Raw genomic sequence first — 41,779 nt, 5'->3', positions numbered from 1 at the left:
CCCCCGCTCCCGGAAACGATGTCAAAAGTACAGCACAAGAACGAACCCTAAAAACCCCACTACAACGCTCAAGATCACGACATACTTTGTTCAAAAACACACCCGACAAGTAGTCTGACACAGGGGGTGGTCGGCGCAGAGCAAGCCCGTGTTTGCCACCTATCCGGGCTGGATCGCCAACAAGATCGCGGGCTTTAGCGGTTCGATGTGGGCGCCCGACGTGATCCACATGAACGGTTACTACTACCTGTATTACTCGGTCTCGTTGTGGGGCACGACGACGTCGGCGATCGGCGTGGCGCGTTCGGCGTCGCTGAAAAACCCGGCGTGGACCGACCTTGGCATCGTGGTCGAATCGTTCGGCAGCCCGGCCGAAATCAATGCGATCGACCCGGCCCTGTTGCGCGACCATGACGGCAAGGTGTACATGTCGTACGGCTCGTTCTTCGGCGGGATCGGGGTGGCGCAGATCAACCAGGCCAACGGCAAGCTGGCCGGCAGCGTGACCACGGTATTGGGCGGCGGGCACCAGGATATCGAAGCGCCGTACATCACGCGCAATGGCGGGTATTACTACCTGTTCGTCAACCGCGGTGCCTGCTGCAAGCTGGCCGACAGCACCTACTATGTCGAGGTGCTGCGCGCCACCAGCGTGACGGGGCCGTATTCGGGCGCGCGCACGATCCTGCCCAACACCGACGGCAAGTACAAGGGGCCGGGCCACGTGGGGGTGCTCAAGCAGGATGGCTGCAATTTCGTCTCGACCCATTACTACGACCTGAGCGACAAGGGCAACGCCAAGCTGGACATCCTGAAGATGAGCTACAGCGGCGGCTGGCCGAGCATGACGCGCAATTTCAGCAGCTTTGCCGGCTGCGGCGGCATCAGCGACGGCGCGTATGCGATCGCGTCGCGCGCCAGCGGCAAGGTGCTGACGGTGGCCGGTGCGGCCACGGCCAACGGCGCGACGGTGCGGCAGGGCGCCGACAGCGGCGCGAAACACCAGTCGTGGTATGTGATCGGGCAGGGCGATGGCGTCTACAGCATCATCAACGCGGGCAGTTTGCGCAGCCTGGATAACTACGGTAACTCGATCACGGCGGGCACGCCCATCGCGCAGTGGGATTACTGGGCCGGCAGCGGGCAGAAGTGGCGCTTTGCCAGTCCGGCGCCGGGCTTTTACACGGTGAGCAACCAGCTGAGCGGGATGGCGCTGGACCTCAAGGGCGGCGGCGCGCAGGACAATGCGGCCGTCATCGAGTACCCGCTCAATAACGCGGCCAACCAGCAGTGGACCTTGCAGCGGCGTTAAGGCGGCGCCGGGTACATCACCAGAGGCGCTGGCCCGACACATCGAGCTGCGTCAGGTACAGCCTCAGGTCGAATTCGTACTGGTGGTAGTTCGGCTCCATGTAGCAGCACAGCTTGTAGAAAGCCTTGTCGTGCTGCTTTTCCTTGACGTGCGCCAGTTCGTGCACGGCGATCATGCGCAGAAATTCGATCGGCGCGTCCTTGAACACGGTGGCCACGCGGATCTCGTGCTTGGCCTTGAGCTTGTTGCCCTGTACGCGCGAGATGAAGGTGTGCAGGCCGAGCGCGTGCTGGATCACGTGCAGTTTGCTGTCGAACACGACCTTGTTGATCGGGTCGGCGTTGCGCAGGAATTCGGTCTTGAGGTCTTGCACGTAGTCGTACAGGGCCCGGTCGGTGCGTACCTCGTGGGCGGCGGGATAGCGCTGCTTGAGCACGTCGCCGAGCTTGTTTTGCGCGATCAGCTGGGTCACTTGCGCCTGCGTCTGTTCGGAATAGGCGCTCAGGTATTTAAGGGGTTGCATGGGGGCACTTTACCATATCGTCCCACCGGGACATGCATGAAAGCGACAGGGCGGGCGGCGAATTGGCGGCGTGGGTAGTGCATATGTTAAAGTTTAAAGAATTACAAAATGAACATATGAACCAGAATCCCTACGCGCCGCCCCAGGCCGACATGACCCAGCCGGCGCCAGCGCTGGCGACCGGTTCCGACGAGGTCTTCTATATCGTCTCGCAGCGCAAGTTCACGATCCTGTTCCTGGCGACCGTGGGCATGTATGAATTCTACTGGTTTTACAGGCAATGGGGCATGGTCCGGCAGCAACGCCGGCTTGCGAACGACCCCGGCAGCACTCTGTGGCCGGTGGCGCGCGCCGTGTTCGCCCTGCTCTTCGTCCAGTCCCTGTTCAGCGCGGTGGCCGCTCACGCGGCGGCCAGAGGGCGCCCACTGGTGTGGAACCATCAATCCCACGGTGTGGTCCTGGTCTCCTTGCTCGGCGCCACGCATGTCATGAACTGGATGCCGGACACAACCCTCAACAGCGGGTTGGTCACCGCGATCATCTTTATCCTGGTGTTCGCCACCTGCTACAGCGAATGCCTGGCGCAGGGCTATATCAACCAAAGTTGTGCCGATCCCCGGGGCGAGAGCAACAAGGAATTGACGCGGGCGAACTATATCTGGATCGCCCTCGGATGCGTGCTATGGGTGGTGCTGCTCGTGGACATGTTCATGCTCGAGGAGTTCATGGCCCTGCTCATGCCCGAGGAAGTCGATTGACGCGCCTCGCTGGCCGGGCAGGCTGCGCGTCGACAGGTGGCGGTGGTAAAGGCGGGTGACATGCAATCGATTTCAATCTGCTCAAAAAAACAACAACATCATTGTCAGATAGGCACGAGGCGAAAAGTTCTGTTAAAATTATGCAACTTTTCCTGAAAGAATTATATGACAGATAACCTTTACGCACCTCCCCAAGCCGACATGAGCAAGACGCCAGTCGCTGCCGGCTCCGATGACAGCTTCTATGTCGTCTCGCAGCGCAAGTTCACGCTGATGTTCATTTTGACGTTCTCGATGTACCAGGTGTACTGGTACTACAAGAACTGGGCCAACTACAAGAAGCAATGCCAGCTGCAAAACTCGACCGACAGCGATATCTGGCCGGTGGCACGCGCCTTTTTCGCGCTCTTCTTCATCCACGCCTTGTTCCGCCGCGTGGACCAGCACGCGGATGCGAAGCAGCGACCGCTGGGCTGGGATTTCTCGAGCCATGCCACCGGGCTGGTCGTGCTGCTCGTCGTTGCCAACGTGCTGAACGGCTTTATCACCCGCATCCTCGGCCCGTTCCTGGGCAACTTGGTCGCGCTGGCCGTGCTGGGCGGTATTGGCTACAGCATGCGCAGCGCCCAGGCGTTTATCAACAAGGCTTGCGGCGATCCGGAAGGCGCAGCCAATAACGATCTGACCACCGCCAACTATGTGTGGATGGGATTCGGCGTCTTGATGTGGTTGATGGTCATCGTCGGGATGTTCGCAACCGCGGCTCCGGTTTAAGCATGTCGTCGCGGCGGCCATCGACGCAGGTCGATGGCCGCCGCGACGTGTCATCGGGCCGGCCGTCGGCCCGCGTCAGAACAGGCGATTTTCCTTGTTCGCATCTTCAAAGCTGGCACGCGTGACATCCTCGTCGCGCAGGCCGAACGCGTAATTCGCCTCCAGCCACATCACGTTGATGATGGCGGCCGAGAGGGCAAGGCCGATCCCCAATATCCAGGCAAAATACCACATGGTCTGCTCCTAGTAAGATTCGTGTTCGTTTTCGCGGATATGCGCCGCGGTGACCTTGCCGCGCATGATCGAATACACCCAGCTGGTGTACACCACCACGATCGGGAGCATCACCACAATCACCCAGAACATCACCCCCAGGCTCTTGTGACTGGCCACCGCATCCCAGGCGGTCAGGCCGCTGCCGGGTGAGAGCGACGAGGGCATGATAAACGGGAACATGGCCGCGCCGGCCGTCAGCAGGATCGAGGCGACCGACACGCCGCTGGCCAGGAAGGCCGGCAGGCTGCGGCGCGCCGCGCACAGAAGCACCGCCAGCGCAGCGCCGAGCAGGCCCAGGACCGGGAAGGCGATCGTCAGCGGCCAGCGCGTGTAGTTATCCATCCACGCGCCGACGCCGCGCTCGACCACTTTGGCGGTCGGCATGAAGGCGCTGTCGACCGGCGGCATCGACACGATGCGAAAACCATCCATCCCCGTTGCGACCCACACGCCGGCCGCGCCGAAGGCGAGCAAGGTCAGCGCACCGGCCGCCATGGCCGCCTTGCGCGCGCGCCCGGCAATGACGTCATCGGTCTTCTGGTACAGGTAAGTGGCGCCGTGCATCGCCAGCATCGACACCCCCAGTACGCCGGCCAGCAGGCCGAAAGGATTGAACAGGCCAAAGAAGCTGCCGGTGTACTCCATGCGCATGGTGTCGTCGTAGTGGAAGGGCACGCCCTGCAGCAGGTTGCCGAAGGCGATGCCGAAGATCAGCGGCGGCACGAAGCCTCCGGTAAACAGGCCCCAGTCCCAGGCATTGCGCCAGCGCGTGTCGGCCAGCTTGCTGCGGTAGTCGAAGCCGACCGGGCGGAAGAACAGCGCGAACAGCAGCAGCATCAGCGCCACGTAAAAGCCCGAGAAGGCGGCCGCGTACACCAGCGGCCAGGCCGCGAACATGCAGCCGCCGGCGGCGATGAACCAGGTCTGGTTGCCTTCCCAGGTCGGGCCGATCACGTTGATGATGACGCGCCGTTCCATGTCGTCCTTGCCGAGGAAGGGCAGCCACATGCCGACCCCGAAGTCGAAGCCGTTGGTCAGCGCGAAGCCGATCAGCAAAATGCCGACAAAGCCCCACCAGATGACTTTGAGGGTGTCGTAGTCGAAGATCATGCGGCCTCCTTGTGTTCGAGTTCCCAGTGATATTTACCGGTATGCAGGGCGCTCGGTCCCAGGCGCGTGTACTTGATCATCAAACCCATCTCGATCACCAGCAACAGCGTGTAAAAGCCGATGAAGCCGGCCAGGCTGAAATACAGGTTCGAGGCCTGCAGCGTGGACGCCGACAAATGGGTGGGCAGGATGCCGGCGATGGTCCACGGCTGGCGGCCGTATTCGGCCACCACCCAGCCCAGTTCGGCCGCCACCCACGGCAGCGGGATCGCGACCACGGCCAGTTTCAGCAACCAGCGCTGCTGCGCCAGGCGCTTGCGGATCAGGAAGTAGAACGAGGCGCTGAAGATAAACAGGAACAGCATTCCCAGGCCGACCATGATGCGGAAGGACCAGAACAGCGGCGCCACTTTCGGCACCGTGTCGTTGACCGCCATCTTGATCTGCGCTTCGGTGGCGTCGATCACGCGCGGGGTGTACTTTTTGAGCAGCAGGCCGTAGCCCAGGTCGTCCTTCAGGCGCAGGAATTCCGCGCGCGCCTCAGGCGACTTGTCGCCGCCTTTCAGGCGCGTGAGGGCCGCGTACGACAGCATGCCGTTGCGGATGCGCTTCTCGTGCAGCTTTTTCAGGTCCTTGATGCCGGTCACCTGGGTATCGAGCGAACGGGTGGCGATCACCCCCAGCACGTAGGGAATCTTGACCGCGTAATCGGTGCGCTCCCCGGCGTCGTTGGGCAGGCCGATGAGGGTGATGCCGGCCGGCGCCGGCTCGGTTTCCCATTCGGCTTCGATGGCGGCCAGCTTGACCTTGTTCACTTCCCCGGCGGTGTAGCCCGATTCGTCGCCCAGCACGATCACCGACAGGGTCGAGGCCAGGCCGAAGCCGGCCGCGATGGCGAACGAGCGCAGGGCGAACGGCACATCGCGCGCCTTGAGCAGGTAAAAGGCCGACACCCCCAGCACGAACATCGAGGCCGTGACATAGCCGGCGGCGACGGTGTGTACGAACTTGACCTGGGCGACCGGATTGAAGATGACGTCCGAGATGCTCACCAGTTCCATGCGCATGGTTTCGAAATTGAATTCGGCGCCGACCGGGTTGTTCATCCAGCCGTTGGCGATCAGGATCCACAGGGCCGACAGGCTCGATCCGAGGGCCACCAGGAAGGTCACTCCCAGGTGCTGCACTTTCGACAAGCGCGACCAGCCGAAGAAGAACAGGCCGACAAAGGTCGATTCGAGGAAGAAGGCCATCATGCCCTCGATCGCCAGCGGGGTGCCGAAGATATCGCCCACGTAGTGCGAGTAGTAGGCCCAGTTGGTCCCGAACTGGAATTCGAGGGTGATGCCGGTGGTGACGCCCATGGCGAAGTTAATCCCGAACAGCTTGCCCCAGAACTTGGTCATGTCGCGGTAGATTTCGCGCCCGGTCATGACGTAGACCGATTCCATGATCACCAGGATCCATGACAGGCCGAGGGTGAGGGGAACGAACAGGAAGTGATACATGGCGGTCGCGGCGAACTGCAAGCGCGACAGGCTGACAACATCATCGATGGGACTCATGGCGTGGCCTTGGCAGGAACAGGTGGTGTTGGTCGGGGCGTCTCGAGCAGGTGCTGTTCGACCTGCGCGGTCGGCATGCGCATTTTTTTAACCTGGGGCGTGGAGAAAAAGGCTTTGTAGAGCATGAACAGGATGAGGGCCTTCAAAACCAGCACCAGCGTGATCGCCAGTGCGAACGGGAGGCGGTGAAGAAGGGCGCGCATCTTATTCGCCTTTGACGTTGCTCTCGCCGCTGTCGCGGTCGGCGGCTGCGGCTGCGGCTGTTGTCGCCTCGGGGGCGGCCGGCTCGGGAGCGCGCTTCTTGCGGAAGGTGCCGCGCACGGTGTCGCCCACGTTGAGCAGGGTCTTGACGGTGGAGCCCATTTTCATCAGCGAGGTGAGGGTTTCGGGCGAGAGACGCTGCACGTCGTCGAACCAGGAGCTCGATAGTTCGATCAGGTTGTACATCTCGCGCATGCGCTCCTGGGCGACGCGGTCGGCGTCGGTGGCCGGCGTTTCGAGCAGGGCGTCGCGCAGCATCGAGAGGGTCGGCTCGACTTCGCGGCGGCGGCGTTCCTCGAGCAGGGCCTTGAAGATGTCCCAGATATCCTTGGGCGGCTCGAAGTATTCGCGGCGGTCGCCCGGCTGGTGCAGTAGCTTGACCAGGCGCCAGGATTGCAGCTCCTTGAGGCCCATCGACACATTCGAGCGCGAAAACTGCAGGTGCTCGGCGATTTCGTCGGCATTGAGCGGCTTGGCCAGCACGTACAGCAAGGCGTAAATCTGCCCCACGGTGCGGTTGATGCCCCAGCGGCTGCCCATTTCGCCGAAGTGCAGGATGAATTTCTGGGCAAGTGGACTGAGATTGGTCATGTCTATAGGTCTTTGGAAGTATTGAATTTTCAGGAATTACTGAAATTATAGAAGGTTTACGAATTACGTGCAGGGAAGGGCTGGAAAGCTTGGCGGGGCAACCGGTGTCGAACCCGGTGTCAACCCGGTGTCAACCCGGTGTCAGAACCCGGTGTCAGGTCTGACATTCGGACACGAACTGAACAGCAACCCGGTGTCAGGTCTGACATTCGGACACGAACTGGACAGGCAAGCGGGTGTGTGTCCGGTTGGCTGATGCTTAATGCAACTAGTTATAAAGGATGAGGTCGTGTCCGAATGTCAGACCTGACACCGGCGGGGACAGACACCGGCGGGGACACGGACGGAATAAAGGATGAGGTCGTGTCCGAATGTCAGACCTGACACCGGCGGGGAGGGCGGGATTTATTCCTGGTGTTCGCGCAGGACTGCGTGGAACAGGGCGTTCAAGGCGGGCAGGGGCTGGGCGCGCGGCGCCGGCAACGGTTGCACCGACTCCAGCCGGGCCAGCTCGTGTTCGATGAACTCATTGAGCAAGGCGATCGGCTCGGACAGGCCCAGTTCGGGCGCGGCGCGTTTTTGCGCCAGCAGCGCATCAATCCGCGCCAGCAAATCCGGGCGATGATCGAGCAAATGCAGCAGCTTGTGGAATTCGATCGGCGCCGCCGTGCCATAACGCTCGATCCAATGCACCGACAGCAGCGCCCGCAGTACATAAAAGTACTTTTTGAGCGGGACCAGCGCGGCGCGCAAATGGTCGCCGTAATTGGTCTTGGCCATGCTGCGATAGTGATAAATCCCGCGCTCGGACGAATACAGGGCCGGCAGCAATTCGCGCGCCCCGGCGCCAAAGCCGCCGCTCTCGATATACGTGATCGGCGACTGGATCCACTCCACCATCGCCGGATTGGTTTTCCAGAGCAGGCGCAGGGCCTTGCGCAGGTCCCAGCCATTGAGGTCGATGTCGTCGACGATCGGATATTCGATCACGTCGCGCCGCTCTTCCAGATCGACCGCCAGATACCAGTCGGCCGGGCGCGCATAAATGAAACGCACATCGTAATCGCTGTTGGGCGACGCAAAACCCCAGGCGCGGCTGCCCGATTCAATCGCCAGAAGAATGCGTACGCCTTCCTCGCGCTCGGTGCGCGCCAGGCGCGTCATTATCTCGGTCCTTACCTCGTCTGGGATCATGCTGGTTCCTTGTGTTGCGCAGGCGCAGGCGACCTGCCTGTCCGGTCCGGCATTATGGCTTGATTTGCGCGAGCACGTCGGAGATCGCCTTGATCACCGCCTGCGGCTGGTCGGCCTGGATAATGTGGCCGGCGCCCGGCACCACCCGGTGCGTACTGCGCGTGGAGAGCGCCGCCATCTCCTGGTGGATCGCGTAGTTTTCCTTTTCCGTTGCCTTGTTCAGCTCACTTTGCGGCTTGCCGGGAATGGCGTACGGCGACACACCGCGCGTCAGTACCATCAGCGGCAGGTCGCCGAACGGTTTGCGCGCCGCGCGCAACTGGGCGTTGCTGACCTCGAATGCGTCTTCCTCGGCATTGCGCGCGCGCCAGTAAGCTGGCGAGGTGAGCGAGGCGAGGTAGGCTGCATTGAGGGCACGGCCGAATTGCGGCTGGACGCCACCCGTGCAGTTGGTGAACAGCTCGCTGCCGGGAACGAAGCCTTGTGCGGCCTGGGCCTCGCAGGCATTGGCGTACTCGAGGCTCCCCGCCATCATTTCCTTGAACTTGCCTTTCGAGACGACATTGATGCGGTCGATTTCATCTTCATGGTGGCCTTCGACCAGCACCAGTCCTTTGACTTCATCGGGATAGCGGTAGGTGAACAACTGCACGTTCGCGCCGCCCAGGGAGTTGCCGACCAGGACGTAAGGCGGTGCGACGCCGGCCTTGCCCAGGGCAGCGTGCAAGTCTTCCGCCACGTTGGCCGAGGTGTTCGGGCGCGGCGACGGGTCGCTGAAGCCCATGCCGGCGCGGTCGAAAACGCAGGCGCGCGTCTGCTTCGCCACCTCCGGCTGCACGTTGTGCCAGACCCACCCGCCCATGCCGGACGGCGCGTCGAAGATGACCGTGTTCGCTCCAGAACCGCTGCAGTACAGGTTCAGGCGTCGCCCGCCGATATCGACCAGTTGATTGGGGTGGGAAAACGCGAGCCCGGCATCGACCGCGCAGGGTGCCTGGGCATAGCTGGAAGCGGCGCAGACTGCGGCAATGGCGGTCACGGACAAACGCAAGGCGAAACGTGGCATGGCAAATGTCTTTCTATGTGAACGGGGATGCCGTTGGATGCGGCTTCCAGAGTTGCATAATAGATTATTTGTTATTTCTTGAGGAGATGCGGGGGCGAACTAATTTGCAAGCGCGCCTTACTGACGTTGGCTCGCCTGCCATAGGCATGTGCCCACGGCACGCGCCGCGGATGGTGCGAACCGGTGCATATATGCACGCGATCGCAGCGGTGGATTCTGTGCGCCAAGGCGGTGCGCCAAGGCGGTGCGCCAAGGCGGTGCGCCAAGGCGGTGCGCCAAGGTGCTGCGCGATGCATGCGATGGCGGCGCGCTGTCGCCGATCTGCATATGCATGCAGGTGCCTCATTCAACATCATGCCGTGCCGACCACATGTCGCTGCGCCTGACAGGTACACGCACAATCAACCGGCGGTGATCTGGCCGGCGCTGCCGTTGAACAGCGGATCGTTACTGTGGCGCGTCAAGGAGCGACAGCACACGACTGTCGCTGGCGGCCCTGCCCGGACCATCAGCGGCGTTCTTTGCGGACGGCGCCGGCACGACACGCGATGCTACCCAGGCTCCACGCCATTTGCGCATTTGCGCATTTGCGCAGGCGCGGGCCGGTGACGCCGCATGCCGGCAGTGCCACCGGAACTCAATCCGCCGCCTTGTCCTTGGGCTTTTCCTTGCTGCCCTGGTGCGCTCCCTTGGCACCGGCGGCGCCATTGCCGGCGGCGGCAGCGCGCGCCGCCGATTGCCGGCTCTCGCCACCCTTGCGGCCGATGTCGGCCATGTGCTCGCGGTTGCGGCTGACCGCTTCACCGCCTTTTTGCCCGGCTCGCCGCGCTTCTTCGGAATCGAATTCGTGCGCCGTGCCCTTTTGGTGGGCGGCCTGGCCGCCCTTGCTGGCAATCTCGCGCTGTTGGTTCTGGTCCATCGCCGCGAAGCCGCGCTTGGCCGGCCCGCTGCCGCTGCCGCTGCCGCTGCCGCTGCCGCTGCCGCTGCCGCTGCCGCTCCCGCTCTTTTGCGCGTTGCCGCTGGACGTACTGTTCTTGTTGCCTCCGCTTTCCTTGCTTGTCGCCATGTCGTTCTCCTTGTGTTTAGATATCGGAACCCCGCTCTCGTGCGTTACCGGGCTTGTGGGTTAGAGAAGTGCTCAATTCAATAGTTCCCTTGCGACGCCGCGACGCGGCGCTTAATCGGGTGGACGCGGAGCGCGGCGCGTGTTGTTATGCGGTTCTGTCGCGTCGATCGGCGTCGGCGGCGCTGTCAGGTCTTCGTCCAGTTCCTCCTTGCGCGCGGCCAGCCGTTCGCCCAGGTCGTCAAGGTCGATGCCCGATTCGAGCGCGACATCGAACATCTCCCGTTCTTCCTTGTCGATGTGGTGGGCCATTTCCTCGCCCAGCACCGTGACGGTGGCGTCGAAATGGTCGTCGTTCGGATACATCACTTCGAGCTGGCCGATCAGGTCGCGCATGCCGCTGTGCTCGACATCGGCTTCGTCCATCAGGTCGTCGTCATCGATGACCGAGCGCAGCATGGGATAGAAAATCTCTTCCTCGATCATCGAGTGCAAGGTCAGTTCGTAGCAGATCTCATCGACCAGTTCGAACTTGCGTTCGTCCTCATCGTCGCTTTCGCGCAGCGTTTCAAATTCGAGAAAAAGGCTTTTGACCTTTTCATGGTCGGCTTTCAGCAATTCGAGCGCGTCGATCGCCGCGCCGCTTTTTGGCTTACCGTGGGTAGGCATGGGTACACTCCGTGGTGGGCTGTTCGCCGGTCATTACTCCGGCTGGTGGTGGGGTGCCTGCTGGCTGTCCGGCCCGGCCGCGCTGCCGGCGCCCGGGCGGGACAGCACCTGCGGCGCGCCGGCGCCGCGCGCCAGGTCGGGCCGGGCGCCGGACAGCACGTCGCCACGCTGCCGCTGGTAGCTGCGCAAATGGTCGATGGCCGGCTCCGCCGCGCGCGCCGCGAGCGCCGCCAGCTGGAACGGATCGTTGCACGAGACCAGCGCGCGCGTTGCGTTGATGGCATCGTCATTAAGTTGCCGCGCGAGTTGCAGATTGAGCTCGCTCAGCCTGCGTAGCGCATCAACACCCGCGCGCGCCAGCTCGGTGAGAAAATGGACCTGCGTCTCGAACGGCGAGCGCATCGATGGTCTGTTTGAATAGGATGGCATGACATTCCTTGTCGTAAAACATGGGGAAGGGCGCCGTCGCGTTCAGGCGAACGTGCGTCGTGGTGACATGTGATAGACGTGACAAGGCGCGCCAAAGTTCCACGAACTTTGTGCGAAGGCGCGTTAGGTCAAGCGGGAAGGGAGTAAAAGGGCCGCCGCGAACGGGCGGCCCGGTGCTTCAGGGCAGTGATCACGCGGGAAACAGGGCAAGGCGCGTGGCTTACGCGTCCGCGACTTTGAGCACGAGCTTGCCGAAGTTCTTGCCTTCGAACAGCATTAACAGCGCTTCCGGGAAGTTCTCAAGGCCGTCGACGACGTCTTCGCGGCTTTTGAACGTGCCTTCCTGCATCCACTTGGACATGGCGGCCACGCCCAGGTGATAGCGGTCGGCGTAGTCGAACACGACGATGCCTTCCATGCGCGCACGGTTCACCAGCAGGGACAGGTAGTTGGCCGGTCCCTTGACCGGGGTGGTGTTGTTGTACTGCGAGATGGCGCCGCAGATGACGATGCGCGCGCGCAGGTTGATGCGCGTGAGCACGGTGTCGAGGATCTCGCCGCCAACGTTGTCGAAGTAGACGTCCACGCCGTTCGGGCAATGTTCTTTCAGGCCATCCTTGACGACGCTGTTCTTGTAGTCGATGCAGGCGTCGAAGCCCAGTTCATTGACCACGAAGTCGCATTTTTCCTTGCCGCCGGCAATGCCGACCACGCGGCAGCCGAGCTGCTTGGCGACCTGGCCGACCGTCATGCCGACCGCGCCCGCTGCGCCCGACACCACTACCGTTTCGCCGGCCTTCGGCTGGCCCGATTCGATCAGACCGAAATAGCCGGTCATGCCCGGCATGCCGAGCGTGTTGAGCCAGGTGGTCAGCGGCGCCATGGCCGGGAAGATCTTGTAGAAGTTGCCCGACTTGTCATCGGCCGCGCCGACCCAGTACTGCTGCACGCCGGTGCCGCCGGAGACGGTGTCGCCGACCGCGAACTTGTCCGACTTCGAGGCCACGATCACGCCCACGCCGCCGGCGCGCATGGTTTCGCCGATGGCCACCGGGCGGATGTAAGACTTGCCTTCGTTCATCCAGCCGCGCATGGCCGGATCGAGCGACAGGTACAGGACCTTGATCATGATCTCGCCCTCGTTGATCTCTCGCACCGGTTCGCTTATCTGCTCCCAGTCGCTGCGTTTCGGCATCCCGACAGGGCGGGCGGCGAGGCGGAACTGCTGGTTCATCAGTGCGGTAGTCGTCATGGCGAGTCCTTGTGTGAAGTGGTGATTGATCTACTATACCGCAATTCTGCACGGGCGTGCTTTTTTGTAATGGCGCGATTTTCCCTGACGCATGCGACAATACAAGGTTCGCAGTTCCCACGCCAATTATCACAAGACCATGACGCATCCAGAATACATATTGACCCTGTCCTGCCTCGACCAGCGCGGCATTGTGCACCGTGTTTCGGGCTTTCTCGCCGAGCATGGCTGCAACATCATCGATTCGGCCCAGTTCGGCGATGCCGAATCCAAGCTGTTTTTCATGCGCGTCCATTTTGCGCTGGAGGAAGGCGCGGTCGGCGACGCCGTGCTGCGCGCCGATTTCGAGGCCCTGTGCATGCAGATGGGCATGAACGGCCAGTTGCACGACGCCCGCGCCAAGCCGCGCGTGATGTTGATGGTCTCAAAAATCGGGCATTGCCTGAACGACTTGCTGTTTCGCTACAAGAGCGGTCTGCTGCCGGTGGAAATTCCGGCCATTGTCTCGAACCACATGGATTTTTACCAGTTGGCGGCCAGCTACAACATTCCTTTCCACCACTTGCCGCTGGCCACCGGCGCGGATGCGGCGGCCAAGCAGGCGCAGGAAGCGCGCGTGCTCGACCTGATGCACACGCACAAGATCGACCTGGTGGTGCTGGCGCGTTACATGCAGATCCTGTCGCCGGGCTTGTGCGAGGCGATGCGCGGCAAGGCGATCAATATCCACCATTCGTTCTTGCCGAGTTTTAAAGGCGCCAAACCGTATGCACAGGCGCACCACCGCGGCGTGAAGCTGATCGGCGCGACCGCGCACTTCGTGACCGGCGACCTCGATGAAGGACCGATCATCGAGCAGGATGTCGAGCGGGTCGATCACGCGATGGATGCCGACACCCTCAGCGCGATCGGGCGCGACGTCGAATGCGTGGTGCTGGCGCGCGCGGTGAAATGGTTTGTGGAGCACCGCATTTTGCAAAATGGCGACAAGACTGTCGTGTTCAAATAAATTGAAGAAGTTAAACACAGAAGTTAAAGGCAGGCGTATCAATGGCACTTAAAGCGACAATTTACAAGGCAGAGCTGCAGATTGCGGACATGGACCGCAATTACTACCAGGAGCACATCCTGACGCTGGCGCGGCATCCTTCCGAAACCGACGAGCGGATGATGATCCGCCTGCTCGCGTTTGCGATCCACGCGAGCGAATCGCTGACCTTCACCAAGGGCCTGTTCGATACCGACGAACCGGACCTGTGGCAAAAAGACCTGACCGGCGCGATCGAACTGTGGATCGAGGTCGGGCAGCCCGACGAAAAACGCCTGATGAAAGCGTGCGGCCGCAGCGAACGCGTGATCGTGTACAGCTACAGCGCGACCAGCCATATCTGGTACAAGCAGATCGCCAACAAACTCGAACGGGCCAAGAACCTGACCGTGGTTAACATCCCGGCCGACGCCAGCGCGCAGCTGGAAGCACTGGCGCAGCGCAATATGCAGCTGCAATGCACGATCCAGGATGGCCAGATCTACCTGACCGACAGCGTACACACGGTGTTGATCGAGCGCGAGGATTTCAAGGCCCTGCGTTAAACCGGCGTGGCGCAACTGCCGCACGTAGCGCTCCTTGTGGGCAAGCCCCAGGCCGGCTGTCGCCGGCGCAAGGCGGGAACGCCCGTCGCTCAGGCTGCCCGGTTCTTCTGTCCGGCGCGATTGCGGCGCCGTGCCATGCCTGCCAGCAGCGCCAGTTCCGCCAGGGTCATCGCATACGTGTGCGGTTCCGGCACCGCCTCGGTGTACGCCGTCAGCAGCAGCGGGTCCTTCAGCTCCATTACCGCGCCCCAGAAGCCGTAGTGGTTGCGCGGGCCCGTGTCGGGGTCGAACGTGGTCCAGATGGCCGGCGATGCCGCGCCGTACGCGTAGCCCTCGAAGGTGACATCGAACGCGCCGGCCTGATCGAGCACGCCGCTGGCGAAGCTCATGTCGCCCACTCCCTGTAAATTGCTGGCCTCGTAACTGCCCGATGCCAGATACGCCGCCGGTGGCGGCGTCCTGCGCCGTGGCCCAGGCGTTGGCGATCGACTCGGCGCCGCCGGGGCGTCCCGATCCGTCCGGCGAGCGCCCGATGCGCAGGTCACCGACAAAGCCGCCGGACCAGCATCTCCGCCTGCGGCGACCAGCTGGTGTCGAAAGTGAGGCTGGCCGTTTCGATACGGAGCACGTTCGCGTATGCGCACTGCGAAGCGAACAAGGCGGCGACATTGGCGGCTGTGATGGCGATATGCCGGGCGGACAAGGGCATGGTCATTCCTTCGGAGCGGGCGTGCCGGACCGGGCGTCCCGGACAGGGCGTCCCCGACAGGGCGTCCCGGACTGGGCGTCCCGGACAGGGCGTCCCGGACTGGGCGTCTTCAAATAGTACGTCAAGCGCCAATGCAAAATTATCTTTTTGTAACTTTTGCTTTATCATCAAAACGCCAAATGCCGCGTGGCACCTAGTCCTTTTGGCGCTGGAGGTATCGCCCCGAACGCAGCATCGCTGCGATATAATTCACCCCATGAATATGAAGTCGACAAAGTGGCGCCTGCAAATCTGGATCGCGTGTCTCGCGATCCTGATGAACGTGCTCGCGCCGTCGGTTTCGCATGCGCTGGCGGCCGTTCGCGCCGATTCTCCCGGCGCCGATATCTGCTTCACCGATGCCGGCATGCGCGCCGCCCCCGCCGTCGAAGCCATCAGCTTCGTCGCCGACCAGCTCAAGCACTCCGAAGCGGGCATGATGCAGGACTGCGGCTACTGCCTTCCGCACGCCGGCAGTTACTCGCTGATGCCGAACCAGATCACGGGCATGGCCATCCTCGGCGGTCATGAGCTGCGCCCGTTCCTGTTCTACCGCGCGCCGCAGCCGCTGCTCGCGCTCACCGCCGCCCCGCCGCGCGGCCCGCCTTCCGTTCCCTGATAGTGCTTGCGGCGCCGCGCGCGCCGCACCCTCGCGACCTCGCGCGCCTGCCCGGCAGGCCCGCGTCTCCAGAATCGCGTTTCAAGACCTATTACAGAGAACCATCATGAAAAAGAATTTTTATGCGCTGATCGCCTTGTGCGCGCTCGCCTCGTCCGCCTTCGCCCAGATTCAAGTCGACGCCCCGTGGGCACGCGCCACCGTGCCGGTCCAGAAAACCAGCGGCGCCTTCATGCAACTGCTGTCGGCCAAGGATGCGCGCCTCGTCGCCGCCAGCTCGCCGCTGGCCGGCGCCGTCGAAATGCACAAGATGGACATGAAGGGCGACCAGATGAAAATGGAGCAGGTCGACGGCATCGACCTGCCCGCCGGCAAAGCGGTCAAGCTGGCCTCGGGCGGCTACCACTTCATGCTGATCGACCTGAAACGCCAGCTCAAGGCGGGCGACGCCGTGCCGCTGACGTTGACCGTCGAATACCCGAACAAGAAACGTGAATCGATGACCATCCAGGTTCCCGTCAAGCCGCTGAACTTTGTCAGCCAAGCCGGTGCGCACGCCGGCCACTGAACTTGATACTTTACCCAACCTGGACCCCATCATGAACATTCGCATTCTCTTGGCCTGCGCAGTCCTGGCCGCGCCGCTCGCGCACGCCCACGTGACGCTCGAACAAACCAGCGCCAACGCCGGCGCTTACCAAAAACTGACTTTCCGTGTCGGCCACGGTTGCAAGGGCAGCCCGACCCATACGCTCGTCGTGACCCTGCCCGACGGCTTCGATGGCGCCAAGCCGATGCCCAAAACCGGCTGGGCCTTGAGCGGCACGGCCAACCAGGTCACCTGGAAAGGCGGCCCGCTGCCCGATGCGCATTACGACGAATTCGTCATGCAGGTCAAGCTGCCCGCCAGCGTCGGCAAGCACTACTTCAAGGTCACGCAGCTGTGCGACCAGGGCCGCATGGACTGGGACGCGGTTCCCGACGCCAGCGGCACCAAGCTGGCCTCGCCCGCACCGTTTATCGAGATTACCCCCGCCGTCGCCGGCGCACCGCACCACTAAGGGCTTGCCATGAAAACGTTTATGACCAGCGCGCCGGCGCTGGGGATCCTGCTCGCCTGTACCTCCACCGCGGCGCAGGCGACGCACACCCCCGACAAGCTGCCGGTGGTGACCGTCAACGGCGGCCGTCCCAGCTCCTTGCCGACCCAGATTCCGACCACGATCGAGAGTATCAGCGGCGCCCAGGTGGAACAGCGCATCAACGCCACCGACAGCGAAGACGCGCTCAAATACTTCCCCAGCCTGAATGTGCGCAAGCGCTACATCGGCGACTACGACCATGCGGTGCTGGCCAGCCGCGCGTCCGGCACCGGCAACAGCGCGCGTTCGCTGGTGTACGCCGACGGCATCCTGCTCTCTAACCTGCTCGGCAACGGCGCCACCTTCACCCCGCGCTGGGGCATGGTCTCGCCCGAGGAAATCGAGCGCGTCGATGTGCTGTACGGGCCGTTTTCGGCCGCCTATCCGGGTAATTCGGCCGGCGCCGTGGTCGACTTCCAGACCCGCATGCCGACCCGCCTGGAAGTACACGCGAAGCTGTCCGCCTTCAGCCAGCGCTATCGCCAGTACGCTACCGACGACCGCTACGGCGGAGGGCAGGGCAGCGCCTCGGTCGGCAACCGCCAGGGCGCGTGGTCGTGGTGGGTCGATCTGTCGCGTCTCGACAGCCGCGGCCAGCCGATCGCGTTCGCCAACAAGCTTACGTCAAGCGGCGTAATCAGCGCGGGCGGGCTGCCGGTCACCGGCGCCGTGCCGGACAAGAATCCGGCCAACAAGGATTGGCTGATCATCGGCGCCAGCGGCCAGTCGCACACGGTGCAGGACCACGCCAAGATCAAGCTTGCCTACGATGTATCGCCGGTGCTGCGCGCCAGCTACACGCTGGGATGGTGGGGCAACGACGCCCACCGCGCCGCCGACACCTACCTGCGCGACGCGAATGGCGCGCCGGTCTATCGTGGCGACGCCAACGGTTTCATCAACATGGGCGGCAAGCGCTATGAGCTCAAGGCGTCCGACCTGGCGCCCACCATCGGCAAGCTCGAACACCTGATGCACGGCTTCTCGCTCAAGCAGCACAGCAAGGGTGTGTGGGACTGGGAAGTGGCGGCCAGCAGATACGACTACGCCAGGGATATGGTGCGTACGCCCGTGGTGCCGGTCGCCGGCATCGGCCAGTCCGGGCGCGGCAACGTGACCGACATGGGCGGCAGCGGCTGGACCACCCTGGCGCTCAAGGGCATCTGGCGCCCGACGCCGGCCCACGTTGTCGACATGGGCGTGCAGAGCGACAGCGCGGCCCTGCGCACGCGCGTGTTTTCAAGCAGCGACTGGATCGGCGCGGGCGACGGCGCCACCGTCTCCACCTTCAATGGCAACACGCGCCTGCAAAGCCTGTACGCGCAGGACACCTGGCGCTTCGCGCCGCAGTGGAAGACCACGCTCGGCATGCGCGCGGAGCGCTGGAGCGCGTACGGCGGCGAAATGTCGAACGCCGCCTCGGTGGCGCCGCTGCCGTTCGGCGAGCGCACGGAAACGAGCTGGTCGCCGAAAGCGGCGCTGGCCTGGCAGGCCACGGACGAGTGGGCGTTCAAGGCCTCGGCCGGGCGCGCGGTGCGCAATCCGACCGCAGCGGAACTGTTCCAGGGATCGATCGTCGACCAGCAGATCGTCAATCGCGATCCGAACCTGCGCGCCGAGCGCTCCTGGACGGGCGAGCTGAGCGCCGAACGGGTGACCAGCGACACCTCGCTGCGCGCCACCCTGTTCCACGAAACCACGCGCGACGCCTTGTACTCGCAAGCGCTGACCAACCTGGTAAACACGGTGCAAAACGTCGACAAGATCCGTACCAACGGGCTGGAAATGGCATGGCAGGGCGACGACGTGCTGGTACACGGCCTGACCATCAACAGCAGCCTGACCTACGCCGATTCGACCATCGCGCAAAACCGCGGCTTTGCGGCCAGTGTCGGCAAACGCCAGCCGCGCGTGCCGCAGTGGCGCGCCAACCTGCTGACCACTTACCACCTGGGTCGGGACTGGGTCGGCAGCGTGGGCGTGCGCTACAGCGGCAAGCAATACGGCACGCTCGATAACACCGATCCGAACGGTGCCACCTACATGGGCGTATCCGACTATCTGGTGGCCGACCTGCGGGTGCGCTACAAGATCAACAAGCAGTGGAGCGCGGCGCTCGGGATCGACAACGTGAACAATGCGCGCTACTGGGCCTTCCACCCGTACACCCAGCGCACGGCGGTGGCGGAACTGCGCTTCGACCTGTAAGGGTCAGCGCGGCGGCGCATCGCCGATGCGGCGCGTGGTGCCGGAACCGGCCACCGACTTGCTCACTGTCGGGTCGCCATAGTATTTGACGCCGCCCGAGCCGGCAATCGAGGCACTCAGGCTGACGCTGGCCCACACGGTCGCCTCGCCGGAGCCGGCCACGCTGATTTTTGCGTCGCGCGCCTTGACCTTGCCCAGGTCGACGTCGCCCGAGCCGCCGATTGAAATCGACGCCTTGTTCAGCGTTCCGGGGCCGCTCGACAGGCTGCCGCTGCCACCGACGGCGATGACGGCGTTGTCCGCTTCGATGCCCTTGATGACGATGCTGCCCGATCCGCCGACGTTGATGGTGATCTTGTCGCCGCGCAGGGCGTCGGCATCGATGCTGCCGGCGCCGCCGATCGACAGGTGATCGACTTTTTTGGCCTGCACCACGATCTTGATGTTGCGCGACTGCAGATTGAGGTTGCGTTTATTGGGGCGCAGCTGCAGCGTGCCGTCTTCGATCACCGCTTCGATCAGCGGCAGCAGGTTGTCGTCGGCTTCGATGGTGACGCCTTCGGTGTCGCCGATGCGCACTTCCACCTTCGCCGGCAGGCTCACGCCCACGCCGGTGAAGTGGCCCAGCGCGCGCGCCTGGCGTTTGATGATGGTGCTGCCCTGGACCTTTTCGCCCCCGAACCAAGCGCCGGCCGCCTGGCTGGCGGGCAGCGCGCAGGCGAGAACGGCGGCCAAGGCAAGGTGGCGCAGGGCGAAACGGGCTGTCGGTGCTGGGCTCATGGCGGCTTCCTCTATATGGATGATCGGACGGTGTTCCTGATCAGCATAATAGGCAAGCCGGCGGCGCGCGGCGCGCCGTTTGCGACAGACTGCGGCGCGCGCCGGACAGGCTGCAATTTAGCGCGATGGAGCGGCCGGGCCAATCCGTCCGTGCTGTTCCAGCCAGCCGAGCGCCCCTTCCCACAGCGGCGTGCAGTGGGCCTTGAAGTAGCCCATGTGGCCGATCGGCCCCAGGCCGGCCTGGCGCGGATCGATGTCGGTCGATTGCCAGCCGGCGTTGCGGTAAGCCGACATGAAGGCGTTGCGCGAGGGCGGGCGCGCCCACAGGTCGTCGAGCGCGTTGCAGGCCATGATCAGACTGCGCACGCTCGCGTACGCGGCGGCGATGTGGGCCATCTGCGGGTCCTGGAAAAAATAGCGCGGAAAGGTACACCAGCGTTTCCACTGGCGGTACACATCGATCGGCAGGTCTTCGCCCATGCCCATCCAGTTCCAGGCCAGGTAGCCCTTGATGCGCACGATGACCGGGCCGGCCACGCGCCACATCAGCAGCACGCGCAGGCGCTCGGCCGGCGGCATCCAGCCATGCCAGCCGGCGCCGGTGGCGAAGGTGTACAGGCCGTCCACCTTGTCGTGGTTGGGCAAGAGGCCAAAGGCGTGGCCGCCGTAGGAGTGGCCCACCATATACAAGGGCAGTCCGGGCGCGCTCATGGCGTCGACGGCGGCGGCCAGGTCCTGGCGGCCCCAGTCCAGGTAATCCATGCGAAAGCCCTTGAGCGAGGCCGGTTTGGACAGGCCGATGCCGCGATAATCGAGCGTCATCACGTTGTAGCCGCAACTGCTGGCGTATTGCGCGAAGCGCCGGTAAAAGCCCTGCGGCACGCCGGTGGCGCCGGCCACCACCAGGTGAGCGCGCGTGGCCCCGGCGGCCGGGTAGCGCAACGCCGCGATCGGGTAGCCGTCGGCGGTGGTCAGGGTCAGCGATTCGGCTTCGACAGGCTTACTCATGATCGGGCTCCTTGGGGCGCTGCAGTTTCAAGTAGGTGAGCAGGGCGGCGCTGACCAGCGCCATCGGTTCCGGCGTGCCGGCCACGCGCGCTTGCAGCAGGCCACCTTCGTAGGCGGCCAGCAGCAGGGCCGCCGAGGCGTGGGCGCTGGCCGCTTCGTAACCGGCGTTGACCAGGCCCGTGGCGATGCGCTCGCGCACCGCCACGAAACCCCTGGCCAGCGCCGCGCGGATCGCCACGTCGTCGGCGGTGGTTTCCAGCGCGATGGTGGCCAGCGGGCAGCCGCGTTCGTAGTGGCTGGCGTCGAGCCGCTTCTGGGCGCCGTTAATCCAGGTCATCAGCGCCGCGCCCGGATCGCCGCTGGCGGCCATGCTCGCTTCCATGCTGTCGCACAGGCGCGCAATCGTGACTTCGATGGCGGCCACCGCCAGTTCGGTCTTGCCGCCCGGGAAATGATGGTAGAGCACGCCTTTGGGCGCGTCGGCGGCGGCCAGCAGTTCGGTCAGGCCGCTGCCGTGCAGGCCGCGCCGTTGCAGGGCGTCGATCATGGCGCCGATGAGGCGCTGTTTGGCATCGCTTGTTTTCATGCAGCCGATCCTATAGACCGATCGGTCCAGGCGCAACACATATTTCTCGGGGGTAGAGGAGGGGCGCTAAATGGGCCGGCAGGCGGTATCATGTGGCATTGCAATGCATTTTCACTGGAACCACATGCTGATCATCACCATCAAACAGGGCAAGGAAAAGAGCCTGCTCGCCGGCGAGCCCTGGATTTACGCCTCCGCCATCGAGAAAGTCGACGGCAAGCCGAACGAAAAAATGAAGGCCGGCGGCACCGCCATCGTACAGTCGTCGTCGACCAAATTCCTGGCGCGCGCCGCCTACAATTCCAAGTCGCAGATCCGGGCGCGGGTGTGGACCTTCGACGAAGGCGAGCCGGTCGACCATGCGCTGATCAAGCGGCGTGTCAAAGCGGCGCTGGCGAAAAGCGCGGCGGCGGCGAAAAAGGCGCGCCCGGACCAGGTGGTCAAGCTGGTCAACGCCGAGGCGGATCTTTTGCCGGGTTTGCTGGTGGAGCAGTACGGCGGCAAAGACGGTTATCTGATCTGCGAATTCCAGGCGGCCGGCGTGGACGCGTGGAAGGTGCCGATCGTGCAGACCCTGATCGCCGAAACCGGTTGCCGCAATGTCTATGAGCGCGCCGATGAACTGGTGCGCAAGGGTGAAGGCTTGGCGTTCGTGGAAGGCGCGCTGGCCGGCGATGAGCCGCCCGATGAAGTGCCGGTGACCGAGAATGGCGTCAAGTTCGCGCTCGATTTGAAGACGGGCGAGCGCTACAAGTTCCGTTGAGCGCGGCTGGCTCGGGAAAGCATGCTCAACCCGCATGCATGAATTTTTCAGGCATTCCAATCGCTGACGTGGTTCTCGCTAACTGGGCCGGCTTGCGTGCCGGCCTCCGGCTATTGGAAACATCGGTGATCGCCTATCGTCACACAGTGTGGGTTATTCCCAGGTCAAGCCCGCGCAATCGTTACGCCTGCCTGGTGCTGGCCACATTCGCCGAGGGCGATGCGACGACGTACCTGCTGGCGCCGATCTATAAGTGCGGCAACAAGGGACGCTGGGGCGCTTCGGATATCGAGTGCGGCGACAGCTTACATCCCCCGTTGCCCGACTATCAATTCTATCCATCGCCTCCAGCGATCGGGGAGTTGCGTGACTTTACTGCTCAAATTGGATTTTTCTTTGACGGTAGCGACACTGAATTGATCGAGTCATTTGGCTTTGAACCAACATAACAGGCTTGCCTGACTGGCGCAGTTCTGGTCGGACCGAGGTGCCCGTATGGCAGTGACCGCGTCACATAGTGAGAGGCATCTGATGGAATTGAAACAACCGCAGAGTGGTATTCTACTTATGGGCCGCCCGTATTTCACCAGGATGATTGACGAATGCAACGTTTCAGCCGACTTTTCTTGATCACGATGTTGGGCGCCTTCAGTTGCGCCTCTCCTGGAGTCGCGCTCGGCGCTAACACTGCTAGCGCCGAGCAGGAGCTAAAGGAATTTGCCGACTATAAGCTCTCTATTTGTGGAACCGGTGCCAGGCGAGCCATAAGCGGGTGGCAGGCTGGCCACCAAGTCGACGAGGAGTATGAGTTTGGAGACTGCATTGCCGAGGCCCGGACAGAAGGTAAGAAACTGTACGCCGCTGTACTGACGAAGGTTTCAGGTAAAACTCAAGCTGAGGCAGCCTTAAAAGACTACTTCGCCACCTGGCTTACTGCGCTGTCAAATATCAAACCCACTGGCTATGAAGCAATGCGTTCTTACAACGATAGACAGTCTGAATATGCAGAAAAAGTAGACCTGCTTTGGAACAAATTTGAGCTCGAAAATTAGATCAAAGCAGAGTTACGCATGAAGGAAGCCGCAGCGCGCATACAGCGAGGACAAAATGAGCTGACTGTTGCGGAGTGTACCCGCCGCATCGCGCCGCTTCCCTGACCTATTCCGGCGGAGGGTTTTTCAGGCGATGCGCGATGAGGAACCAAGTGGTGACGACAAATATAGACACTGGCGCCCAGTCTTGAACGACCTCCGCAATGTTCAAAATCATAGGAGGAGTATTGCGCTCACCGCCAGCGCTCCACCATTTGCCCGCATGCGCAGGCATCACCGCGCTCGTGCGCGCCGCCGCCGCCTCATGTATGGCATCATTCCTGACGGCACTCCCGCATTCGCGCTCCATAGGAATTTCATGACGGCACCATCCACCAAAAAGACGGTGAACACAGTTTCTGCGACGAGCCGGAGCGACTTCCCGATCATCGTGATCGGCACTTCCGCCGGCGGTCAAAGCGCGCTGAGCTCCCTGGTTGCGCAACTGCCGGCGGATTTCCCCGCCGCGATCCTGATCGTCCAACACATGGCGGCGACAAGCTCGAACGAAGCGATGTTGCGCCTGCTCGCCGACAAGGGAAATTTGCCCTGCAAACAAGCGGCACAGCATGGCGTTATCAGGAGCGGCTATATTTATCTGGCGCAGCCGGATCACCATCTGATGATCTCGCAAGGCAAAACCCTGGCAACCAAAGGCGCGCGCGAAAACCGGGCGCGGCCCGCGATCGATCCCCTGTTCCGTTCCGCTGCTGTTGAATTCGGCAATCGGGTCATCGGTGTCATCCTCACCGGCTATCTCGACGATGGCACCTCGGGCATGGAGGTGATCCGGCGCTGCGGCGGCATCTGCGTGGTCCAGGATCCGGCCGACGCCGCGTATCCGGACATGCCGCAAAACGTGCTCAATCATGTCAAGGTCGATCACTGCGTGCCGCTGGCCGAGATGGGTAGTTTGCTGACCCGGCTCGCGCTGAGCGAGCGGGGAGCACGCATCGCTGTCCCCGCCGATGTCGCGGTCGAGGCCAAGATCGCCCAGCGCGTGTTGAGCGACCTGGAATCGGTCGATTTCCTTGGTACGCAAGTGCCGTTCAACTGTCCCGGCTGCGGTGGTGTGTTGTGGCAAATGAAGGTGGGAGAGCATCTGCGCTTCCGGTGCCATACCGGTCATGCGTATACGGTGGCAGCGCTGCTGGCGGAGCAGACGGCGAAGATGGAGGAAACCCTGTGGGTCGCCCTGCGCATGTTTGAAGAAAACAAGAATCTGCTCGTCAAAATGGGGGCGGAAGGCACCGCCAGCCCATCGTATGCCGAGCGTGTGGAGCAATCGGACATCCATATCCGGCGCATCAAAGCCATGCTGCACTCCAACACGGCCAATACCGATCCTCTTCCGTAGCAGCGCAATCGTTGGGTAAACCGAGCGTCGCTGCACTTTAACCGCCCAGCGTCGCTCCGCCATCGATCCTCAGATCATGCATGGTGATGTGGCGCGCGCTGTCCGACGCCAGGTACAGCACCGCGTCCGCGATATCCTCGGGTGTCGCGATGCGCTTGAGCGGAATCCCCAGCCGGAACGTCTCCAGCGAGCCTTTGATGACGCCTTGGGAGCCATCGGCCCCATTCCACAACTGGCGCTGCATCTCGGTATCGGTCGATCCGGGCGAGACCACATTGCAGCGAATCCCGTACGGCGCCAGCTCCAGCCCCAGGCAGCGCATGAACTGCGTGGACGCCGCTTTTGATGCCGCATACGCCCCCATCTGCATGCGCGGCACCGTCGACGCATTCGAGGCCACCGTCACGATGGCGCCGCGCTGGCGCTCCACCATCCCGGCCGCCACCGCGCGGCACAGGCGGAACACGCCGCCGGCGTTGACCGCAAACGTGCGCTCCCAGTCGTCATCGCTGTAGTCCAAAATGGACCCCATGCGCAGGATGCCGGCCACATTGGCCAGCACATCGATCTCGCCCAGCTCGCGCCGCACGCGCGCCACCGCCGCGTGTACGGCCGCGCTGTCGGTGACATCGACCGCCATGCCGATGGCCAGGGCGCCGCTGGCGCGCAAGGTGGCCGCCATGTCTTCCACCGCACCGGCCTTGACATCGATGACCGCCACCGCCGCGCCGCCGGCGGCCAGTTTGCGCGCCACGGCCGCGCCGATACCCTGCGCCGCACCGCTGACCAGTGCGACCTTGCCTTCGAATTGATTGCCCATCTTGTTCCTTGTTCGATTAGTGAAAACGCGTGAAAACTAGTGAAAACGCCTGACCGGCACCACCACCGGCGCACCGTCGCCGGGCGCGGACAGCACGTCCACGTCCAGCTCATACAGCTGGCGCACCAGCCCGGGGGTGACCACGTCGCGCGGCGCGCCGGCGGCGACGATGCGGCCATCGCGCATGGCCACCAGGGTGTCGGCATAGCGCGCCGCCGCGGCCAGGTCGTGCAGCACGATGACCACCGCGCGGCCGTTGGAGGCCAGCGCGCGCACGCGGTCCAGCACATCGACCTGATGTCCCAGATCGAGCATGCTGGTGGGTTCATCGAGCAGCAAAATCGGCGTCTCCTGCGCCAGGGTCATGGCCAGCCAGCAGCGCTGGCGCTGCCCGCCGGATAACTGATCGAGCCGGCGCTGCGCCAGCGACATGACATCGGTGGCCGACATGGCCGCGTGTACCGCCAGTTCATCATCGCGCGACCACTGGCGGAACAAGCCCTGGTGCGGATGGCGCCCGAAGCGCACCAGAGCGCTGACGGTGATGCCCTCGGGCGCCTGCGGCGACTGCGGCAGCATCGCCAGGCTGCGCGCGGCTTGTTGCTGGCGCATCTGCCACAGATCAATCGCGCCGAGCGTGATGCTGCCTTGCTGCGGCCGATGCAGGCGCGCCATGCAGCGCAGCAGGGTCGACTTGCCGCAGCCGTTCGGGCCGACGATAGCGGTGACCTTGCCCGGCTCGATCGCCAGGTCGATCCCGTGCAGCACGGGGCGGCCCGGATGGCCTGCATGCAGTCCCTGCACAAGCAGTTGTGTCATTGTGTTTCTCCATTGCGCTCGTGAAGGAGCAGGTACAGCAAAAACGGACCGCCGAGCAGGTTGCAGATCACGCCGACCGGCAGTTCGGCGTCGCCCAGGACCACGCGGCCAAGGGCGTCGGCGGCCGCCACCAGCAACGCGCCGGACAAGGCCGACGCCAGCAGCGCCGCGCGCCCATAGCCGACCAGGCGTTCGCCGATGAACGGCGCGGCCAGCGCCACGAAGGCGATCGGCCCGCACACGCCGACCGCCATCCCGGCCAGCAGCACGGCGCACAGCAGCACCTGCCACTGGGTGGCGCGCACCGGCAGGCCAAGGCTGGTTGCGATGTCCGGATCGAAACGCAGCAGCGCCAGGCGGCGGCTGGCCAGCAGCGCCGGCGGCAGCAGCGCCAGCAGGGCGACGCCCAGCGGCAGGGCCGAACCCCAGGTGCGCCCGCTCAGGCTTCCGATGCTCCACGCGTACAGGGCGCTGGCGTGCATCAGCTCCTGCTGCGACAACACCAGTTCGGCGCCGGCGCGCAGCAGGCTGGCAATCGCGATGCCGACCACCAGCAGGCGGTGCCCGCAGCGCTCGAGCGGGCCGCTGGCCAACAGCAGCAGGGCCACCGCGCCCAAGGCGCCGAGCGGTCCCACCCACCACGGCCCCAGCATGCCGGTGGCGCCGGCGATGAGGGCCATGAAGACGCCGAGCATGGCGCCATCGGCCACGCCGAGCATGTCGGGCGAGGCGAGGCGGTTGCGGGTGAGTGTCTGGATCAGGCTCCCGGCAAGACCGAGCGAGGCGCCGGCCAGCACGCCGGTGAGTACGCGCGGCAGGCGAAATTCCAGCACCATCAGGCGCGTGCCGGCCGGCGCATCGCCGCCCAGCACGGCCAGCAGCTGCGCAGGCGAGAGCCACGCCGGGCCGGCCGCCAGGGCCACGCCAACCGCCAGCGCAAGCGCCAGCAGCAGCGCCAGCGTGGCGTACAGCGAGCGCCTGGCCACCAGCACCGACAGCGCGCCGCCGCGCAGCACGACCAGGCCTGGTTCGGGCGCCATCATCTAGCGCTCCCGCGCGCCAGCCAGACGAGCAGCGGCGCGCCAAGCAGGGCGGTGAGTACGCTGATCGGCGTTTCGAACGGTTGCGCCACCAGGCGCGCACCCAGGTCGGCGAACAGCAGTACGATCGCGCCGACCCAGGCCGATGCGGCCAGTTGCGCCGCCAGTCCCCGCGCCAGAGCACGCGCCAGGAAGGGCGCCAGCAAACCCAGAAAGGCGATCGGCCCGCTCAGGGCGACCGCGCTGCCGGTCAGCAGCGTGGCGGTGACGGCGACGGCGGCGCGCAGCATGCGCGGCGAGTGCCCGAGCGAGCGGGCAATGTCGTCGCCGAGCAGCATGGCCGCCAGCGGGCGCGCCAGGAACAGCGCGGCCAGCAGCCCGAAGATGATGAAGGGCGCGGCCAGCAGGAGCATGCCGCCGCTCGAACCGGCGAGCGAACCGAGCACCCAGAAGCGGTACTGGTCGTAGCCGGACGGCTGGCTGAGCAGCATGGCAGAACTGAGGCCGTGAAAGGTCGCGCCCAGCGCCACGCCGGCCAGCACGAGGCGCAGCGGGCTGCCAGAGCCGCGCCCGGCGTTGGCTACGCCAAGCACGCAGGCGTTGCCGAGCAGGGCGCCGGCGCCGGCCCACAGCAGGTAGGCAAGCCCCGATTCGGCGCCGGCCCAGGTAATGCCGGCCACCACGCCCAGCGCCGCGCCGGCATTCACGCCGAGCAGGCCGGGTTCGGCCAGGCGGTTGCGGGTAACGGTTTGCATCAGCATGCCGGCCACGCCGAGGGCCGCGCCGACCAGCAGCGCGGCCAGCGTGCGTGGGGCGCGCACGTCGCGTACGATCATCTGCAACGGCGAGTTGTCGCCGCCGGCCAGCACGGCGCGCAGGTCGGCCATGCCGGCGTCGCCGGCGCCGGTCAGCATCGATGCAAGCAGCAGTGCCGGCAGGATGGGCGCGAGGAGCGCGATGCGGCCGGCTGGACTCAAGGCGCGGCCAGGGCTTTGTCGACGTCCGCCAGGATCGCCAGGGCGGCCAGCGGGCCGCCGGGACTGGTCCAGAGCGAGCCATCGACCGCGCGCACCTGTTTGCGCTGCGCTGCGCCGAGCTGGCGGAATGGCGGCGACTGGCGCGCCGCCGCCAGGGCGTCGTTGGCCGGCCCGCTGGTGCTCAGGGTGCCGACAAAGATCCAGTCGGCGTCGATGGCCGCCAGCGCTTCCAGGCTCAGTGGACGCGAGTGCGCGGCACCGGGCTGCATCTGCGCGGCGGGGCGGCGTATCTTGAGGTCGGCCAGCACCAGGCTGGCAAACGAATCGCGCAGCATGTACGACGGGCCTTGCGGATTCCAGCGCACCACGCTCACCGTGGCGTTGGCGCGCTCGCCCAGGCGCTGGCGCAGCGCGCCGGCCTTGGCCAGGTAGTCGGCCAGAAAGGCGTCGGCCTCGGGCGCCTTGCCCATCACCGTGCCGATGCGGCGAAACGTGGCCTGCCAGTTTTCGCCCGGCTGGTAGGTGACGACGGTAGGGGCGATCTTGGCGAGTTGGGTCAGCAGCTCGGGGGCGCTCATGCCGCCGGCAAGGATCAAGTCGGGTTGCATGCCGACCACCAGGTCGAGCACGGGCGCGGCAAAATTGCCGGCGCTGGGAATCGTGCTTGCTGCGGGGCCGAGGTAGCGCGGCATGGCGCTCTGGCCGCGTCCCTTGGTGGCGCCGGCGGGCTTGATGTTCAGGGCCAGCACGGCATCGAGATCGAGTTCGGACAGGGCGACCACGCGTTGCGGGCGTTCGGGCACGGTGACGGCGCGGTTGGCGGCATCGACGATGTTGCGCTGAGCCAGCGCCGGCGCGGCGCACAGGGCCATGAGGGCTAACAATGCAAGGAAGGTGACCTCGCGCAGGGGGGAGAATGTGTTCATGATGCGGCTTCTTCCAGTTCATCCATGATGCGGTGGCGTTCGGCGTGGTACGCATCTTCGGTGTGTTCGTCTTTCCAGTACGGGACCGCGTACATGTCGGCGCGGGCCACGCCGCGCTCGTGCAGCAAAAAGTCGCGCACGGCCAGCAGCTGGTTGCTTTCGCCAGCCAAGGTGACCGACACGCGTCCCGGCGGCCAGGCCAGCGCCTTGACCGCGTCGAGCAGCAAGGTGCTCGCGCCAGGGCGCGCGCCACGGCGCGAGAGCCAATGCACCGTAAACGCGGCCGGGTAGGGCAGCGCCTGGACTTCGGAGTGGTCGGGTACTTCGATCAGCACCGTGCCGCGCGCCTTGCGGGGTAGGCCGCGCAGGGCGGCTGCGAGCGCGGCCAGCGCGCTCGGGTCGCCGATCATCAGGTGGTAGTCGGCGCCTGGCACGAAGCGCGGCGGGCCACCGGGACCGGCCACGCCGACGGCGTCCCCCGGCTGCGCATGCACGGCCCAGCGCGAGGCGGGGCCGTCGTCGCCGTGCAGCACCAGGTCCACATCGAGTTCGCCGGCGTCGGCGTCGTAGCGCGCCACGGTGTAGGTGCGGGCGATCGGGCGGATGTCGGCCGGCGGCCACACCGGGCCGTCGGGCCCGAGCGTCGGCAGCACCGGTTCGCGCTGGCCTTCGCGCGCCAGCAGCAGCTTGATATGGGCGCCGTCGCTGTCCGGCGGGAAGCCGGCCAGGGCGTCGCCGGCCAGCGTAATGCGGCGCATCAGCGGCGTCAGTTGCAAGGTGCGGCGCACGTACAGCATCCTTGGGGGCGTGCGTTTGGTAGTGCTCATCATTTGCCTTTCGGGTCAATGCGTTGGGCCAGCACGCGGCCGATGTGCCCCAGGGGCGCCGGCTGGCTCATGGACGAATGGCTGCAATCGACGTCGATCCGTTCGAGCTGGCCGTGTACGTACGGGGTCCAGCCTTTCCAGTCGGGGGCGCCGGGCCCGCGCTGGCTGGCATGGAAGAACAGCACGTCGCCCTCATAGCGCGGATGGCGCAGCTGGCGGTACAGGCGCATCGACAGCAGCGCGGTGGTGGTGATGCGCTCGAGGTGGGCGTCGTCGGCCGTGGCCAGCGAGCTGCCCGGCTGGCGGAACTGCGCCAGCAGCGCCTCGCGCGCGAGCGGCTGGCCGGCGGCGTCGACCGAGGGCGCGCCGATCACGTCGAGCATCGCGATCAGGGCGTCGCGCTCTTCCGCTTCCGGTTTGCCTTCCCAGATGTCGCTCGGGTAGGAGTCCATCATCGCCAGCAGCGAGACCGTTTCGCCAGCCGCTTGCAGGCGCGCCGCCAGCGCGTGGGCGAGGCCGCCGCCGGAGGACCAGCCGATCAGGCGGTACGGGCCGTGCGGCTGCGCGCTCCTGACCAGGCCAAGGTAGTCGTCGACCTGCATGTCGATGCCGGTCGGCGCCGCGCCGCTCATGCCGCGCGCCTGCAGGCCGTAGATCGGCGTATGCGGCAGGTAGGCGGCCAGTCCCAGGTAGCACCACGACAGGCCTTCGGCCGGGTGTACGCAGAACAGGGCGGGGCCGCTGCCGCGCTGGATGGTCAGCAGCGGCGCGAACTCGGCGCCGGCGGCGGCTGCCGGCGGCGCGTGGCCGACGGTGCCGAGCGCATGCGCCAGCGCGGCCACGGTGCGGTGGCGGAACAGGATGGACACCGCCACTTCGCGCTTCAAGGCCGCGCCGAGGCGGTTGGCGACCTGGATCGCTTGCAGCGATTTGCCGCCGAGGGCAAAGAAGTCGTCCTGCGGCGTCAAGGCATCGACGCCCAGCACCTCGCGCCAGACCGACATGACCGACTGTTCGAGCGGCGTGGCGTCGGTGGCCGTTGGCGCGGCATCGAGCTCTTTGGAGCGCAGGGCGGATCGGTCGATCTTGCCATTGGCGTTGCGCGGCAGGCGCGCCAGGCTGGCGTAGTTGGCGGGCACCGCCGCTGCCGGCAGGCGCTCGGCCAGAAAGGCGCGCAGGGCCGGTGCATTGAGCTTGCCGGCGGTGGCGACAAAGGCACGCAGGTGCTTGCCGCCGTCGCTTTGCGACTGGCACACCACCGCCGCTTCGCGCACGCCGGGGTATTGCAGCAGGGCCGCTTCGATCTCGCTGGGGTCGATGCGGTGGCCGCTGATCTTGACTTCGTCGTCAAGCCGGCCCAGGTAGCGCAGTTCGCCATCGGCGCCCAGGATCACGCGGTCGCCGGTGCGGTAGGCGCGGCGGCCGTCCGGCAGGGTGACAAAACGCTGCGCGGTCAGCGCGTCGCGGTCGAAGTAGCCGCGCGCGAGGCCGCCGCCGATCAGGCACAGTTCTCCTTCTTCGCCGATGCCGACCGGGTGCTCCGCGCAGACAGCGATATCGACGCCGGGCAGCGGGCGGCCGATCGGGACCGCGTCGCCGCTCCAGGCGATGGCGTCGGGGCCGGCCAGTCGGGCGGTGGTGCAGATGACGGTCGCTTCGGTCGGGCCGTAGGTATTGAGCAGCACCAGATGCGGCGGCGCTGCCGTGCGCCAGCGCGCCACGCGCTCGGCCAGCGCGGCTTCGCCGCCGATGATCACCAGTCGCAGGCACTCCGGCAGCGTGGCGTCAACCTGGCCCACGTGGAAGGCGAGTTCGTGCCAGAACGCGGTCGGCAGATCGAGCACGCTGATGCGCAATCGCGCGCAGGCGTCGATGAAGCGCTCCAGCGATTCGAGCATGGCGTCGTCGCGCAGGACCAGGGTGGCGCCGGCGCCGAACGTGAGGAAAATCTCTTCGACGCTGGCGTCGAAATGCAGCGGTGCGAATTGCAGCACGCGGTCGGCCGCGCTCATCTGGTAGCGCGCGCCGGCGCCGGCGCCGAAGTGGGCCAGCGCGGCGCGCTCGATCATCACGCCGTTCGGCCGGCCGCTGGAACCGGAGGTGTAGATGATGTAGGCGAGGGCGCTGTCGGCAACCGGCAGCGGGGCCGGCATCGGTGCGCATGGTGCGGCTTCGTCGATGCACAGCAGCGGCAGCGCGGTGGGCAGGAGCGGCGCATATTTGCGCAGGCTGACGACCAGCGTGGGTTTGACGTCTTCCAGCACGGCCGCCACGCGCAGGGCGGGACCGTCCGGGTCGAGCGGCACGTAGCCGCCGCCGGCCCACATGATGGCCAGCATGGCGACAATCGCATCAGGGCCGCGTGGCAGCAGCAGGACCACGCGGCTGTTTTCGGTCACGCCGGCGTCGCGCAGGCGGCCGGCCATGTTGCCCACCGCTGTGACCAGGTCGGCGTAACTGAGTTCGGTGTCGCCGCATACAAGTGCGGCTTTTTGCGGGTCATGCAGCAGCAGGGAAGCGAGGACCGATACGGGAGCGGCCGGCAAGGGGCCGCCGGACGCCAGCGCCGGTGTCGCGTGCGGCGCTTGTCCGAGGACGTCGGACAGGAGCGCATCGGGTTGTTCAAGAAGATCGGCCAGCGCTTGCAGCAGCGATGCGTGCAGGGCCCGCAAGGTAGCGTCGCCGTAGGCATCCGGATTGGCTTCGAGGTCGATACGGCTGTTCGCGCCCGGCGCGATGGTGATCGACAGGTCTTCCACCGGCCCGGCGGACACCGGGTGCGAGAGCGCCTGCAATGGTCCGAATACCGGCGGGCGGTCGAACGGCATCAGGTTGATGACCGCGCCGAACAGGCGGCGCGCGCCGCCGCTCATGCCCAGGTCATGCTTCAGGTGTTCGTAGCGGTAGCGCTGGTGCGGACGGATGGCTTTCATCTCGGCGGCCACCGCGCGCGCCAGCCCGGCCAGCGATTGCGACGCCGTTGGCGCCAGGCGCAGGGGCACGATATTCATCGCCATGCAGGGAATCGTCAGCGCCACCGAGCCAAGCCGGCCCATGACGGGCAGGCCCAGGGTCAGCTCGCCCGCCGAAGCGTGGCGGCGCAGCCAGGCGCCGGTGGCAGCGATCAGGACGGCGGCCCAGTCCACGCCGGCGGCGGCGGCCACCGACTGGCAGCGCTCGATGGTGCTGGAGGCGACGCCGCCGCGTACACGGCGCACGCCGCGCGCCACGCTGGCCGGCGGCGCCAGCATGGCCGGCGCGCCGGCGTCCATCATGCGCGCCATCCAGAAGTCGCGGTCGCGCGCGTAGGCGGGCGAGGCGAGGTAGGCGGCATCTTCCGCCACCACCGGATCGAGCTTGCCGGCGCGCGCGGGCGCTGCGTCGGTATTGGCGCAGCGGGCCGAATACAGGGCCGCCACGCGTTGCGCCAGCATGGCGTAGGCAAAGCCGTCGAGGGCGATGTGGTGGGCACGCAGGTACCACAGCGTCTTATCCGGGCCGGTTTGCAGCAGCGCGCTGGCGAACAGCGGGCCGCGCGCCAGGTCGGCCGGCTGTTTCAGGTCGTCCCGCATCCACAGGCGCGCGTCGGCGTCGCTCATGACGTGGCGCGCCAGCGGCCAGTCATCACGCGGCTCGGGCGTTTGCCAGAGCGCGTCGCCGTCGCTGGCAAAGCGCATTTGCAGGGCGTCGCATTCGCGCACGGCCTGGCGCAGCGCGGCTTCGAACAGGGCGGCGTCCAGCGGGCCGCTCAGTTCGACCGCTTCGGCCGTCCAGTAGGCCGGGCTGGCGGCATCCAACTGCTGCCCGAGCCAGATGCCGTATTGGGCACTGGTCAGCGCCAGGCGCGCGCCGCTCACCGCTTCACCCGGCGCGCGTCGAGCAGTTCCCACCAGTCGGCCAGGGTCGGGCGCTCGGCCAGTTCGACGAAGCTCGTTTCGATGCCGGCGCGGCGCCAGCGTTCGATCAGGCTCATTAAGCGGATCGAATCGAGGCCCGCGTACAGCAGGTTGTCGTCGGGGAGCAGGTCCGATGCCGGAACGGCCAGCAGTTCCGCCACTTCGGCTTGGAAGGCGGTGCGCGTGGCGTGCCAGGTGGGCGCCGGCTTGAGCGCGCCCGTCACGGTCGCCGTGCTGGCGACCACGCCGCAACGCTGCGATACATAGTGAAGGCCCATCTGGTGCTGTTCGGCCGAGAAGTCGGCCAGCGCATCGCCCACCAGGAAGGGCTCGATGTCGCTCATGAAGGCGTCGGCGGCCGTCATCAGGCAGCCGATGTGGGCGTACACGCCGCACACGATCAATTGGTCGCGTCCCTGTTCGCGCATGCGTGCCAGCAGGTCGCTGCGGAAGAAGGCGCTGTAGCGCCATTTGGTCAGCACCACGTCTTGCGCGCGCGGCGCCAGGCTTGCCACCACCGGTGCGCGTTCGGGGTGCGCGGTCAGGCCCGGTCCCCACCAGTCGGTGAGCAGGCCGCGATCCTCGGCCGATTGTTCGGCCGGCTGCGCGGTGTAGACGACCGGTACGCCGGCGGCGTCGGCGGCGTCGCGCAGTTGCCTGATGTGCGCGATCAGTTCGGGAATCGGCGCGGCGGCGTTGTCGTAGAAGTCGAGGAAGTACTCCTGCATGTCGTGGATCAGCAGCACGGCGCGTTTCGGTTCGGGCATCCAGCTGACGCGGTTGTCCGGCATGGCCGTGGGCATGGGGTAGGAGGCGATTTTCGGGATGGTCATGGTGCTTGCCGATCTTGTGATTGAGTGCCGATCAACTGGGCGATCTGTTCGCGCAGCTGGCGTTTGTTGACTTTGCCGACGCCGGTGGTAGGGAAGCGTTCGACGAATTCGATGCGGTCGGGGATTTTGTACTGCGCCACGCCGCGTTCGCGCAGGAAGCGCGTGAGCTCGATGGCCCGTACCGGCGCGCCGCGCGTGACGATGAAGGCGCAACTGCGCTCGCCCAGGTAGGCGTCGGGCATCGACACCAGCGCGGCGTCATGCACGGCGGGGTGGGCCAGCAGGTGGTTTTCGACCTCTTCGGCCGCGACCTTGTCGCCGCCCCGGTTGATCTGGTCCTTGGCGCGGCCTTCGACCACCAGGTGGCCGGAGGGCAGGCGCATCACCAGGTCGCCGGTGCGGTAGAAACCGTCGCTGGTGAAGGCGCGCTGGTTATGTTCTTCGGCACGGTAGTAGCCGCGAATGGTGTAGGGCCCTCGCGTGAGCAGGTGGCCGATCTGGCCATCGGGCAGGTCGCGGTCTTCGTCGTCGACGATGCGCACTTCGTCGGCGGGCGAAATCGGGCGGCCCTGGGTGTTGGCGGTCAGTTCCGGCGTGTCGTCCGGGCGGGTGTAGTTGACCAGGCCTTCGGCCATGCCGAATACCTGTTGCAGGGCGCAGCCGAGCACCGGGCCCACGCGGCAGGCCGCTTCGGCGGACAGGCGCGCGCCGCCCACTTGCAGCAGCTTGAGGCTATCGAGTTTGTAGCGCGTGGCGCCGGCGGCGTCGAGCCAGATCATGGCCAGCGGCGGCACCAGCGCGGTGATGGTCACGCCTTCGGCTTCGATGAGCGGGAAGGCTTCGTCCGGCGAGGGCCGGCGCGCCAGCACCACGCAGCCGCCGGCATGGAACACGCCGAAGGAACCGGGCGAACTCATGGGGAAGTTGTGCGCGACCGGCAGGGCGCATAAGTACACGCTGGACTGGTCAAGTTCGCAGATGTCGGCGCTGGCGCGCACGCTGTATAAATAGTCGTCGTGGGTACGCGGGATCAGCTTGGGCAGGCCGGTGGTGCCGCCGGAGAGCTGCAAGAAGGCCACGTCGCCCGGCTGCGGGCCGGCGAGCGGCACTGGGTCGGCGTAGAGCGAATCGAAGGCGATGAATTCGGCGGGGTCGCCGAGCACGATCACGCGCGCCAGGTTTGGTACTTCGGCGCGCACTTCGCGCGCCAGGGTGCGGTAGTCGAAGCCGGCGTCGCTGTCGGCGACGATGTAGGCGGCGGCGTCGGTAAAGGCGCACAGGTGGCCGATTTCGTGGCGGCGGTGCGCGGGCAGGGCAAATACGGGCAGCGCGCCGATGCGGAACAGGGCGAAACAGGCGACGAAAAATTCAGCCACGTTGGGCAGTTGCACGACCACGCGCTCGCGCGCGGCGATGCCCAGGCCGGTCAAGCCGGCGGCGAAGCGGTCGGCGCGTGCATCAAGTTCGGCGTAGCTCCAGCGGCGCGCACCGCACACCAGCGCGGTGCTGTCGGGATGTCGGGCCGCGCGCTCGCGCAGCAGGGAACCGAAGGTTTCACCAGTCCAGTAGCCGGCTGCGCGATAGCGCGCCGCAAAGTCGTCGGGGTATGGAGTAACACCGGGGGTGAAACCGGGCAAATAGTCACTACTCATAGCGCTTCCTCCAGTACCGCTTCGAGGCCCATCGCGCGCAGCATGGTGCGCAGCTTGCCGGACGTTTCGAGATATTCGAGTTCGGGGTCGGAACCGGCTACGATGCCGGCGCCCGCGTACAGGGTGGCGCTGTGGGCGCGCACGTCGGCGCAGCGCAGGGTCACGGCCCATTCGCCGTCGCCGTTGGCGTCCATCCAGCCCACCAGGCCGGCGAAGAAGCCGCGCTCAAACCCTTCGGCTTCGTTGATGAAGCTGCGCGCGTCCGCTGCGGGGTGGCCGCAGACGGCGGGCGTGGGATGCAGCGCCATGGCCAGCGCGAGCGAGGTCATGCCGGGTTCATTCAGTTGCGCTGTCACTTCGCTGCCCAGGTGCCACATGGTGGGCGTGGCGATCAGCGAGGGCACGGCCGGCACAGTCACCGAGTGGCAGTAAGGACGCAGCGAATCGGCCACCATGTCGGCCACCAACGCATGTTCGTGCAGGTCTTTTTGCGATTCCAGCAGGCCCTGGGCGCGGCGCTGGTCTTCCTGCGGGTCGGCGCTGCGCGGGATCGAGCCGGCCAGCGGATGGCAGCGCACGCGGGTGCCGGTTCGCGAGAGCAGCAGCTCGGGACTGGCGCCGATCAGCGTGCGGCGTCCGTCATCGTCGGGCGTGAGGTCGATGGCAAAGGTATAGCCGTGCGCGTTGCGCTCGCCCAGGCGCGCCAGCAGGGCGGCGACATCGATCTCGGTTTCCAGGGTCAGTGAGCGCGACAGGACCACCTTGTCCAGCTGGCCGGCGTGGATGCGTTCGACCGCGCCGGCCACGGCGCGGCGGTACTGGCCCTGGTCGGGAACGGCGGCGATGGTGCGCGGGAAGGGCGCGCGCGCCGCCGGCGCTTGCGGGGTGGCCGCCGGCAGCTTGGCCGGGCCGCTCGCCCTCATCACATGCTCGGGAATGAACAGGTGGGCCGGCGCGTCGGCCAGGAACGGCACGGCGCCGATCAGCACCGGCAGCGCTTCGCCGTCGCGGCGCGCGGCGCGCAGCAGGGCGCCAGCGGCATCGGCCAGCGCGGCCCCGGACTGCGGCGCCAGGATGCTGCGCTTGCCGCTGGCCAGCAGTGTGTGGCCGGGCGACGAAAACAGGGTGGCGCCAGCTTCGTAGTGTACGCACAGGTCGGCCGCGCTGGTGCGGCTCAGGTAGTGGCCGTGCAGTCTGTCATTCATGTTGAAGTTCCTTGCGTTAGGAGGGCAGTCGGAGCGTTTCGCCGGATAGGCGGGACCGCACTATAGATCGGAATGATAATTATTTACAACCTAAATATTAATGCAAATGAGATTGATTCGCATTTAGCTAGTATGGTATGCTTAAGTTTCACACCTGTCAACGATGGCAATTGTTCATCCCACTTGAGAAGACTCACCATGCCCGCACTTCACTTCGCCGTTCGCCAACCGGGCGCGCTGTTGCTCGCCGCGCCCGCCGCGCCGGCCCATGCCGCCCCCGCCCCAACCTGCGGCGAGCGCGCATGAAGCGCGACCTGTCTCCGCTGTCGCACGACACGCCCGGCCCGTTGCCGTCGCCCGCCGAATTGCGCGCGCAACTGCCGCTGTCCGATACCGGCGCGCTGACGATCGGCGCCGCGCGCCAGAGCGTGCGCGCTATTCTCGACCGCCGCGATCCGCGCCTGATGGTGGTGGTCGGCCCTTGCTCGATCCACGACCTGCACGCGGGACGCGATTACGCGCGCCGGCTCAAGGCGCTGGCCGACGAAGTGGCCGACACGCTGTTCGTGGTCATGCGCGTGTACTTCGAAAAGCCGCGCACGCGGGTCGGCTGGAAAGGGCTGATCAACGATCCGCGCATGGATGGCTCGTTCCGCATCGATGAAGGCCTGGCGCTGGCGCGGCGCTTCCTGATCGAGGTGGCCGAGCTGGGTTTGCCGGCGGCGACCGAGACGCTCGACCCGGTCTCGCCGCATTACGTCGGTGAGTTGATCAGCTGGGCCGCGATCGGCGCGCGCACCACCGAGTCGCAGACGCACCGCGAGATGGCGTCGGGCCTGGGCATGCCGGTGGGCTTCAAGAACGGCACCGACGGCAAGGTCGATACGGCGGTCAACGCGATCGCATCGAGCTCGCACCCGCATGCCTTCCTGGGCATCGACGCCGACGGCCGCGCGGCCGTGATCCGCACGCCGGGCAACCCGTACGGTCACCTGGTGCTGCGCGGCGGAGGAGGGCGCCCGAACTACGACGCGGCCAGCGTGGCGCTGGCCGAACAGGCGTTGGACAAGGGTGGCCAGCGGCCCAACATCGTGATCGATTGCGCGCACGATAACTCCAACAAGAACCACACCTTGCAGGCCGGCGTGATGGCCGACGTGGTACGCCAGCGCCTGGCCGGCAACCGCAGCGTGGCAGGGGTGATGGTCGAGAGCTTCATCGAGGCCGGAAACCAGGCCATTCCCGCCGAACTGTCGGCGCTGCGCTATGGCTGCTCGGTGACCGATCCCTGCGTGGACTGGGAGGAAACGGCGGCCATGCTGCGCGCCGCGCGCGAGGCCTTGCGCGCTGACGTGGCGGCCCGTCGCGGAGGCGCCGATGTCTAGGCAATCGCGCGCAATCGCGCTGGTCGCGGCGCTGCAGTTCGTGTACCTGGTCGACTTCATGATGGTGCTGCCGCTCGGGCCCGACCTGGCGCGCGAGCATGGCTTTGCGGTGGATCGCCTGGGCTGGCTGGCGGCGGCCTACACGCTGGCGTCGGCGCTATCAAGCCTGATCGCCTTCCGGCTGCTGGACCGCTTCGACCGCAAGCCCGCGCTGCTGCTCACCTTTGGCTTGCTGGCGCTGGCGACCTTCGCCACGACCTTTTGCCACGGCTTGCCGGCGTTGATGGTGGCGCGCGCGCTGACCGGCGCCTTCGGCGGGCCGGCGGTGGCGATCGGCATGGCCATCGTGATCGACATGACGGCGCCCGAACAGCGCGGCAAGGCGATGGCCAAGGTGATGCTGGGCTTTTCGCTGGCGGCCATTGCCGGCGTGCCGCTCGGCCTGGAGTTGGCGCGCATGGGGGGCTGGCAGGCGCCGTTCTATATGGTGGCGGCGCTGGCGGCGCTGGTGCTGGCGGCGATGGCGGTCCTGCTGCCGGCGTTGGAGGGGCACCTGAATGCGCGCGAAAAGGTTTCGGCGCGGGTCTGCGCCCGCAATCTGCTGGCGCGCCCCACGGTACGCCTGGCGATGCTGCTGCAAGGGGCCAGCGCGTTTTCGGCCTTTTTGGTGATCCCGCATTTTTCGGCCTACTTTTTGCTGAACCTGGGCTTTCCGCGCGCGCAGCTCGGCATGCTGTATTTCGCCGGCGGCGTGGTGGCGCTGCTGACGGTGCAGCTGCTCGGGCGCCTGGCCGACCGCGCCGGCCCGGTGCTGGCCGCAGCGCTGGCGTCGGCCGCCTTCTGCGCCGGCCTGGCGCCGTTTTTCGGACTCGGCGCGGCGCTGCCGATCCTGTTCTTCGTGCTGTTCATGGCCGGCAACGCGGGGCGCAACGTGACCATGGCGGCCACCGTCAGCCAGGTGCCGTCGCCGCATGAACGGGCCGGCTTCATGTCGCTGCAAAGCCTGGTGCAGGATGTGGCCATCGGCGCGGCCGCGCTGGTAACCAGCTGGCAGCTCGGCGAAGCGGCGGACGGCCGCCTGACCGGCATGGCGCCGGTGGCGGCGCTGGCGGCCGTGATCGCGGTGGGCGTCGCTGGCGGGCTGGCGCGCCTGGCCGGTGCGCGCCGCGCTGTTGCGCTGGAGTGACACTGGAAGGGTTGCGATGTGACCATCCTGAAAAATTATCTTTCAGGATTGCAATTTTTTACGAGGACTGGTCTTATAATTATCGGCACTATTGATCACGCCAAGAGCCAGATGGAAAACCACCAGTCCTCGCAAATTCGTACCCTGTCCTATGTCGAGAATGAAGACCATCCGGTGTTCGGCACCCTGGTCGAACAGATTCTTCACCTGCTCAATTCGAAGCTCATTTTCAGCGACATCATCATTCATCAAAATAGTCCGCTGATGCTGCGCCAGCCGAAAGGGCTGGTGGCGGTGACCGATTCTCCGATCACCAAGGAGGAGCTGGAAGAGTTCTTCGAAGTGATCGAGCCCGATTGGTCCGAGCGCATCGCCGTGCGCGCGTTCGACCGCTCGATCGACCTGCATACGGCGCGCATCCGCGCCAACTGTTTTACCTTCCAGGGCAAGAAGCGGCTCGGCTGCGTGGTGCGGCGCTTTCCGCGCGAACCGCTGCCGCTCAATCAACTGGGCCTGCGCGCGGCCGAGCAGGATTTTGCGCTGCTCACCAGCGGCCTGATACTGATCATCGGCGACACCTGCCAGGGCAAGTCGACCACGATCGCTTCGATGATCGACCAGATCAACAAGACGCGCTCGGGCCACATCATCACCATCGAAGACCCGGTCGAAACCCTGATCCCGCAACGTAAATGCATCATCACCCAGCGCGAAGTGGGCTTTGACGGCGATGTCGAGAGCTACTATCTCGGTGCGCTGGACGCGCTGCGCGAGCGGCCGGATGTGATTGTGATCGGCGAGATCCGCGACGCCCAGACCGCGCAGGAAGCGCTGGCGCTGGCCGAATCGGGGCCGCTGGTGCTGGCCACCCTGCATGCGCGTTCGACCGAGCTGGGTTTGCAGAAGATGCTACGCCTGCTGGGGAACTCGGACGCGCAGGCGCAGGCCCTGGCGAGCGCCTTGCGCGGCGTGCTGTGCCAGGCCTTGCTGCCGTCGGTGGGCGGGGAGCGCTATTACCTGGCCACCGAATGTCTCAGTTCGAATCCGGAAGTGGTGCGCATGATCGAATCGGGCCGGGTGGGCGAGGTGCGCTCGCTGATGGATGGCGGCACCGGCAAGTTCAACGCCGGCTGCCATTCGATGAACACGGCGCTGGTGAACCTGCTGCGCGAGAAGAAGATCAGCGTCGAGGATGCGCGCAACGCGACCACCGACCGGATCGGGTTTGCGGACGCGTGTTATAGCGGGATGCTGGACGCGGCGTAAGCCAGTTTTTTTCGGGCTGGCCATCTTGCGGGCCCGCCAAGCGATTTCGCGGCTGGCCTGACAACGTGGGCAGACTTGACGATCTAGTGTAGTGTTGCATTCTGTTTGCCGCTTAAGCGGCTGTTGGCGCGAATTACCTTTTGCAGGATATCGCGCGCAGTTGCTGTCCAAATAAATGGCTTCGGATTGGCATTGTGGTGCGCGACATA

The 41,779-nt window shown here is 65.6% G+C and carries 43 protein-coding genes and 1 pseudogene; 16 read left to right on the top strand and 28 right to left on the bottom strand.

Translation table 11 applies throughout. From position 1 onward, the window contains the following. The first annotated feature begins 148 nt into the window (after positions 1-148). Complete coding sequence (locus F1735_RS38280; RefSeq protein ID WP_373888561.1) at positions 149-1,312, top strand: family 43 glycosylhydrolase; 1,164 nt, start codon at positions 149-151, stop codon at positions 1,310-1,312. A 16-nt stretch (positions 1,313-1,328) separates the two neighbouring features. On the opposite strand, the gene F1735_RS21315 is transcribed toward F1735_RS38280, so the two are convergent. Then, a complete protein-coding gene (locus F1735_RS21315; protein ID WP_167238817.1) occupies positions 1,329-1,835 on the bottom strand; it encodes a YgjP-like metallopeptidase domain-containing protein in 507 nt (168 codons plus the stop codon). Between the two features lie 116 nt (positions 1,836-1,951). On the opposite strand from F1735_RS21315, the gene F1735_RS21310 reads away from it, so the two are divergent. Both F1735_RS21310 and F1735_RS21305 read left to right on the top strand, forming a co-directional pair. Further along, on the top strand, positions 1,952-2,593 hold the full coding sequence (locus tag F1735_RS21310) for a hypothetical protein (protein ID WP_167238816.1): 642 nt from the start codon (positions 1,952-1,954) through the stop codon (positions 2,591-2,593). Positions 2,594-2,758: 165 nt separating this feature from the next. Further along, on the top strand, positions 2,759-3,367 hold the full coding sequence (locus tag F1735_RS21305) for a hypothetical protein (RefSeq protein ID WP_167238815.1): 609 nt from the start codon (positions 2,759-2,761) through the stop codon (positions 3,365-3,367). Positions 3,368-3,442: 75 nt separating this feature from the next. Here the strand turns inward: F1735_RS21305 and cydX are convergent, their stop codons facing one another. The 11 genes from cydX to F1735_RS21250 form a co-directional block, all read right to left on the bottom strand. Beyond that, positions 3,443-3,601 carry a cytochrome bd-I oxidase subunit CydX gene (gene cydX / locus F1735_RS21300; protein ID WP_167238814.1) on the bottom strand — a complete coding sequence of 53 codons (159 nt, stop codon included), beginning with the start codon at positions 3,599-3,601 and terminating at the stop codon, positions 3,443-3,445. 9 nt (positions 3,602-3,610) lie between these two features. Then, positions 3,611-4,753: a cytochrome d ubiquinol oxidase subunit II gene (cydB, locus tag F1735_RS21295; RefSeq protein ID WP_167238813.1), complete on the bottom strand. Its 1,143-nt coding sequence runs from the start codon at positions 4,751-4,753 to the stop codon at positions 3,611-3,613. Further along, positions 4,750-6,318 (bottom strand): cytochrome ubiquinol oxidase subunit I, encoded by a 1,569-nt coding sequence (locus F1735_RS21290; protein ID WP_167238812.1) that lies wholly within the window; start codon positions 6,316-6,318, stop codon positions 4,750-4,752. Before F1735_RS21290 ends, cydB begins: the two co-directional genes overlap by 4 nt. Then, on the bottom strand, positions 6,315-6,521 hold the full coding sequence (gene cydP, locus F1735_RS21285) for a cytochrome oxidase putative small subunit CydP (protein ID WP_167238811.1): 207 nt from the start codon (positions 6,519-6,521) through the stop codon (positions 6,315-6,317). Before cydP ends, F1735_RS21290 begins: the two co-directional genes overlap by 4 nt. 1 nt (position 6,522) lies before the next feature. Then, on the bottom strand, positions 6,523-7,170 hold the full coding sequence (locus F1735_RS21280) for a GbsR/MarR family transcriptional regulator (RefSeq protein WP_167238810.1): 648 nt from the start codon (positions 7,168-7,170) through the stop codon (positions 6,523-6,525). Positions 7,171-7,575: 405 nt separating this feature from the next. After that, complete coding sequence (locus F1735_RS21275; protein WP_167238809.1) at positions 7,576-8,364, bottom strand: nucleotidyltransferase domain-containing protein; 789 nt, start codon at positions 8,362-8,364, stop codon at positions 7,576-7,578. Between the two features lie 52 nt (positions 8,365-8,416). Next, positions 8,417-9,430 (bottom strand): alpha/beta fold hydrolase, encoded by a 1,014-nt coding sequence (locus F1735_RS21270; RefSeq protein WP_167238808.1) that lies wholly within the window; start codon positions 9,428-9,430, stop codon positions 8,417-8,419. Between the two features lie 637 nt (positions 9,431-10,067). Next, a complete protein-coding gene (locus tag F1735_RS21265) occupies positions 10,068-10,496 on the bottom strand; it encodes a KGG domain-containing protein (protein ID WP_167238807.1) in 429 nt (142 codons plus the stop codon). A gap of 111 nt (positions 10,497-10,607) precedes the next feature. Then, on the bottom strand, positions 10,608-11,162 hold the full coding sequence (locus F1735_RS21260; protein ID WP_167238806.1) for a hemerythrin domain-containing protein: 555 nt from the start codon (positions 11,160-11,162) through the stop codon (positions 10,608-10,610). A 33-nt stretch (positions 11,163-11,195) separates the two neighbouring features. Then, the gene (locus F1735_RS21255) at positions 11,196-11,591 is read right to left on the bottom strand and encodes a phasin family protein (protein ID WP_167238805.1); all 396 of its coding nucleotides are present in this window, start codon (positions 11,589-11,591) and stop codon (positions 11,196-11,198) included. 220 nt (positions 11,592-11,811) lie between these two features. Next, the gene (locus tag F1735_RS21250) at positions 11,812-12,843 is read right to left on the bottom strand and encodes an NADP-dependent oxidoreductase (RefSeq protein WP_167238804.1); all 1,032 of its coding nucleotides are present in this window, start codon (positions 12,841-12,843) and stop codon (positions 11,812-11,814) included. A gap of 139 nt (positions 12,844-12,982) precedes the next feature. On the opposite strand from F1735_RS21250, the gene purU reads away from it, so the two are divergent. After that, positions 12,983-13,852 carry a formyltetrahydrofolate deformylase gene (gene purU, locus F1735_RS21245; RefSeq protein WP_167238803.1) on the top strand — a complete coding sequence of 290 codons (870 nt, stop codon included), beginning with the start codon at positions 12,983-12,985 and terminating at the stop codon, positions 13,850-13,852. 41 nt (positions 13,853-13,893) lie between these two features. Continuing rightward, on the top strand, positions 13,894-14,436 hold the full coding sequence (locus F1735_RS21240) for a YaeQ family protein (protein WP_167238802.1): 543 nt from the start codon (positions 13,894-13,896) through the stop codon (positions 14,434-14,436). An 89-nt stretch (positions 14,437-14,525) separates the two neighbouring features. On the opposite strand, the gene F1735_RS21235 is transcribed toward F1735_RS21240, so the two are convergent. Together F1735_RS21235 and F1735_RS21230 are read right to left on the bottom strand one after the other, a co-directional pair. Next, entirely contained in the window at positions 14,526-14,825 is a 300-nt protein-coding gene (locus tag F1735_RS21235) for a PEP-CTERM sorting domain-containing protein (protein ID WP_167238801.1), read from the bottom strand. A gap of 152 nt (positions 14,826-14,977) precedes the next feature. Next, positions 14,978-15,145, bottom strand: a complete 168-nt coding sequence (locus tag F1735_RS21230; RefSeq protein ID WP_167238800.1) for a hypothetical protein — start codon at positions 15,143-15,145, stop codon at positions 14,978-14,980. A 262-nt stretch (positions 15,146-15,407) separates the two neighbouring features. Here F1735_RS21230 and F1735_RS21225 point away from each other — a divergent pair, with 262 nt between their 5' ends. The 4 genes from F1735_RS21225 to F1735_RS21210 all read left to right on the top strand — a co-directional run bounded on the left by F1735_RS21225 (position 15,408) and on the right by F1735_RS21210 (position 19,153). Beyond that, positions 15,408-15,803: a DUF2946 domain-containing protein gene (locus F1735_RS21225; protein ID WP_167238799.1), complete on the top strand. Its 396-nt coding sequence runs from the start codon at positions 15,408-15,410 to the stop codon at positions 15,801-15,803. 106 nt (positions 15,804-15,909) lie between these two features. After that, positions 15,910-16,371: a copper chaperone PCu(A)C gene (locus F1735_RS21220; RefSeq protein WP_167238798.1), complete on the top strand. Its 462-nt coding sequence runs from the start codon at positions 15,910-15,912 to the stop codon at positions 16,369-16,371. A 31-nt stretch (positions 16,372-16,402) separates the two neighbouring features. Continuing rightward, on the top strand, positions 16,403-16,864 hold the full coding sequence (locus tag F1735_RS21215; RefSeq protein ID WP_167238797.1) for a YcnI family copper-binding membrane protein: 462 nt from the start codon (positions 16,403-16,405) through the stop codon (positions 16,862-16,864). 9 nt (positions 16,865-16,873) lie between these two features. After that, the gene (locus F1735_RS21210) at positions 16,874-19,153 is read left to right on the top strand and encodes a TonB-dependent receptor (RefSeq protein WP_229505886.1); all 2,280 of its coding nucleotides are present in this window, start codon (positions 16,874-16,876) and stop codon (positions 19,151-19,153) included. Positions 19,154-19,156: 3 nt separating this feature from the next. Here F1735_RS21210 and F1735_RS21205 read toward each other — a convergent pair whose 3' ends face one another. The 3 genes from F1735_RS21205 to F1735_RS21195 form a co-directional block, all read right to left on the bottom strand. After that, complete coding sequence (locus F1735_RS21205; RefSeq protein WP_167238796.1) at positions 19,157-19,933, bottom strand: head GIN domain-containing protein; 777 nt, start codon at positions 19,931-19,933, stop codon at positions 19,157-19,159. Positions 19,934-20,050: 117 nt separating this feature from the next. After that, positions 20,051-20,941 (bottom strand): alpha/beta hydrolase family protein, encoded by an 891-nt coding sequence (locus F1735_RS21200; protein WP_167238795.1) that lies wholly within the window; start codon positions 20,939-20,941, stop codon positions 20,051-20,053. Then, positions 20,934-21,527, bottom strand: coding sequence for a TetR/AcrR family transcriptional regulator (locus F1735_RS21195; protein WP_167238794.1), 594 nt, complete (start codon positions 21,525-21,527; stop codon positions 20,934-20,936). The genes F1735_RS21200 and F1735_RS21195 overlap by 8 nt, the downstream gene beginning before the upstream one ends. A gap of 124 nt (positions 21,528-21,651) precedes the next feature. On the opposite strand from F1735_RS21195, the gene F1735_RS21190 reads away from it, so the two are divergent. The 4 genes from F1735_RS21190 to F1735_RS21175 all read left to right on the top strand — a co-directional run bounded on the left by F1735_RS21190 (position 21,652) and on the right by F1735_RS21175 (position 24,738). After that, entirely contained in the window at positions 21,652-22,290 is a 639-nt protein-coding gene (locus F1735_RS21190; protein WP_167238793.1) for an SAM-dependent methyltransferase, read from the top strand. Between the two features lie 38 nt (positions 22,291-22,328). Then, the gene (locus F1735_RS21185; protein WP_167238792.1) at positions 22,329-22,739 is read left to right on the top strand and encodes a hypothetical protein; all 411 of its coding nucleotides are present in this window, start codon (positions 22,329-22,331) and stop codon (positions 22,737-22,739) included. A gap of 153 nt (positions 22,740-22,892) precedes the next feature. After that, positions 22,893-23,342 carry a hypothetical protein gene (locus F1735_RS21180; protein ID WP_167238791.1) on the top strand — a complete coding sequence of 150 codons (450 nt, stop codon included), beginning with the start codon at positions 22,893-22,895 and terminating at the stop codon, positions 23,340-23,342. A 358-nt stretch (positions 23,343-23,700) separates the two neighbouring features. Beyond that, positions 23,701-24,738: a chemotaxis protein CheB gene (locus tag F1735_RS21175; protein WP_167238820.1), complete on the top strand. Its 1,038-nt coding sequence runs from the start codon at positions 23,701-23,703 to the stop codon at positions 24,736-24,738. Positions 24,739-24,775: 37 nt separating this feature from the next. Here the strand turns inward: F1735_RS21175 and F1735_RS21170 are convergent, their stop codons facing one another. The 10 genes from F1735_RS21170 to F1735_RS21125 are packed head-to-tail and all read right to left on the bottom strand — an operon-like array spanning position 24,776 to position 37,733. Then, positions 24,776-25,558 (bottom strand): 2,3-dihydro-2,3-dihydroxybenzoate dehydrogenase, encoded by a 783-nt coding sequence (locus tag F1735_RS21170; RefSeq protein WP_167238790.1) that lies wholly within the window; start codon positions 25,556-25,558, stop codon positions 24,776-24,778. Positions 25,559-25,594: 36 nt separating this feature from the next. Beyond that, positions 25,595-26,377: an ABC transporter ATP-binding protein gene (locus F1735_RS21165; RefSeq protein ID WP_167238789.1), complete on the bottom strand. Its 783-nt coding sequence runs from the start codon at positions 26,375-26,377 to the stop codon at positions 25,595-25,597. After that, positions 26,374-27,420: a FecCD family ABC transporter permease gene (locus F1735_RS21160; RefSeq protein ID WP_167238788.1), complete on the bottom strand. Its 1,047-nt coding sequence runs from the start codon at positions 27,418-27,420 to the stop codon at positions 26,374-26,376. Before F1735_RS21160 ends, F1735_RS21165 begins: the two co-directional genes overlap by 4 nt. Continuing rightward, the gene (locus F1735_RS21155) at positions 27,417-28,394 is read right to left on the bottom strand and encodes a FecCD family ABC transporter permease (protein WP_222853044.1); all 978 of its coding nucleotides are present in this window, start codon (positions 28,392-28,394) and stop codon (positions 27,417-27,419) included. Before F1735_RS21155 ends, F1735_RS21160 begins: the two co-directional genes overlap by 4 nt. Continuing rightward, on the bottom strand, positions 28,391-29,320 hold the full coding sequence (locus tag F1735_RS21150) for an ABC transporter substrate-binding protein (protein ID WP_167238787.1): 930 nt from the start codon (positions 29,318-29,320) through the stop codon (positions 28,391-28,393). The genes F1735_RS21155 and F1735_RS21150 overlap by 4 nt, the downstream gene beginning before the upstream one ends. Further along, positions 29,317-30,147, bottom strand: a complete 831-nt coding sequence (locus F1735_RS21145; protein WP_222853043.1) for a siderophore-interacting protein — start codon at positions 30,145-30,147, stop codon at positions 29,317-29,319. Before F1735_RS21145 ends, F1735_RS21150 begins: the two co-directional genes overlap by 4 nt. Then, positions 30,147-34,037, bottom strand: coding sequence for a non-ribosomal peptide synthetase (locus F1735_RS21140; RefSeq protein WP_222853042.1), 3,891 nt, complete (start codon positions 34,035-34,037; stop codon positions 30,147-30,149). Before F1735_RS21140 ends, F1735_RS21145 begins: the two co-directional genes overlap by 1 nt. Continuing rightward, a complete protein-coding gene (locus F1735_RS21135) occupies positions 34,001-34,876 on the bottom strand; it encodes an isochorismatase (protein WP_167238785.1) in 876 nt (291 codons plus the stop codon). The genes F1735_RS21140 and F1735_RS21135 overlap by 37 nt, the downstream gene beginning before the upstream one ends. Next, entirely contained in the window at positions 34,873-36,528 is a 1,656-nt protein-coding gene (locus tag F1735_RS21130; protein ID WP_167238784.1) for a (2,3-dihydroxybenzoyl)adenylate synthase, read from the bottom strand. The genes F1735_RS21135 and F1735_RS21130 overlap by 4 nt, the downstream gene beginning before the upstream one ends. Further along, on the bottom strand, positions 36,525-37,733 hold the full coding sequence (locus F1735_RS21125) for an isochorismate synthase (RefSeq protein ID WP_167238783.1): 1,209 nt from the start codon (positions 37,731-37,733) through the stop codon (positions 36,525-36,527). The genes F1735_RS21130 and F1735_RS21125 overlap by 4 nt, the downstream gene beginning before the upstream one ends. Positions 37,734-38,035: 302 nt before the next feature. On the opposite strand from F1735_RS21125, the gene F1735_RS21120 reads away from it, so the two are divergent. The 3 genes from F1735_RS21120 to F1735_RS21110 all read left to right on the top strand — a co-directional run bounded on the left by F1735_RS21120 (position 38,036) and on the right by F1735_RS21110 (position 41,570). Continuing rightward, positions 38,036-39,118, top strand: coding sequence for a 3-deoxy-7-phosphoheptulonate synthase (locus tag F1735_RS21120; protein WP_167238782.1), 1,083 nt, complete (start codon positions 38,036-38,038; stop codon positions 39,116-39,118). Further along, positions 39,111-40,304 (top strand): MFS transporter, encoded by a 1,194-nt coding sequence (locus tag F1735_RS21115; RefSeq protein ID WP_167238781.1) that lies wholly within the window; start codon positions 39,111-39,113, stop codon positions 40,302-40,304. The genes F1735_RS21120 and F1735_RS21115 overlap by 8 nt, the downstream gene beginning before the upstream one ends. A 111-nt stretch (positions 40,305-40,415) precedes the next feature. Continuing rightward, positions 40,416-41,570, top strand: a complete 1,155-nt coding sequence (locus F1735_RS21110; protein ID WP_167238780.1) for a type IV pilus twitching motility protein PilT — start codon at positions 40,416-40,418, stop codon at positions 41,568-41,570. A gap of 83 nt (positions 41,571-41,653) precedes the next feature. On the opposite strand, the pseudogene F1735_RS36655 reads toward F1735_RS21110, so the two are convergent. Further along, a pseudogene (locus F1735_RS36655) lies at positions 41,654-41,779 on the bottom strand (IS630 family transposase); the annotation flags it as partial.

Origin of the sequence: Massilia genomosp. 1 (genome assembly GCF_011682185.1) — a bacterium.
GTDB lineage: Bacteria > Pseudomonadota > Gammaproteobacteria > Burkholderiales > Burkholderiaceae_D > Telluria_A > Telluria_A rubra.
This window is presented reverse-complemented; position numbering and strand designations above follow the sequence as displayed.

Coding starts and splice junctions, on each gene's coding strand:
- F1735_RS21160 (WP_167238788.1), bottom strand. CDS start 27,420: ATGATGGCGCCCGAACCAGGCCTGGTCGTGCTGCGCGGCGGCGCGCTG.
- F1735_RS21130 (WP_167238784.1), bottom strand. CDS start 36,528: ATGAGTAGTGACTATTTGCCCGGTTTCACCCCCGGTGTTACTCCATAC.
- F1735_RS21265 (WP_167238807.1), bottom strand. CDS start 10,496: ATGGCGACAAGCAAGGAAAGCGGAGGCAACAAGAACAGTACGTCCAGC.
- F1735_RS21205 (WP_167238796.1), bottom strand. CDS start 19,933: ATGAGCCCAGCACCGACAGCCCGTTTCGCCCTGCGCCACCTTGCCTTG.
- F1735_RS21120 (WP_167238782.1), top strand. CDS start 38,036: ATGAAGCGCGACCTGTCTCCGCTGTCGCACGACACGCCCGGCCCGTTG.
- F1735_RS21260 (WP_167238806.1), bottom strand. CDS start 11,162: ATGCCTACCCACGGTAAGCCAAAAAGCGGCGCGGCGATCGACGCGCTC.
- cydB (WP_167238813.1), bottom strand. CDS start 4,753: ATGATCTTCGACTACGACACCCTCAAAGTCATCTGGTGGGGCTTTGTC.
- F1735_RS21195 (WP_167238794.1), bottom strand. CDS start 21,527: ATGAAAACAAGCGATGCCAAACAGCGCCTCATCGGCGCCATGATCGAC.
- F1735_RS21145 (WP_222853043.1), bottom strand. CDS start 30,147: ATGAGCACTACCAAACGCACGCCCCCAAGGATGCTGTACGTGCGCCGC.
- F1735_RS21315 (WP_167238817.1), bottom strand. CDS start 1,835: ATGCAACCCCTTAAATACCTGAGCGCCTATTCCGAACAGACGCAGGCG.
- F1735_RS21225 (WP_167238799.1), top strand. CDS start 15,408: ATGAAGTCGACAAAGTGGCGCCTGCAAATCTGGATCGCGTGTCTCGCG.
- F1735_RS21220 (WP_167238798.1), top strand. CDS start 15,910: ATGAAAAAGAATTTTTATGCGCTGATCGCCTTGTGCGCGCTCGCCTCG.
- F1735_RS21250 (WP_167238804.1), bottom strand. CDS start 12,843: ATGACGACTACCGCACTGATGAACCAGCAGTTCCGCCTCGCCGCCCGC.
- F1735_RS21230 (WP_167238800.1), bottom strand. CDS start 15,145: ATGCCCTTGTCCGCCCGGCATATCGCCATCACAGCCGCCAATGTCGCC.
- F1735_RS21215 (WP_167238797.1), top strand. CDS start 16,403: ATGAACATTCGCATTCTCTTGGCCTGCGCAGTCCTGGCCGCGCCGCTC.
- F1735_RS21290 (WP_167238812.1), bottom strand. CDS start 6,318: ATGAGTCCCATCGATGATGTTGTCAGCCTGTCGCGCTTGCAGTTCGCC.
- F1735_RS21125 (WP_167238783.1), bottom strand. CDS start 37,733: ATGAATGACAGACTGCACGGCCACTACCTGAGCCGCACCAGCGCGGCC.
- F1735_RS21190 (WP_167238793.1), top strand. CDS start 21,652: ATGCTGATCATCACCATCAAACAGGGCAAGGAAAAGAGCCTGCTCGCC.
- F1735_RS21270 (WP_167238808.1), bottom strand. CDS start 9,430: ATGCCACGTTTCGCCTTGCGTTTGTCCGTGACCGCCATTGCCGCAGTC.
- F1735_RS21150 (WP_167238787.1), bottom strand. CDS start 29,320: ATGAACACATTCTCCCCCCTGCGCGAGGTCACCTTCCTTGCATTGTTA.
- cydX (WP_167238814.1), bottom strand. CDS start 3,601: ATGTGGTATTTTGCCTGGATATTGGGGATCGGCCTTGCCCTCTCGGCC.
- F1735_RS21135 (WP_167238785.1), bottom strand. CDS start 34,876: ATGACCATCCCGAAAATCGCCTCCTACCCCATGCCCACGGCCATGCCG.
- F1735_RS21255 (WP_167238805.1), bottom strand. CDS start 11,591: ATGCCATCCTATTCAAACAGACCATCGATGCGCTCGCCGTTCGAGACG.
- F1735_RS21200 (WP_167238795.1), bottom strand. CDS start 20,941: ATGAGTAAGCCTGTCGAAGCCGAATCGCTGACCCTGACCACCGCCGAC.
- F1735_RS21240 (WP_167238802.1), top strand. CDS start 13,894: ATGGCACTTAAAGCGACAATTTACAAGGCAGAGCTGCAGATTGCGGAC.
- F1735_RS21235 (WP_167238801.1), bottom strand. CDS start 14,825: ATGAGCTTCGCCAGCGGCGTGCTCGATCAGGCCGGCGCGTTCGATGTC.
- purU (WP_167238803.1), top strand. CDS start 12,983: ATGACGCATCCAGAATACATATTGACCCTGTCCTGCCTCGACCAGCGC.
- F1735_RS21165 (WP_167238789.1), bottom strand. CDS start 26,377: ATGACACAACTGCTTGTGCAGGGACTGCATGCAGGCCATCCGGGCCGC.
- cydP (WP_167238811.1), bottom strand. CDS start 6,521: ATGCGCGCCCTTCTTCACCGCCTCCCGTTCGCACTGGCGATCACGCTG.
- F1735_RS21280 (WP_167238810.1), bottom strand. CDS start 7,170: ATGACCAATCTCAGTCCACTTGCCCAGAAATTCATCCTGCACTTCGGC.
- F1735_RS21275 (WP_167238809.1), bottom strand. CDS start 8,364: ATGATCCCAGACGAGGTAAGGACCGAGATAATGACGCGCCTGGCGCGC.
- F1735_RS21115 (WP_167238781.1), top strand. CDS start 39,111: ATGTCTAGGCAATCGCGCGCAATCGCGCTGGTCGCGGCGCTGCAGTTC.
- F1735_RS21305 (WP_167238815.1), top strand. CDS start 2,759: ATGACAGATAACCTTTACGCACCTCCCCAAGCCGACATGAGCAAGACG.
- F1735_RS21110 (WP_167238780.1), top strand. CDS start 40,416: ATGGAAAACCACCAGTCCTCGCAAATTCGTACCCTGTCCTATGTCGAG.
- F1735_RS21310 (WP_167238816.1), top strand. CDS start 1,952: ATGAACCAGAATCCCTACGCGCCGCCCCAGGCCGACATGACCCAGCCG.
- F1735_RS21180 (WP_167238791.1), top strand. CDS start 22,893: ATGCAACGTTTCAGCCGACTTTTCTTGATCACGATGTTGGGCGCCTTC.
- F1735_RS21175 (WP_167238820.1), top strand. CDS start 23,701: ATGACGGCACCATCCACCAAAAAGACGGTGAACACAGTTTCTGCGACG.
- F1735_RS21210 (WP_229505886.1), top strand. CDS start 16,874: ATGAAAACGTTTATGACCAGCGCGCCGGCGCTGGGGATCCTGCTCGCC.
- F1735_RS21185 (WP_167238792.1), top strand. CDS start 22,329: ATGAATTTTTCAGGCATTCCAATCGCTGACGTGGTTCTCGCTAACTGG.
- F1735_RS21170 (WP_167238790.1), bottom strand. CDS start 25,558: ATGGGCAATCAATTCGAAGGCAAGGTCGCACTGGTCAGCGGTGCGGCG.